General features: G+C 49.9%; 50 protein-coding genes and 1 tRNA gene (1 of these 51 running past the window's edge). 22 read left to right on the top strand and 29 right to left on the bottom strand.

The genetic code is table 11. From position 1 onward, the window contains the following. Window positions 1-700: the 3' portion of an NAD(P)H-binding protein gene (locus VFS25_RS22640; protein WP_326464459.1), read on the top strand. 206 nt of this gene lie to the left of the window's left edge; only the last 700 of its 906 coding nucleotides appear in the window; the start codon falls outside the window, past its left edge; its stop codon occupies window positions 698-700. 58 nt (window positions 701-758) lie between these two features. After that, window positions 759-1676 carry a helix-turn-helix transcriptional regulator gene (locus tag VFS25_RS22635; protein WP_326464458.1) on the top strand — a complete coding sequence of 306 codons (918 nt, stop codon included), beginning with the start codon at window positions 759-761 and terminating at the stop codon, window positions 1674-1676. Window positions 1677-1820: 144 nt separating this feature from the next. On the opposite strand, the gene VFS25_RS22630 is transcribed toward VFS25_RS22635, so the two are convergent. Beyond that, window positions 1821-1904, bottom strand: a tRNA-Leu gene (locus VFS25_RS22630). A gap of 129 nt (window positions 1905-2033) precedes the next feature. Between VFS25_RS22630 and VFS25_RS22625 the strand changes: the two genes are divergently transcribed. Together VFS25_RS22625 and VFS25_RS22620 are read left to right on the top strand one after the other, a co-directional pair. Continuing rightward, the gene (locus VFS25_RS22625; protein ID WP_326464457.1) at window positions 2034-3248 is read left to right on the top strand and encodes an NAD(P)-dependent oxidoreductase; all 1215 of its coding nucleotides are present in this window, start codon (window positions 2034-2036) and stop codon (window positions 3246-3248) included. 72 nt (window positions 3249-3320) lie between these two features. Next, on the top strand, window positions 3321-3827 hold the full coding sequence (locus VFS25_RS22620) for a hypothetical protein (RefSeq protein WP_326464456.1): 507 nt from the start codon (window positions 3321-3323) through the stop codon (window positions 3825-3827). Between the two features lie 52 nt (window positions 3828-3879). On the opposite strand, the gene VFS25_RS22615 is transcribed toward VFS25_RS22620, so the two are convergent. The 4 genes from VFS25_RS22615 to VFS25_RS22600 form a co-directional block, all read right to left on the bottom strand. After that, window positions 3880-4602 carry a tRNA1(Val) (adenine(37)-N6)-methyltransferase gene (locus VFS25_RS22615; protein ID WP_326464455.1) on the bottom strand — a complete coding sequence of 241 codons (723 nt, stop codon included), beginning with the start codon at window positions 4600-4602 and terminating at the stop codon, window positions 3880-3882. 117 nt (window positions 4603-4719) lie between these two features. Next, window positions 4720-5718, bottom strand: a complete 999-nt coding sequence (gene tsaD, locus VFS25_RS22610; RefSeq protein WP_326464454.1) for a tRNA (adenosine(37)-N6)-threonylcarbamoyltransferase complex transferase subunit TsaD — start codon at window positions 5716-5718, stop codon at window positions 4720-4722. 33 nt (window positions 5719-5751) lie between these two features. Next, the gene (locus tag VFS25_RS22605; RefSeq protein ID WP_326464453.1) at window positions 5752-6087 is read right to left on the bottom strand and encodes a hypothetical protein; all 336 of its coding nucleotides are present in this window, start codon (window positions 6085-6087) and stop codon (window positions 5752-5754) included. A gap of 94 nt (window positions 6088-6181) precedes the next feature. After that, window positions 6182-7429, bottom strand: a complete 1248-nt coding sequence (locus tag VFS25_RS22600) for an ABC transporter permease (RefSeq protein ID WP_326464452.1) — start codon at window positions 7427-7429, stop codon at window positions 6182-6184. Between the two features lie 159 nt (window positions 7430-7588). On the opposite strand from VFS25_RS22600, the gene VFS25_RS22595 reads away from it, so the two are divergent. Further along, window positions 7589-9172, top strand: coding sequence for a peptide chain release factor 3 (locus tag VFS25_RS22595; protein ID WP_326464451.1), 1584 nt, complete (start codon window positions 7589-7591; stop codon window positions 9170-9172). A 148-nt stretch (window positions 9173-9320) separates the two neighbouring features. On the opposite strand, the gene VFS25_RS22590 is transcribed toward VFS25_RS22595, so the two are convergent. From VFS25_RS22590 to VFS25_RS22575, 4 genes are all read right to left on the bottom strand, one after another. Next, the gene (locus tag VFS25_RS22590; RefSeq protein WP_326464450.1) at window positions 9321-9806 is read right to left on the bottom strand and encodes a DUF6265 family protein; all 486 of its coding nucleotides are present in this window, start codon (window positions 9804-9806) and stop codon (window positions 9321-9323) included. Further along, window positions 9778-11697, bottom strand: a complete 1920-nt coding sequence (locus VFS25_RS22585) for a menaquinone biosynthesis decarboxylase (protein WP_326464449.1) — start codon at window positions 11695-11697, stop codon at window positions 9778-9780. The genes VFS25_RS22590 and VFS25_RS22585 overlap by 29 nt, the downstream gene beginning before the upstream one ends. Before the next feature lie 140 nt (window positions 11698-11837). After that, window positions 11838-12152 carry a hypothetical protein gene (locus tag VFS25_RS22580; protein WP_326464448.1) on the bottom strand — a complete coding sequence of 105 codons (315 nt, stop codon included), beginning with the start codon at window positions 12150-12152 and terminating at the stop codon, window positions 11838-11840. 414 nt (window positions 12153-12566) lie between these two features. Next, the gene (locus VFS25_RS22575) at window positions 12567-13424 is read right to left on the bottom strand and encodes a DUF6089 family protein (protein ID WP_326464447.1); all 858 of its coding nucleotides are present in this window, start codon (window positions 13422-13424) and stop codon (window positions 12567-12569) included. A gap of 234 nt (window positions 13425-13658) precedes the next feature. Here VFS25_RS22575 and VFS25_RS22570 point away from each other — a divergent pair, with 234 nt between their 5' ends. Continuing rightward, the gene (locus tag VFS25_RS22570) at window positions 13659-14585 is read left to right on the top strand and encodes a helix-turn-helix transcriptional regulator (RefSeq protein ID WP_326464446.1); all 927 of its coding nucleotides are present in this window, start codon (window positions 13659-13661) and stop codon (window positions 14583-14585) included. Window positions 14586-14711: 126 nt separating this feature from the next. On the opposite strand, the gene VFS25_RS22565 is transcribed toward VFS25_RS22570, so the two are convergent. Continuing rightward, complete coding sequence (locus tag VFS25_RS22565) at window positions 14712-15812, bottom strand: family 20 glycosylhydrolase (RefSeq protein WP_326464445.1); 1101 nt, start codon at window positions 15810-15812, stop codon at window positions 14712-14714. A gap of 111 nt (window positions 15813-15923) precedes the next feature. Between VFS25_RS22565 and VFS25_RS22560 the strand changes: the two genes are divergently transcribed. From VFS25_RS22560 to VFS25_RS22550, 3 genes are all read left to right on the top strand, one after another. Further along, window positions 15924-17009 (top strand): AI-2E family transporter, encoded by a 1086-nt coding sequence (locus tag VFS25_RS22560; protein WP_326464444.1) that lies wholly within the window; start codon window positions 15924-15926, stop codon window positions 17007-17009. 43 nt (window positions 17010-17052) lie between these two features. After that, on the top strand, window positions 17053-17547 hold the full coding sequence (locus tag VFS25_RS22555; RefSeq protein WP_326464443.1) for a GNAT family N-acetyltransferase: 495 nt from the start codon (window positions 17053-17055) through the stop codon (window positions 17545-17547). 77 nt (window positions 17548-17624) lie between these two features. Then, window positions 17625-18038, top strand: a complete 414-nt coding sequence (locus tag VFS25_RS22550; protein WP_326464442.1) for an EamA family transporter — start codon at window positions 17625-17627, stop codon at window positions 18036-18038. Window positions 18039-18234: 196 nt separating this feature from the next. Here the strand turns inward: VFS25_RS22550 and VFS25_RS22545 are convergent, their stop codons facing one another. Further along, window positions 18235-18888 (bottom strand): metalloregulator ArsR/SmtB family transcription factor, encoded by a 654-nt coding sequence (locus VFS25_RS22545; protein WP_326464441.1) that lies wholly within the window; start codon window positions 18886-18888, stop codon window positions 18235-18237. A 154-nt stretch (window positions 18889-19042) separates the two neighbouring features. Here VFS25_RS22545 and VFS25_RS22540 point away from each other — a divergent pair, with 154 nt between their 5' ends. From VFS25_RS22540 to VFS25_RS22505, 8 genes are all read left to right on the top strand, one after another. Next, window positions 19043-19594, top strand: coding sequence for an NAD(P)H-dependent oxidoreductase (locus VFS25_RS22540; RefSeq protein WP_326464440.1), 552 nt, complete (start codon window positions 19043-19045; stop codon window positions 19592-19594). 81 nt (window positions 19595-19675) lie between these two features. Beyond that, window positions 19676-20002: an iron-sulfur cluster assembly accessory protein gene (locus tag VFS25_RS22535; RefSeq protein WP_326464439.1), complete on the top strand. Its 327-nt coding sequence runs from the start codon at window positions 19676-19678 to the stop codon at window positions 20000-20002. Window positions 20003-20050: 48 nt separating this feature from the next. Further along, window positions 20051-21496: a Fe-S cluster assembly protein SufB gene (gene sufB / locus VFS25_RS22530; RefSeq protein ID WP_326464438.1), complete on the top strand. Its 1446-nt coding sequence runs from the start codon at window positions 20051-20053 to the stop codon at window positions 21494-21496. A 41-nt stretch (window positions 21497-21537) separates the two neighbouring features. Beyond that, window positions 21538-22293, top strand: a complete 756-nt coding sequence (gene sufC / locus VFS25_RS22525) for a Fe-S cluster assembly ATPase SufC (RefSeq protein ID WP_326464437.1) — start codon at window positions 21538-21540, stop codon at window positions 22291-22293. A 113-nt stretch (window positions 22294-22406) separates the two neighbouring features. After that, window positions 22407-23699 carry a Fe-S cluster assembly protein SufD gene (gene sufD, locus VFS25_RS22520; protein ID WP_326464436.1) on the top strand — a complete coding sequence of 431 codons (1293 nt, stop codon included), beginning with the start codon at window positions 22407-22409 and terminating at the stop codon, window positions 23697-23699. Between the two features lie 103 nt (window positions 23700-23802). Then, window positions 23803-25053 (top strand): cysteine desulfurase, encoded by a 1251-nt coding sequence (locus VFS25_RS22515; RefSeq protein ID WP_326464435.1) that lies wholly within the window; start codon window positions 23803-23805, stop codon window positions 25051-25053. Window positions 25054-25066: 13 nt separating this feature from the next. Further along, window positions 25067-25492 (top strand): SufE family protein, encoded by a 426-nt coding sequence (locus VFS25_RS22510; RefSeq protein WP_326464434.1) that lies wholly within the window; start codon window positions 25067-25069, stop codon window positions 25490-25492. Window positions 25493-25512: 20 nt separating this feature from the next. Further along, on the top strand, window positions 25513-25824 hold the full coding sequence (locus VFS25_RS22505) for an iron-sulfur cluster assembly protein (protein WP_326464433.1): 312 nt from the start codon (window positions 25513-25515) through the stop codon (window positions 25822-25824). A gap of 122 nt (window positions 25825-25946) precedes the next feature. On the opposite strand, the gene VFS25_RS22500 is transcribed toward VFS25_RS22505, so the two are convergent. After that, complete coding sequence (locus VFS25_RS22500; protein WP_326464432.1) at window positions 25947-29264, bottom strand: DUF5107 domain-containing protein; 3318 nt, start codon at window positions 29262-29264, stop codon at window positions 25947-25949. Between the two features lie 36 nt (window positions 29265-29300). Beyond that, window positions 29301-30725, bottom strand: a complete 1425-nt coding sequence (locus tag VFS25_RS22495) for a sugar porter family MFS transporter (RefSeq protein ID WP_326464431.1) — start codon at window positions 30723-30725, stop codon at window positions 29301-29303. A 614-nt stretch (window positions 30726-31339) separates the two neighbouring features. Here VFS25_RS22495 and VFS25_RS22490 point away from each other — a divergent pair. From VFS25_RS22490 to VFS25_RS22480, 3 genes are all read left to right on the top strand, one after another. After that, window positions 31340-31609 (top strand): hypothetical protein, encoded by a 270-nt coding sequence (locus tag VFS25_RS22490; RefSeq protein ID WP_326464430.1) that lies wholly within the window; start codon window positions 31340-31342, stop codon window positions 31607-31609. 191 nt (window positions 31610-31800) lie between these two features. Continuing rightward, window positions 31801-32016: a hypothetical protein gene (locus VFS25_RS22485; RefSeq protein WP_326464429.1), complete on the top strand. Its 216-nt coding sequence runs from the start codon at window positions 31801-31803 to the stop codon at window positions 32014-32016. Between the two features lie 186 nt (window positions 32017-32202). After that, window positions 32203-33021: a hypothetical protein gene (locus VFS25_RS22480; protein ID WP_326464428.1), complete on the top strand. Its 819-nt coding sequence runs from the start codon at window positions 32203-32205 to the stop codon at window positions 33019-33021. Between the two features lie 130 nt (window positions 33022-33151). Here the strand turns inward: VFS25_RS22480 and VFS25_RS22475 are convergent, their stop codons facing one another. From VFS25_RS22475 to VFS25_RS22450, 6 genes are all read right to left on the bottom strand, one after another. After that, window positions 33152-35386, bottom strand: coding sequence for a cation:proton antiporter (locus VFS25_RS22475; protein WP_326464427.1), 2235 nt, complete (start codon window positions 35384-35386; stop codon window positions 33152-33154). Between the two features lie 72 nt (window positions 35387-35458). Then, on the bottom strand, window positions 35459-35917 hold the full coding sequence (locus VFS25_RS22470; protein WP_326464426.1) for a MarR family winged helix-turn-helix transcriptional regulator: 459 nt from the start codon (window positions 35915-35917) through the stop codon (window positions 35459-35461). 320 nt (window positions 35918-36237) lie between these two features. Next, the gene (locus VFS25_RS22465) at window positions 36238-37935 is read right to left on the bottom strand and encodes a sodium:solute symporter family transporter (RefSeq protein ID WP_326464425.1); all 1698 of its coding nucleotides are present in this window, start codon (window positions 37933-37935) and stop codon (window positions 36238-36240) included. A gap of 110 nt (window positions 37936-38045) precedes the next feature. Then, on the bottom strand, window positions 38046-39068 hold the full coding sequence (locus VFS25_RS22460) for a metallophosphoesterase (RefSeq protein WP_326464424.1): 1023 nt from the start codon (window positions 39066-39068) through the stop codon (window positions 38046-38048). 247 nt (window positions 39069-39315) lie between these two features. Continuing rightward, window positions 39316-40482, bottom strand: a complete 1167-nt coding sequence (locus tag VFS25_RS22455; RefSeq protein ID WP_326464423.1) for a FecR domain-containing protein — start codon at window positions 40480-40482, stop codon at window positions 39316-39318. Between the two features lie 169 nt (window positions 40483-40651). Further along, entirely contained in the window at window positions 40652-41128 is a 477-nt protein-coding gene (locus VFS25_RS22450; RefSeq protein ID WP_326464422.1) for a hypothetical protein, read from the bottom strand. Window positions 41129-41323: 195 nt separating this feature from the next. Here VFS25_RS22450 and VFS25_RS22445 point away from each other — a divergent pair, with 195 nt between their 5' ends. Then, the gene (locus VFS25_RS22445) at window positions 41324-42865 is read left to right on the top strand and encodes an alpha-N-arabinofuranosidase (protein WP_326464421.1); all 1542 of its coding nucleotides are present in this window, start codon (window positions 41324-41326) and stop codon (window positions 42863-42865) included. Window positions 42866-42971: 106 nt separating this feature from the next. Here the strand turns inward: VFS25_RS22445 and VFS25_RS22440 are convergent, their stop codons facing one another. The 9 genes from VFS25_RS22440 to VFS25_RS22400 form a co-directional block, all read right to left on the bottom strand. Further along, window positions 42972-43166 carry a hypothetical protein gene (locus tag VFS25_RS22440; protein WP_326464420.1) on the bottom strand — a complete coding sequence of 65 codons (195 nt, stop codon included), beginning with the start codon at window positions 43164-43166 and terminating at the stop codon, window positions 42972-42974. A gap of 123 nt (window positions 43167-43289) precedes the next feature. Then, the gene (locus VFS25_RS22435; RefSeq protein WP_326464419.1) at window positions 43290-43496 is read right to left on the bottom strand and encodes a hypothetical protein; all 207 of its coding nucleotides are present in this window, start codon (window positions 43494-43496) and stop codon (window positions 43290-43292) included. A gap of 87 nt (window positions 43497-43583) precedes the next feature. Continuing rightward, window positions 43584-44453 carry an aldose 1-epimerase family protein gene (locus VFS25_RS22430; protein ID WP_326464418.1) on the bottom strand — a complete coding sequence of 290 codons (870 nt, stop codon included), beginning with the start codon at window positions 44451-44453 and terminating at the stop codon, window positions 43584-43586. Window positions 44454-44536: 83 nt separating this feature from the next. Beyond that, complete coding sequence (locus tag VFS25_RS22425; protein WP_326464417.1) at window positions 44537-45976, bottom strand: glycoside hydrolase family 30 protein; 1440 nt, start codon at window positions 45974-45976, stop codon at window positions 44537-44539. An 84-nt stretch (window positions 45977-46060) separates the two neighbouring features. Beyond that, window positions 46061-47527, bottom strand: a complete 1467-nt coding sequence (locus VFS25_RS22420; protein ID WP_326464416.1) for a RagB/SusD family nutrient uptake outer membrane protein — start codon at window positions 47525-47527, stop codon at window positions 46061-46063. A gap of 11 nt (window positions 47528-47538) precedes the next feature. After that, complete coding sequence (locus tag VFS25_RS22415) at window positions 47539-50493, bottom strand: TonB-dependent receptor (RefSeq protein ID WP_326464415.1); 2955 nt, start codon at window positions 50491-50493, stop codon at window positions 47539-47541. A gap of 279 nt (window positions 50494-50772) precedes the next feature. After that, entirely contained in the window at window positions 50773-52623 is a 1851-nt protein-coding gene (locus VFS25_RS22410; protein WP_326464414.1) for a 7TM diverse intracellular signaling domain-containing protein, read from the bottom strand. 117 nt (window positions 52624-52740) lie between these two features. Next, window positions 52741-53157 carry a copper resistance protein NlpE N-terminal domain-containing protein gene (locus VFS25_RS22405; protein ID WP_326464413.1) on the bottom strand — a complete coding sequence of 139 codons (417 nt, stop codon included), beginning with the start codon at window positions 53155-53157 and terminating at the stop codon, window positions 52741-52743. Between the two features lie 18 nt (window positions 53158-53175). Continuing rightward, on the bottom strand, window positions 53176-54192 hold the full coding sequence (locus VFS25_RS22400) for a zinc-binding alcohol dehydrogenase family protein (RefSeq protein ID WP_326464412.1): 1017 nt from the start codon (window positions 54190-54192) through the stop codon (window positions 53176-53178). A gap of 1212 nt (window positions 54193-55404) precedes the next feature. Between VFS25_RS22400 and VFS25_RS22395 the strand changes: the two genes are divergently transcribed. After that, complete coding sequence (locus tag VFS25_RS22395) at window positions 55405-56370, top strand: sugar phosphate isomerase/epimerase (protein WP_326464411.1); 966 nt, start codon at window positions 55405-55407, stop codon at window positions 56368-56370. Window positions 56371-56606: 236 nt separating this feature from the next. Here VFS25_RS22395 and VFS25_RS22390 read toward each other — a convergent pair whose 3' ends face one another. Then, window positions 56607-57641, bottom strand: a complete 1035-nt coding sequence (locus VFS25_RS22390) for a sialidase family protein (RefSeq protein WP_326464410.1) — start codon at window positions 57639-57641, stop codon at window positions 56607-56609. Window positions 57642-57671: the final 30 nt, after the last annotated feature.

Raw genomic sequence — 57671 nt, 5'->3', positions numbered from 1 at the left:
CCTTATGGAAACCATGGAAGCGGCAGGCGATATGTTCGATAAAAACATCGACTTTATTGGGGCTATTGAACAAATAGGGCGTAACTACAAATATGCGGTTGAGCAATCGGGCGTAAAAAAGGTAGTGCATTTGAGCAGCATCGGTGCACATATGAACAAGGGAAACGGCATCCTTCTTTTTCATCATAAAGTAGAAAAACTGCTGCGTGAACTGCCGGATGATATATCCATTAAGTTCATTCGTCCCGTTGGTTTTTACATCAACCTGTTCAGCTTTATCCCTGTGATAAAAAAGCAGGGGCATATTATTTCCAACTACGGCGGCGATACAAAAGAACCCTGGGTATCGCCATTGGATATTGCAGATGTTATTGCCGGAGAAATTGGGCAACCATTTGCCGGCAGAACGGTTCGCTATGTAGCAAGCGATGAAGTATCACCCAACGAAGTTGCCAAAGCCCTTGGCAAAGCTATCGGCAAACCCGATCTGCAGTGGAAAGTCATCCCCGGCGAGCAGCTGCTGAGCGGCTGGCTGGCTATCGGCTTTAATGAACAGGTAGCAAAAGGTTTTATAGAAATGCAAAGAAGCCAGGGCAATGGCTTGCTGTATGAAGACTACTACAAAAATCGCCCGCAGTTAGGTAAAGTAAAGCTGGACGACTTTGCCAAAGAATTCGCCGGCGCTTATAACCGCGGTTAAAATCAGGCGCCATGAATACGCAGGGGGTGTGTATTCATGGCTTTTTTAATTTTGCACTATGCAACGGCAGACAAAAAACATTAAAACCATCAGCGAATTTCATCGCCTGCGGGGCTTGCCCCAGCCCGAACATCCACTGATCAGCGTAATTGATTATAGTAACATCGTACGCCCGGAGAATATCAGTGATGTAAACTGGGTATTGGATTTCTACCAGGTATCACTAAAAAGAGGAGTGAACGCCAAATTAAAGTATGGGCAACAACAATACGATTTTGACGAAGGCGTTATGTTTTTTATTGCGCCGGGGCAGGTATTCAGGATTGAACCGGAAGCCAAATCAAACGAAGAGCGGTCGGGCTGGATGTTGCTGATCCATCCCGACTTCTTATGGGGCTCCCGGTTGGCAAAAGAGATAAAGCAATACGATTTCTTCAGCTATTCAATACATGAAGCATTGTTTCTTTCCGGCAAGGAAGAAACAATTTTAAATAACATCCTTCAGAATATAGAACAAGAGTATCATACCAACATCGACGAATCCAGCCAAAGCATTATCATTTCACAAATTGAAACCCTGCTCAATTATTCAAAACGGTTTTATCGAAGACAGTTCATTACAAGAAAAATAAGCAATCATCGGCTGCTAGACCAAATGGAAGCGCTTCTTGACAGCTATTTTAACAGTAAAGACCTGACTACAAAAGGATTGCCTTCTGTTCAGTTTATTGCCGCCTCCCTGAACGTATCAACCGGCTATCTAGGCAGTTTGCTGAAAACACTCACAGGGAAAAGTACACAACAACACCTTCATGAAAAACTGGTTGAAAAAGCGAAAGAGAAATTATCTACCACCAGTTTATCAGTAAACGAAATAGCGTATGAATTGGGTTTTGAACACGCACAATCCTTCCACAAGCTCTTTAAAAGCAAAACCGGGCAAAGTCCGCTGGAATTCCGGGCAGGGTTTAATTGAGTAAAGGAAAAGGATAGTGAATTTTTGTGTGGCGCCCGGGACAAGCATTGCAGTAACCGCCCGGATTAGTTGACTGCAATAAAAAAGTGTCAAACTTTTGCGGCAGTTTTCAGCTGCCTGAAATTTGACACTTTTCATTCACCGTGCCCGGAACAGGAATCGAACCTGCACTACCTTGCGATAACCAGATTTTGAGTCTAGCGCGTCTACCAGTTCCGCCATCCGGGCAATCCACCATTGCAAAAAATATCTTACAATCGCGGGGACGCAAATGTAGAAAATTTTCCCGGAACCTCAAATAAATATTTTCTCCCTCAACGCCCCGCACAAAACCCTGTTATTACGTAAATTGAACCCATGCAAAAAACTGATATTATCCACATCGGCCTTATACGAGAAGAAAAACTACCACACGATAACCGCACCGCCTTCACCCCCCAGCAATGCCAATGGATACTACTTAATTATCCCAACGTACGCATTACCGTACAGCCCTCCCCCCACCGCTGCTTTACCGACAGCGAATACATGGAGGCCGGCATTCCGCTGGCGGAGGACCTCTCCCACTGCCACATCCTTATGGGTATTAAAGAGGTGCCAAAAGAAAAGCTGCTGCCCGGCAAAACCTACCTCTTTTTTTCACACACCAAAAAACAGCAGCCGAACAACCAGGCCATGCTGCAGCATATCATTAACCATAACATTACCCTCATAGATTATGAATGCCTGGTGCACGACGATGGCCAGCGAATACTCGGCTTCGGCTTCTTTGCCGGCGTGGTAGGCGCCCATAACGGCCTGCTGGCGTACGGCAAAAGAACAGGCCTGTTTCAGTACCGCCCCGTGCATACCTGCCATGATCTGCAGGAGCTGATAAAACATTATTTCGGCATCAAGCTACCCCCGCTCCGGATCGTGATCACCGGCTCCGGCCGCGTGGCGGCAGGCATCCTGGAAGTAATGGGCATGCTGGGCATCAAGTACATCCCCCCGGAGGAGTACCTTATCAATACCTATGCCTACCCCGTGTACACACAGCTGAAGGCCGGCGAGCTATACCTGCGCCGCAGCGATAAAACCTATAGCCGCGACGATTTCCACCAGCACCCCGAAGCATATGAATGCCGCTTTCTGCCCTATGTTACCGTCAGCGATATACTTATGAACGGTATCTACTGGGACGAACGTATTCCACCCCTCTTTACCTGGGCCGACCTGGCTAAAGACAACTTCCGCATACAGGTCATAGCCGATATTACCGACGACACCAACGGCTCCGTCCCCTGCAACCTGTCCGACTCAACTATTGACAACCCGGTGTACGGGGTAGACCGTATCAGCCACGAGCGCACGGCCCCGGGCCTATCCCGCTCGGTAGATATGATGTGCGTCAGCAACCTGCCCAATGAGCTGCCACGCGACGCCTCCCAGTACTTCGGTGACCAGCTCATGAAATATGTGTTTGAGGACCTCCTTCAACCCAACAGCCCTGTTATTGAAAAAGCAACAATTGTTAAGAACGGCCGGCTTACAGAAAGATTTGCCTACCTCGAAGGATATGTACGGGACTAGTAGCGGCCATCCGGTAGAAAGCGTATATTTACAGGAGAGTCAATTACCCCATATTACCTAATAGAACAGCTTATGCGTTATGCCAACGCCCCCGTTATAGTTATTGCGCTGCTATGCTGTATGATATTTTCCTGCAAGCGTGAGCTGAGCCAGGAAATACCGTACCCCGGCGGTATTACCGATACTACCGGCGCCCCGCCCGACACTTCAGATACCACCGTAACCCCTCCGCCAGACACCTCCGTGAATATCGATACCTTTGCCAACTTTCAGCTGGTATCGGACAATGGCCTGTGCTCAAATACAACAGTAGAAGGCAGGTACGTATCAGGGCAGTATTTAACGGAAGATAACAAGGTTACCCTGGAGGTAATGGTTATTACCCCCGGCATGTGGTCTGTAACCAGCGCAACAGTGAACGGCATGGTGTTTTCCGATGTAGGCATCTTTACCGACACAGGACGCCAAACCATTACCATTTACGGCGCGGGCATTCCCGGGGAGTTTGGAAATACGGTGATACCTGTATCTGCCGGCAGCTCGGACTGCAGCTTTGGCGTTACGGTTACAGAAAACTAAGGCCAACGATGCCTATCATTAGCAACATCATTCCCTTTACCGGGACCCCCGCTTATAAATAGAGGTAATAAGGCCGCAGCAGTGCGCTGAAGGCCGGCGTATACATGTTCTTATCATCATAGATAGACAGTGTGCTGACTACCGGCGCCGCGGGCTGCCGGCTGAAAATGCCTACCGTACGGAAATACCCATGCCTTACGCTTTGCTTTATTTCCAGCAGCTGCTGCGGATAGTAGCCGGCGCCTGCCGCCAGCTGCCGGAAGACGGGGAAAGCCGCATAAGGCAGCAGCACGGAAAAACTGCCATGCGGCTGCAAATGCGCCGCAACGGCCTGCAGCAACGCTTCATAACTGAGCGTGGTAGCATGCATGGCCTGGTTGCGCAATGCATTACCGCTTTTCAGGCTGCCTTCATAAAAAGGGGGATTGGTAATAATATGATCGTACAGGTTATGGGGGGATAATGTGCGTATGTCCGCCTCCGTTACCTGCAGCCTTGCAGCCCAGGGCGATGCCGCAAAATTCTGCCGCGCCTGTGCCGCCGCCGCAGCATCCAGCTCTATAGCTGTAATGGCGGCCGGTAGCTGCTGCGCCAGCAGCAGGGTTAACAAGCCGGTGCCTGCGCCAATATCCAGTATGGTATTTACCACCCTTCCCTGCCCTGCCAGGTACTGCGCTGTAAAAGCGCCCTGTATGCAGGCATCTGTGCACACCTTCATGGCGCACTGGTCCTGGTATACCGTAAACTGTTTGAACTGGAAATAATTGTTAGCCAAGGGAAAATGAGCAGATGTGCAGATATGCAGATGTGCAAATGTGCAGATGAAGAAAATTAAGTGCAGCGCCCACTGTTCTAATACTCCCGGTTCTCATTCGCTCCAATCAATTCGTAATTAACTACGCGCGCTTACCGTTGCCTCCAACCCTGTAAAATCACCCGCCAGGTATTTATACCAGGCCGTGATGGCTATCATGGCTGCATTGTCCGTGCAATATTCAAATTTAGGGATGTAACACTGCCAGCCATACTTTTCACCGTACTGCTGCAGGGCCTTCCGCAAACCGGAGTTGGCGCTTACGCCGCCGGCAATGGCTACCTGCTTTATGCCGGTTTCTTTGGACGCCTTTACCAGCTTATGCAGCAATATGCTGATGATCCGCTCCTGTATAGATGCGCAAATGTCGGCCAGGTTGGCCTGCACAAACCCCGGATCCTGCTGCTGGTGCTCCTGCAGAAAATACAGGATAGCGGTTTTTAGCCCGCTGAAGCTGAAGTTCAGCCCCGGTATCTGCGGCTCGGGAAATTTAAAGCGGGCGGCATTCCCTTCTTTCGCATATTTATCTATCAGCGGCCCGCCGGGATAAGGTAATCCCAGTAGCTTGGCGCTTTTATCAAAAGCTTCACCCGCGGCATCGTCCAGCGTTTCGCCTATCACCTGCATGGATTGCGGGCTGTCGCAGCGCACTATTTGCGTGTGGCCGCCGGAAACGGTTAAGCATAAAAAAGGGAAAGCGGGTTGAGGGTCCTCAATAAAGTTGGCCAGCACATGCGCCTGCATGTGATGCACGGCTATCAACGGTATATCCAGCGCCAGGGCCATGGCTTTTGCAAAACAGCTGCCTACCAGCAGGGAGCCTATTAGCCCCGGCGACTGGGTAAAGGCAATGGCGCTTAGCTCACTGCGCTGTACCCCCGCCTTTTTCAAAGCCATATCCACCACGGGCACAATGTTCTCCTGGTGCGCGCGGGATGCCAGTTCCGGCACCACACCGCCGTATTGCTCATGTACGGTTTGATTGGCAATAATGTTGCTCAGCACTTTACCGTCTGTAAGTACGGCAGCGCTGGTTTCGTCGCAGGATGACTCTATAGCTAAAATATGTACGGGCATAGGTGCAAAACTACAGCATTTACCGTTTTATTGCTACTGCGCCTTAATGCAATCTATACGCACCAGCTTGCCCGACATGCAGTTAGACATACGGTCGTGCAGCTCTGTATAGTTCACCCGTACCCGCTGCCCGGGCTGCAGGTGAAAGCTGGTATCTGTTAGCACTACCGGCTGCAAACGGGTATGGGCGCTGTCGTTCAGCACTATCATCAGGCCACAGCCATCCAGTCCCCGCATATCCATTACAATGCCTTCAAAACGGCAGTCGCCCCGGCCGCCGCCACCGGCAACATGGTTGGTGCTGCTGCAGGAAAATGCAAAAAGTGCCGCGCAAATTGCGGCAATGGCAACATATACCCTTGATTTCATGGAAGAACAGCTTTGATTGAATTGCTAAAGTACATTAATCTTCACATCCGCGCATTTACCTTCATCTGCACATCTGCATATCCGCACATCCGCATCAGTTGCTGCGGATAGCCACCACCGGGTCCAGCTTGGATGCGGTAAACGCCGGTATAAAGCCGGCCACGATGCCTACAATAGTAGATATGGCCAGGCCCAGTATAATATTCTTAAGCGACAGCACAATGGCAAAGCTATGCCCGCCGGCCGCCAGTAACGTACCTGTATAAACGAACAGCAATCCCAGTCCTCCCCCTATCAGGCACAGTACGATAGCTTCCAGCAAAAACTCCATCATAATAACGCTGCGCCGCGCGCCAATGGCCTTTTTCAGCCCTATAATATTGGTACGCTCCTTTACGGTAACAAACATGATATTGGCAATTCCGAAACCACCCACGATCAGCGCAAATATGGCTATAATGCCCCCGGCAATGTTCAGAACAGCGAACAGCCCGTTCAGGTTGCTGCTCAGCGTGGTGATCTCGTTCAGCGAAAAATCGTCTTCCTCCCGGGGGCGCAGGCGATGCATGGCGCGTTCTATACCGCGCAGCTCGTCTTTCAGCTGCACCAGCGCTACGCCGGGGTTCGCCTTCACCATAATATAAGGATCGCCGAAACGGCGCTCATCCATAATAGTACGTCCGTAACCGTAAGGCACTATCACCGCGTTGTCATAGTTAATACCGCCAAGCAGGCTTTCCCCTTTTTTCTTCAGCAGCCCTATTACCTTACAGGGCCGGCCCGCTACATGCACCACTTTGCCCAAAGCCGCATCTGCAGTGCTGAACAGCCCTTCCCATATATTGGCGCCCATGATCACCACATTGGAGCTATTCTCATTACCGGTAAAATAGCGCCCGGTAATGATCTGGGGGTTCTGTATCTTGTCAAAATCCTGCGTTACCGCCATTATCTCCACCCCGTCCATATAATCATCCTTATACTCCACCTTTTTGCTGTAGGCCGAAAAAGCAAAGGCCGCATAGGAAGCGCTTTGCACCTTGTCCTGTATCGTCTTCAGCTCCTTATGCTCGGGCTCGGGCCGGTTCATGTATTTCCACCAGGGGTATTCTCCCCCGCCGCCCCAGGGCCACTTCTGTATATAAATCACGTCGCTGCCCAGGGCCTGTACATCGCTCCGGATGTTCTTTTCCATACTGTCTGTTACGGTAAAAACGGCAATAATGCAGAAGATGCCGATGGTAATGCCCAGCAGGGAAAGAAAAGTGCGCAGCTTATTTACTTTTAGCTCCATCAGCGCCATTTTCAGGCTGTTCCATAGTATTTTAAGGGTAGCTAACATGTACCAAATATAAACTATTAATGTAATAGTAAGATGCCCGTGCATCCCCTGCATTAACCACAGAGCCCAAAATTTTACTATTTTTGCACCCATTTTACAAAATATGAAACCGGGGCCCCCGGGGTTCCATAAGACCGATAAAAAGACTAATTACTACGAATGAAGTATACCAGCGAGATCAATAAGCGGAAAACATTTGCCATTATCGCCCACCCGGATGCCGGTAAAACCACCTTAACAGAAAAATTCCTGTTATTTGGCGGCGCCATACAAACAGCCGGTGCGGTAAAATCCAATAAGATCAAGAAGCACACCACCTCTGACTTTATGGAAATTGAACGGCAGCGCGGTATATCCGTGGCTACTTCCGTAATGACCTTTGAATACCGCGATGTGCTGGTGAACCTGCTGGACACCCCGGGCCACAAAGATTTTGCGGAAGATACCTACCGCACCCTTACCGCGGTAGACAGCGTAGTGCTGGTGATCGACTGCGTAAAAGGCGTGGAAGAGCAAACTGAAAAGCTCATGGAGGTATGCCGCATGCGCGATACCCCGGTGATCATTTTTGTGAACAAAATGGACCGCGACGGTAAAAACCCCTTTGACCTGCTGGATGAGCTGGAAGAAAAGCTGAACATTAAGGTACGCCCTCTGAGCTGGCCTATTAACGGCGGCACCGATTTCAAAGGCGTGTACAACCTCTATAACAAAAGCTTTGTTTCCTTCTTACCCAATAAAAAGGCCACGGATGATGATATAGTGCCGCTGGAAGACCTTAGCAGCTCCTATGTAGATGAACACTTTAGCCCGCAGGACGCGGCCCAGCTGCGCAACGATGTAGAGCTGATAGAAGGCGTGTACGACCCTTTTGAAAAGCAACCGTACCTGGAAGGTAAGCTGGCGCCGGTATTCTTTGGCAGCGCCGTGAATAACTTCGGTGTAAAAGACCTGCTTGATACTTTCGTGGAAATAGCCCCGGTGCCCCGCGACCGTGAAGCCAGCACCCGCCCCGTTGCAGTAGATGAAGACAAGTTCAGCGGCTTTGTATTTAAGATACATGCTAACCTGGACCCCCGGCACCGCGACCGCATTGCATTCCTGCGCGTATGCTCCGGCCGCTTTGAGCGCAATAAGTTTTACCATCATGTACGCCTCGACAAAGACGTACGTTTCAGCAATCCCTACACCTTCCTGGCCCGCGAAAAGAACGTGGTAGATGATGCCTACCCCGGCGATGTAGTAGGCCTTTTTGATACCGGCAACTTTAAGATTGGCGATACCCTTACAGAAGGCGAGTCTTTTTACTTTACCGGTATTCCCAGCTTTTCACCGGAGCTGTTCAAAGAGCTGGTGAACAAAGATCCCATGAAAACGAAGCAGCTGGAAAAAGGCATTCGCCAACTCACCGATGAAGGCGTGGCCCAGCTGTTCACACAGCACGGCGGCAACCGCAAGATCATTGGCTGCGTGGGCGACCTGCAGTTTGAAGTAATCCAGTACCGCCTGCTGCAGGAATACGGCGCGGCGTGCCAGTTCAATACCCTGCCTTTTTACAAAGCCTGCTGGATAACCGGCAACAAACAAAAGATTGAAGAATTTATCCGCTTTAAACAGGCTAACATTGTAGAAGATAAAGACGGGCACCTGGTGTACCTGGCCCAGTCTGAATGGTACCTGAACACAGAACGCACCAACAACCCGGAAATAGAATTTCACTTTACATCGGAAATACATAAATAGATGTGCGGATGTGCAGATATGCAGATGTGCAAATGATTAAAATTTGTACATCTGCATATTTGTTTTTATGCACTGCTAACAGCATAAAATACCGGCTACCCCCGTGGCCCCTCAATTAGTATTTGAACAATTCGTAATTCCATCCCCCCTACTCTTTAGTATACTGAAAAATAAACTCCCCTTCCGTATTTCCCTGCCGGCCTTCTACTTTAGCGTCCAGATGGGTTTCGTTTTTCCAGCGGTAGGTGATCTTCTTCGGAAAGTCGTGCGCAGGGTTTTCGGCTATAAAGCCAATGGGTTTTAATACCGTAAGCTTAAAGCGCACGGGCTGGTTATTATGCTGACCCATTACAATAGGAATATAATAAATGCCGTCTGCAGTGCGTATCAGCTGCATACTTTCCTGCAGGCTGCTGTCACGGCCGGTTATACGCCAGGTATGCCCCTGCCACGTGGAGTCGTTTACCTTATGCCACTGTTCTGTGATCACGCTTTGCCGGGTGCGCATGTTCCAGGTGCCTTCCAGGAGATCCAGGTAATGAAAATCTGCCGTGCGCACCTGCCCGGCGGCAGCCAGGCTGCAGCACAGCAGCAATAGTAACAGGCTATTGCTGTACCACCGCTTCTTCTCCATAAATCTGTTGTTTATATTTCAGGGATGGCGATGCTACGAACGGGCCAATCTGCAGCTCGTTCCACTTATCATCTACTTTACGGATGGTAACGTCGTCTGCCACGATAATATTGGGCCAGTCGCGCTCAAAGTTATCCAGGACGCGGGTTTTCAGCGTGCCGTCAAAACCGATGCCCGCTCTTCTTTTACCATTGGGCAGCGGCAGGTTTACTACAAAGCTGTCGCGCTTGGGATCAAGATTATTACAAAAGCGCCACAGTGCGGAGGGCAGGTCATTTACATCTACTGTATGCTCCACATACAGCACCATTTTTATACCGGCCATTTCCGGCAGCTCATACAAGCGGTCGTTCAGCTCTTTAATATGAAAAGGACGGTTCTTTTCCACGGCCACCAGTATGCAGGATATATCCATTTTCAGCAGCGATGCATTCACGCCCTTTATTTCCGGGAACCGCTCCTGCAGCACCGCGGGATTTAATTCGTAATTCGTAATTTGTAATTCGTAATTATCATCTGTTTCCTCGTCGTACTTCCTGGTGCCGTCAATGCACATTTTACCGCCAAAGCCCATTTTAGAGCAGGAATGGTCCAGCACATCCATAGGGCCCTGGCTCAGGTAAATATCTGTAGCGGGGTTCAGATGACCGAATACATATTGGGCCAGCTGTTTATAATCCTGTATGCCCGTACCTTCGTCGGTTACCACCAGTATTTTATTGAACATCATTTGCCCGGCTCCCCACATGGCGTTCATCACCTTTTGCACCTGCCCGGCATAATCTTTTTTGATCTGCGCTATCACCAGGTTATGGAATACGCCTTCTACGGGCATATCCATATCTATAATTTCCGGCACCAGGGTCATTTTAATAGGCGCCAGGAAAATACGTTCCGTAGCCTTGCCTATCCAGGCATCTTCCTGCGGCGGTATGCCTACTATCGTAGACGGGTATACGGCATCTTTCCGGTGGGTAATGCAGGTAACATGAAAGCGCGGATACCAGTCGGCCAGGGAGTAATAGCCCGTATGGTCGCCAAAAGGCCCTTCCCATATCAGCTCTTCGTCGGGCTCCACGTAGCCCTCTATTACAAAATCGGCATCGGCAGGCACTTCCAGCTCCGGCTGGGTAAGGCATTTTACCAGCTCCACTTTCCGCTTGCGCAGGAAACCGGCCAGCATATATTCATCCACATTTTCCGGCAGGGGCGCCGTGGCAGAATAGGTATACACCGGGTCGCCGCCCAGTATAACCGCTACGGGCATACGTTTTTTCAGCTTTTTATATTCCGAAAAATGTTTGGCGCTTACTTTATGCTTATGCCAGTGCATGCCGGTAAGGGTTTTATCAAACACCTGCATGCGATACATGCCCACATTACGGCTGCCGTTGTTGGGATCTTTGGTATGTATTACCGGCAGGGTAATAAAAGGGCCGCCGTCTTTTGGCCAGCATTGCATTACCGGCAGCCTGGACAGGTCCGGGTCGGCCATCACTACCTCCTGGCAGGCGCCTTTACCGCTTACTACCTTAGGCATCCACGATGCAAACTGGCTGAGCTTAGGCAGCATAGACAGCTTATCCAGGATGCTTTCCTTGGGTTTAGACAGCATTTTAAACAGCCCTTCGATCTCGGCCGCCACATCGTCCAGTTCCTGTACGCCCAGCGCCATGCACATACGCTTATAGCTGCCCATGGCATTTATCAGCACCGGGAAGTCATAACCGGTATTTTCAAACAGCAGGGCCTTTCCGCCGCCCGGCAGTTTGCTTACCCGGTCGGTGATCTCGGCTATTTCCAGTTTGGGATCTACATAGGTTTTAATGCGCAGCAGCTCTCCCGCATTTTCCAGCGTATCAATGAAGTGTTTTAGATGCTTGTATGACATAGCGAAATGAAAAGACAAAGTAAGCTCAAAATTATGTCAATAAAAAATGTCCCGTCACGGAACGCATGACGGGACTTCACCTATCTCAATCTTTCATCTGCACCATCCAGGCAGCATCTGTAGCTTCGATGTATATATATTTAATGGACAATCGTAATACCGGCGTCAATAACAATATGAGGGCGCGGGCGGGCCGGGTAATACACTACGGGCGGTGGGGGCGGCGGCGGCGGCGCTACATAAACCGGGCGCTCATATACTACCGGGCGCTCATACACCACTACCGGGCGGGCGCGGTAATAACCATGATGACCATAATAATACCGGCGGTCGTCGCAACGGTCCCGTTTCCAGTGCTTATGATGTCCCGGAGGACCATAATAACCTCTTCTTTGCGCATGGGAAGTTAATGCGATGCCCACTAACAGCAGCATCATAAATAGTACGCGTTTCATACTGTTTCAGTTTTTGTTCTTGGTAAATGTTGTGAATAGCTTGGTGCTACGGGAGAAAGGTCAAAAGGTTGAATGTTGTAATGTTTTGTTTGCTGGTGTTTGCCGGTTGATAGAATTTAATGTGAGCAAATGGTACGGTGTATTATATGATTTTGATTAACAGGTAGTGAAGCGTCCATCCGGACAGGCTTTCAGTTGCTTACTACCTCCGCGGTTTCAGCTTCCTGCAGCGGTTGCCGGCTGGCTCACCGCTTCTTTTAACCTGTTTCGACGTCAATAATTCAAAGAGTATGCCAAATAAAAATCCCGTCAACAAGATGGTTGACGGGATACCTTTTTTTTATGTGGACTTTGTTGGGGGCGAAATAAGTGCATGCTTAACCAACAAGTACTATGCCAAAGTGGGCTATATACTTAGTATTTTGGGCAGGTAGAGAACTTCTGCTTACCATACATACCCCCGCCGCCTAAACGATAAGTAAGCGTTAAACCGGAAAAGATGTACCAGTCGTTGTGAGCATCGGAACCACGCTGGGTGCCGTCCGCCGGGTAAGTACCGGGCGTAATGCCCTTGGTATGTACTTCATCTCCCCGGTAGGCAAAATCCACAGCCTTTTGCCCTGCAAGGCTCAGTAAATACCGCTGGTCTACATAGGTTTTACTTACATCATCCAGGTAATCGGTAAAGGTTTTGCGGAAACCAATTTCCAGGCCCAGGGTCCAGGTATCGTTCAGCATCACTTTTACACCGGCGCCAAACGGCAGGGAAATCTGGTGCAGCGCATACTGCCGCCGTTCAGGGTATTCAGGAGTATTTTGTCCTTCTGTGCTCAAACGGCGCAGGGTAACTGTATTACCCAAAGAATCTTTTGTGGTAGGATAAAACTGGAACAGGGCCACGCCGCCAAAAACATAAGGCGTAAAACCCCTATCATAAATATCCAGGAAATTGAATTCTGCAATAAAATGTCCGTCCCATATTACAGAACGGAAGCTTAGGTTACGACTAACAAGCACTTTACTTTCATTGGTGCTGTCGGCGCCGGCAATGTGGCCCCAGTTAAGGCCGGCCCGCAGGGTCAGATAGCGGTTAATGTCCCTTTTTACCATCAGGCCAAGCGCCGGGCGGGTATATCGCATATCTACCCTTGACTGTGCAAGATCACCACTGTAATTGGTAATACCTGCAAAACCACCAATGTGCCAGTCCTGTGAAAAAGCGCTGAGCGGCGCCAGGAAAGTAAACAATAGTAACCATTTAATCTTTTTCAAGTGGTAAGGTTTTTAAGAGGCTAATGAGAAATTATTATTTATAACGTTTAGAAATTGAAAAAAAGTATAAAGTTATAGTTTTCAATTTCCAGGTAATAATTTTTTCTCCATTCCTCCTAAAAACATTAATTTTATTTTAATTAGAAAAAATTTTTATTCATTATTTGTAACACACACCTATAATTATCTGTGCGCTAATCGCTTACACTAACCTCACAACTATTTTTATTTAAAATGAAACCCAAAGCGCCCACAAAAGATCAATTAGAGCAATATGCCCTGCGTGGCCTGGGGTATGCCGATGATCATGTAATGGAGTCCTTTAGTATGAAGGACGTATCTGACTGGCTGGGGATCTCCTACTCTTACTTCTATCACATTTTTGCAGAGATTATGGGTGAACCTTACTGGCAATACGTAAAACGCCACCGCCTGGAGCTGGCTGCCGGGCTCCTGCGCCACAGCGGGTACAACATCGGCGAAATCAGCGACCTTTCGGGCTATGCCACCATCGCCGCATTTACAAAAGCCTTTACCAACCATTTCGGCGGCAGCCCCCGTTACTTCCGCAGGATAGAAGAGCTGCCCAACGAAAAAAGGACCCTGGAAATGACAGCCATGATAACTGCCGTACACGCACAGCAGGGCAGCACTATCAGCAACTTTTTCAGCTTTGAAAGAGCGGAGCATGTAATACTGCCCGATGCCATAATGTATTATACGCTCATCTCCTACGGCCAGGACCCCATAGCGCAGCTGGTAATGAAAATGAGCTATCATGAACAGCGCTTCCGCAAAATGCTGGACCAGCTGGATCTTCCCCAGGGCAAAATTATAACCGGCACCCTCGACGCCGTACCTGTAACTGATTATGAAAAACTGAGCATGTATGCCGGTGTATGCGTACCCGTTAAAGATACACAGGGCAACTTACAGCTGGGCGAGCAGGTAAAACATCTTATCCGTAAACGCATGGCCGGCGGCCATTACCTGCGCCTGCAGGTGCCGCTGGACTTTATAAGCGCCGGCATACCTATGTACGACTTTATTAACCGCTGCTGCCGTGAAGGCATTTATAAAATGAGCGGCAATCACTTCTTTATATCCCTTACAGGTCCTAACCTGTGTGAGATTTACATTCCTTACATGAAACAAATCTAAAAAAGATGTGCGGATATGCAAATGTGCAGCTGTGCAAATGAAAGGTCATTTGTTCATTCATTTGTTCATGAATAGATACAACGGCAATCATCATCTGCACAGCTGCACATTTGCATATCTGCACATTTATTTAAACACTGCTTTAAAGCAGTTGCTCTGCGTGTTTACGCTGTCCCTGGGGTTGGTTTTACGCCCGTAATATTCATCCAGGAAAGCGCCGGCCGGCGACCATATTGTTTGCATCATACCTTCATACATGGGCTTCAGCTCCGGTGTGGCGTCCCTGCGGAAACGGTCCATATCCTCCAGCTGAATGATCCCTACCTGCGGTTTGCGCCAGGGGCAGGTGATCACATGCAGGCCTTTCATGGCAAAATATACCGGTGTTTTATCCGGGCGGTCGTAGTGCCAGTCGCAGATCATTACATCTTTAGGTATCAGGTCTACAGCGCGGTAAGTATTGTTCATGCTGGCTTCCCACATGCCCATGCCGGTTGTTTTACCATCCAGCAGGCGGTCGCCCCATATCCACAGCTGCCGTTGCTTTTCCGCCAGGTGGTTGCGCAGGGTGCTTACTTCACCGGCAAAAAGCCCGGCCTTATCACGGCCGCCGCAGCGCGGGCACTTAGCTTCGCCTATATAAAACACCTCATCCATACCAGCGTGAAAAGCGGTAGATTCAAAGGCATCGCAGATCTCGTCTATGATGTCAAACACCACCTTGTGCACTTCGGGGTGCAGGGGGCAGTAGCTTTTGCAGTATAAGCCGTCTGCATTGGGCCATACATAATGTTCCGGCATTTTTACCCAGGGCGTTTCATCAAACTGGGGGTACACCCGCAGCAGGTTGTTTACCTTTCCTGCCCAGGACTGGTGCCCCAGCAGGTTCACCTGCGGTATAATGCGGATGTGCTCTTCCTTACAGGCCCGCACCAGTTTGGCTACGTCCTGTTTGGACAATGCCCCTGAGTCGCTCAACTCCGGGTGGCTTTTATATTGATAGTTATAGTCGATCCGCAGCACCAGGGTATTAATATGCCGGGGCGCCAGGTCTTTATGAATGAATGTAATAAATTCGTCCAGCCCTTGCACAAAAGGCGCGCCAATACAAAAGCCCCGTATCGGCAGGCTGTCCAGCGGATTATACTTTTTTGCAGATTGAGCATGGCTGTGAGGGCCCAGCAGCAGCAACAGGCATAGTGACAAAAGGGATAGCAGTTTTCGCATTTGGTTAAATTGGTTTAATCATTGATGATGTGTAGGGTGGCCTCAAACTACTAATAATAAACTAATAAACCAACAAACCGATAAACCTGTTATTTTTGAACAAATCTTTGTATGAACGAGTATAAGCTCCCTTTCAATGCCCGCCTTGCCTTCACCCTGTTATCGCTGGTACTGGTTATTTATATAGGGCATTACTGCGCCGGTATACTCATACCGCTGGTATTCGCCTTCCTGGTTGCCATTATGCTGCTGCCCCTGGCCCATACTATGGAACAGCTGCGCGTGCCGCGCGGGCTGGCCGCCTTTATAGCCGTGCTTATTTTTGTGATCCTGCTGGTGAGCGTGGTACTGTTGCTTACCAGGCAAATGGGCGCTTTTGTGTCGGACTTCCCCCACCTGCAGCAGCAGCTGCTGCACAGCCTCGACTCCTTACAGATATGGATAAACGCAAATTTCAAAATCAATACCCATAAGCAGATGGATTACCTGGAGCAAATGGCGATGGGTACCCTGGGTTCCGCCACCTCTTTTCTCAGCCAAACCCTGGGCGCTGTATCTTCCATGGTGATATTCATCATATTTGTGCTGCTGTACTCCTTTTTCCTGCTGCTGTACCGTTCCCTGCTTATTGCCTTCCTGGTAAGGCTTTTCCAGGAAAAGCACCGCGAAGAGCTGCTGGATGTTATCCGGCAAACCCGCATTATCATCAAAAGCTATGTAAGCGGGTTAATGATAGAAATGATTGTGGTGGCAGTGGTAAACTGCAGCATCTTTTGGCTGCTGGGTATTAAATATGCCACGCTGCTGGGCATTATGGCCGCCATTTTTAACCTGATACCCTACCTGGGCATTTTCACCGCTATTATAGTAAGCATGGTGGTAACCATGACCACCGGCACCCTTGGCGCCAGCGTGCAGGTGGGCATTGCCCTGCTGGTAGTGCACTTCCTGGACAGCAACATCCTGCTGCCCCGCATTGTGGGCGCCAAAGTAAAGATCAATGCCCTGGTAACCATTATCGGCGTGGTAACCGGCAACCTGCTGTGGGGTATACCCGGCATGTTCCTGGCCATTCCCATTATCGCCATCATGAAAATAGTGTTTGAGCATATTGAAGTAATGCAGCCCTGGGCCATTCTGCTGGGTGAGCTGCCGGAACGCCCTAAAAAGAAACGGCTAAAACGGCTAAAGCTGTGAGGGCCGTTGGCCGCACAATGATAATTTGTATTTTTGGCGCCCTATGAAAGTTCAATTCCGAAATGCGCTCCTTTCCGACCTGCCGGTGATTGTGGATATTTACAACACCACCATCCCGTCACGCATGGTAACAGCCGATGTTGACCCTGTTACCGTTGAAAGCCGGGTACCCTGGTTTCATGCCCATGTACCGGGCAAGCGCCCCCTGTGGATAGCGGAAACCGAAGGCCGGGTGGCCGGCTGGGTAAGCATGCAATCTTTTTACGGGCGCCCTGCCTATAATGCCACGGTAGAGATCAGCATTTACCTCCACCCTGATTTCAGGGGTAAAGGGCTGGGCAAAACAGCGTTAGCGTATGCCATGGAACAATGCCCCTCCCTGGGAGTAGAAAACCTGCTGGGCTTTATATTCGCGCACAACCACCCGAGCCTGCAATTGTTTGCGAAAATGGGCTTTGAAGAATGGGCCCATATGCCCGACATAGCCGAGCTGGACGGCGTAAAAAGAAGCCTGAAAATATTGGGCAAAAAAATATAAAAGAAACCGGGCATATTCAGGTAGGGATGATGCCGGCGGCACGTTATATTTCAGATGATCGTTTTAAAATAGTGCTTATGTGGTGGCTTTATGCTTTACTTTCCGCCTTTTTTGCCGCGCTTACGGCCATATTTGCGAAAATAGGCGTGTCGGCAATAAACTCCAACCTGGCCACCGCCATCCGTACCATTGTTATACTGGTTATTGCCTGGAGCATTGTGCTGGCCCGGAACGAAGCCAAAGGGCTCGGCAGCCTTTCCCGGCATAGCCTGCTGTTCCTGTTGTTATCAGGGGTGGCTACCGGACTTTCCTGGATCTGCTATTTCAAAGCCCTGCAAATAGGCAAGGTATCGCAGGTGGCCCCGGTAGATAAGCTGAGCGTGGCGCTCACCATCCTATTATCCATGATTTTCCTGCATGAAGCCCTTACCTGGAAAACGGCCATCGGCGCGCTGATGATTATAGGGGGTACGCTGGTGCTGATTTTTTAAGTTTCTCCTGCGCCATAGCACCGCAACCCGTGCGCAACTGGTATTAAAAGCGTATAAACCCCGTAGTAAAAGCGTACGCTATCCCGGGTAAAAGCGTACTTAAGCCGTTTTAAGATAATCCAAAACGCTGCTTTAGGGAAAGCACTACCCTGCTTTATGGCAATGCATAAAACCTTTTTCTAATTGGTAAAGCGCATTAATCGGCCTTAAAGGCCAGCTGCTCCATAAATTCTATCCGGTAAACACAGCGATGAGCGCCCTCAACAATATGATCGGTGCGCCGTATATGCACTTCGCTGCCCAGTATGGCGCGGAAGGTCCTGAGCTCTGACTGGCAAATGTTTACACATTGCGAAGCAGCGCTGCAAATCGGGCAATGGTTCTCTATAAAAATAAAGCCCTGCTCGTCCCGGCGCCATTCCGCCAGAAAACCTTCCGCCGTACGCAGGGCGGCAAAGCGGGCTATTTTGTCTGCTATATCTGCGGCGCCTTCCAGGGCGGCCCGGTATTTTTCCAATTGCTGCTTTTCACGCGCATTAATGATCTGGTCCAGCGCTTCCTGTCCCAGCTCATGGCGGATGGTTTGCATGAGCTGCAGGGTGAGCGCGGCATGGGTATCCGGAAAATGAGCATTCCCCTGCGCGGTAAGGCTCCATACCTGCACCGGCCGGCCTACGCCTTTGGCACTGGTAGCAGCTGTTACCAATCCTTCCTCTGCCAGTTTCAGCAGTTGCAGGCGAGCCCCTTCTCCCGTTATGCCCAGTTCGGCAGCCAGGGAGGCAGCAGTTTGCGGTCCGCGGGTCTTTAACAGCACCAGCAACCGGTCGGCAGCAGCTTTAATCTTTGGCATATAATTTTCCAAGTACTTGCTTGTTTTATTGTAAATGTCGTAAATTTGTACTATTCAAAAAAATATTGTTGTAGGGTTATACGACCTTTGTAACAGCATCTTAAAGGATCCGTCCCGCTATAACAATATAAAAAACTGGTAATTAAGTAATTAGATGAACGTCCTGATATTTAACGGCTCAATGGATGACCGGCCGCACGCTACGGCAGGGCGGGTAGCGGGCTACTTTGAGGAGGCTTTTCGTAACAAGGGCTTTACCACGGAGATATTCAGCCCGGCAGGCGCCAACATCCCGTTCTTTGACCCTGGCAAACAGGAAACATCCGCCGGCGTACAGGCCATGTGCGATGCTTTTTGCAGGTCCGAGCTGCAGGTATGGCTTACTCCTTTATATCATGGCAGCATGACCGGCGTCATGAAAAACTGCCTGGATTGGCTGGAGCTTACCAGCAGGCATGGCCGCCCCTATTTAACCGGAAAGGTTGTAGCTTTGGTAAGCTGGGCCGGCGGTACGCAGGCCATGCAGGGCATTAACGCCATGGATGCTGTAGCAAAGGCTTTACGCGCCTGGGTGCTTCCTTTTTCCATTCCTGTAATAAGAGATCATTTATTTGAGCCAGATAACAGTAACTTTGCACCCTTGTACCGGAACAAATTTGACCAGATGATAACCTTGCTGGCCGATGCAAGGCCGGCAGCGGTATAAATAAAAGCAGTCAGCAACGGCTTTGGCATTCCGCCAAAGCGCTGACCGTAAAAATTTTTAAAGCTATAAAAGCGAGTATATATGATAACCGTTTCAGAAAAAGCAAGCGAATACATAAAAGACCTGATGGTGCGGGAAAGCCATGCACCCGGCACCTTTGTACGCGTAGGCGTTAAAGGCGGCGGCTGTTCAGGGCTGGAATATGTGCTGAAGTTTGAGAACGATGAACAGGCAGGCGACCAGGTATTTGAGGATAAAGGCATTAAGATAGTGGTACAAATGAAAAGCCTCCTATATCTTTACGGCACGGAGCTGGATTATTCCGATGGCCTGAATGGTAAAGGATTGTTTTTCAATAATCCAAACGCCACCCGCACCTGCAGCTGCGGCGAAAGCTTTGCCGTATAGTTAATTACAAGATTTCAGATTTACAACAGTAAATCACCCTAACAGAATATGAGAAACAGTAATGAAATAATCGATGATATTGCCAACAAAGAGTATGAGTTTGGCTTTACCACCGATATTGAAATGGATATAGCGCCGGCTGGCCTGAACGAAGAAACCATCCGCTTTATATCAGCCAAAAAAGAAGAGCCGGAATGGCTGCTGGAATGGCGCCTGAAAGGGTACCAGGCATTTAAGAAGATGCAGATGCCCAGGTGGCAGCACTTTGAAATGCCCGAGATCGACTTTCAGAAGGTGTCTTACTATGCAGCGCCCAAGAAGAAGAAGCAGCTTGCCAGCCTGGATGAAGTAGACCCTGAACTGCTGGCTACCTTTGAAAAGCTGGGCATTCCGCTGAATGAGCAGAAGGCATTGTCCGGCGTAGCCGTAGATGCCGTGTTTGACAGCGTGTCCGTTGCCACTACCTTTAAAACCAAGCTGAAGGAAATGGGCGTTATCTTCTGCTCCTTCGGGGAGGCCGTAAAGGAACACCCGGACCTGGTAAAGAAATACCTGGGTTCTGTAGTGCCCCATTCCGACAACGTTTTTGCAGCACTGAACGCCGCGGTATTTTCCGACGGCTCATTCGTATATATTCCCAAGGGCGTACGCTGCCCCATGGAGCTGAGCACCTACTTCCGTATCAATGCGCAGAACACGGGCCAGTTTGAACGTACGCTTATTATTGCCGACGACAACAGCTACGTTAGCTACCTGGAAGGCTGTACCGCCCCTATGCGCGACGAAAACCAGCTGCACGCCGCCGTAGTAGAGCTGGTAGCCCTGGATCATGCGGAAATAAAATACTCCACCGTACAGAACTGGTACCCCGGTGATAAAGACGGTAAAGGCGGTATCTACAATTTCGTAACCAAACGCGGTATCTGCAAAGGCAACAGCAGCAAAATATCGTGGACGCAGGTAGAAACCGGCTCCTCCATTACCTGGAAATACCCCAGCGTAATACTGCAGGGCGACGACGCCATGGGCGAGTTCTACTCCGTGGCTGTTACCCGCAACAAACAGATAGCAGACACCGGCACCAAAATATATCACCTGGGCCGCAACACCCGCAGCCGCATTATATCCAAAGGTATCTCTGCCGGACAGGGAGATAACACCTACCGCGGCCTGGTACAGGTAGGTCCCCGCGCATACAACGCCCGTAACTTTACCCAGTGCGACTCGCTGCTGATCGGTAACCGTTGCGGCGCGCATACCTTCCCGTACATTGAATCCCGGAACAAAACCGCCACTGTGGAGCACGAAGCCACTACCTCCAAGATCGGGGAAGACCAGATCTTTTACCTGAACCAGCGTGGCATTGATACGGAAAAAGCAGTAGCGCTCATTGTGAACGGTTATGCCAAGGAAGTGCTGAACCAGCTGCCTATGGAGTTTGCCGTAGAAGCACAAAAGCTGCTGTCCATCACATTAGAGGGCAGCGTAGGATAATTAACGAAAAGAATAAAACACAGAGAAACATAAACAATATCATGCTGACGATTAAAAATCTGCACGCAGAAGTAGACGGAAAAGCAATACTGAAGGGGATAGACCTGGAGATCCGCAAAGGCGAGGTGCATGCCATTATGGGCCCCAACGGCTCCGGCAAAAGCTCCCTGGCTTCTGTGCTGGCAGGCCGCGAAAACTATACTGTCACACAAGGTGAAGTGATATTTGACGGCAAGGAACTGCTGGAGCTCTCACCCGAAGACCGCGCCCGCGAAGGGTTGTTCCTGGCATTCCAGTACCCGGTAGAAATACCCGGCGTGTCCAACATTAACTTCCTCAAGACCGCCCTGAACGAAATAAGGGCCTATAAAGGATTACCTCCTATGGAAGCCAAGGAATTCCTGAAGCTTACCAAGGAAAAACAACAGCTGGTAGAATTTAACGCCAACCTCATGAACCGCTCCCTGAACGAAGGTTTCTCCGGCGGTGAAAAGAAACGTAACGAAATTCTGCAGCTGGCCATGCTGGATCCCAAGCTGGGCATCCTGGACGAAACAGATTCCGGTTTGGACATTGACGCCCTGCGCATTGTAGCTGCCGGCGTAAACAAGCTGCGCAGCCCGGAAAAATCCTTCCTGGTAATTACCCACTACCAGCGCCTGCTGGAATACATTGTTCCGGATTTTGTGCACGTGCTGTACAACGGGCGTATCGTAAAAACCGGCACCAAGGAACTGGCGCTGGAACTGGAAGAAAAAGGGTACGACTGGCTGAAAGAGGCTGAGGTGCATGCCTGATTTAATTAATAATGAAGAATGAATAATTAATAGGACCGACGTAGATTGAACATCGCCTTAATTATTAATTATTCTTTATTAATTATTAATTATCATAATTATCAATTAAAGCAATGACGATTCCATTTTACCAACATATACTGGAAGGAGGTAACGGCCTTACCCCGAAGGAAGATGTGCTGTACGGCCTGCGGCAGGATGCCCTGGCGCGTTTCAGGACCCTGGGCCTGCCCGACATTAAAACAGAGGCCTGGCGGTACACCAACATCCAGCGGGTTTTAAAGGAGCAGCCCTTTATACTGCAGCAGCAGGCATTACCGGTAACCGCCGCCCAGCTGGCGCCGGCCTTTATACCGGAGCTCTCCTGCTACCGCGCGGTGCTGGTGAACGGGCACCTGCAGCCGGAGCTTTCCGACCTGCCGGATGCAAAAGACATCACGGTAAGCAAGCTAAGCGAAGCCACGCAGCAAAAAGGGTTCAAAGCCTTTTTTGACAAGCACCCTCACCTGGCCGACCAGCCCTTTGCCGCGCTGAACACCGCATTGTTTGCAGACGGCCTTTTTATTGAGCTTAAAGCAAACGCCGTACTGGATAAACCTTTACATATCATTCACGTATATACGCTTACACAGCACGCTTTCCTGCAACCCCGCCACCTGTGGATCGCGCATCCGCATGCATCGGCCACGGTAATAGAAAGCACCCTGGGCCTGCATAACGATGCAGTTGCCTTTGTGAACAGCGTAAATGAGGTAGTGCTGGAAGAAAATGCGGAGCTGTGGCATTACAACATCCAGAATGCCGCACAAAACAGCCGGCACGTAACCCACACCGCCGCACGGCAGGATGCTTACAGCCGCTACCACCACTATAGCTTTGCATTGCCGGAAGCTACCCTTATACGCAACAACACCAGCGTAGCATTGAGCGGCAGCTATACAGAAACAGACCTCCACGGCCTGTACCTGGCAAACGGCAACCAGCATGTAGACAATCATACTTTTGTAGACCACCTGGTGCCCAACTGCAACAGCAATGAGCTGTACAAGGGCGTGCTGCTTGATACCGCCAACAGCGTATTCACCGGCCGCATACATGTACACCAGGACGCGCAAAAAACAAATGCTTTCCAGCAGAACAACAACCTGCTGCTGAGCGAAAAGGCCACCATCAACTCACAGCCGCAGCTGGAAATATATGCAGATGATGTAAAATGCAGCCACGGTTTTACCGTAGGGCAGTTCAGCGATGAATCGCTGTTCTATCTCCGCTCCCGCGGCATTGGCGCGGAAGCAGCCAAGAACCTGCTGGTGAATGCATTTGCCTTTGACATCACCGACCAGGTGCATATACCCGCCCTGCAGCACTACCTGACAGAAGAGATCAGGGCGGTGATCAGTAATTAAGAATTGATAATTAATAATGAATAATGAAGACGTTCATTATTCAAAGGCACGCCGCCCCGTAATTATTAATTCTTCATTATTCATTATTAATTGAATTAAGCGTATGGACCACGCATCAGCAATAGCCGCACCCGCATTAGACGTAGCACGTATCCGGAAAGATTTTCCGCTGCTGCAGCAGGCCACCGTGTATGGATTGCCCTTAGTGTATTTTGATAACGGCGCTACTACGCAAAAACCGCAGGTGGTGCTGGACACACTGGAGCAGTATTATACCGGTTATAACAGCAATGTGCACCGCGGCGTGCATCACCTTAGCCAGCGCGCCACAGACGCGTATGAAGAAGCCCGCAAAACCGTAGCCGCTTACATTAATGCCCAATACAGCCACGAAGTTATTTTTACCAAAGGCACTACCGACAGCATTAACCTGGTAGCCAGCAGCTTTGGCCGTACCTTTTTACAGCCCGGCGATACCGTGGTAATATCTGCCATGGAGCACCACTCCAACATAGTGCCCTGGCAAATGATCTGTGAAGAGAAAGGCGCAACGCTGAAGGTAATACCCATTAATGAAAAGGGTGAGCTGCTGATGAACGAGTTCAGCAAACTGCTGGACGAGCGGGTAAAAATAGTGGCCGTTACTTATGTGTCAAACACCATGGGTACGGTGAACCCGGTAAAGGACATTATAACGCAGGCGCATGCACGCAATATACCGGTGCTGCTCGATGCCGCCCAGGCCATACAGCACATGAGTATAGATGTACAGGCCCTGCAGCCTGATTTCCTGGCGTTTTCAGGCCATAAAATATATGGCCCCACCGGCATAGGCGTGTTATACGGCAAAGCAGCATGGCTGAATAAAATGCCTCCCTACCAGGGCGGCGGCGATATGATCAAGACCGTAACCTTTGCCAAAACCATTTATAACGAGCTGCCCTACAAGTTTGAAGCCGGCACCCCCGATGTATCAGGCGCTATCGGGTTAGGCGCTGCGCTTAATTACCTGCAGCAGGTAGGGCTGGGCAAGATACAGCAATGGGAAGCGCAGCTGCAGGAATATGCCCTGCAGTCGCTGCAAGCCATACCTGGCCTGCGCCTGATAGGACAGGCCGCCCACCGCTCCGGCGCTATCTCCTTCCTGGTGGATGATATTCATCCCTATGACCTGGGAGAGCTGCTGGATAAACAGGGCATAGCCGTACGCACAGGCCACCATTGTACAGAGCCTTTGATGGACCTGTTTAAGATACCCGGCACAGTACGCGCCTCCCTCTCCTTTTACAACACATTTGAAGAAGTGGACAAGCTGGTAGCAGCCGTAAAAAGGGCCGTTGCCATGCTGCGATAAATAACAGACAACAATGACGATCAATGAAAAACAGGATGAGCTGGTAGCGGATTTTTCCATGATGGAAGAATGGATGGATAAATACGAATACATTATTCAGCTGGGAAAAGAGCTGCCGCTGATAGATGAAAAGTATAAAACAGACGATAACCTGATCAAAGGCTGCCAGTCGAGAGTATGGCTGCACACTGAGCTGAAGGATGGGAAGCTGTACTTTACCGGCGACAGTGATGCGGTGATCACCAAAGGCCTTATCAGCCTCATGATCTCTGTGCTTTCCGGCCAAACACCCAAAGACATTGCCGACGCAGATATTTACTTCATTGATGCCATTGGCCTGCGCAGCCACCTCTCCCCCACCCGCTCCAACGGTTTGCTAAGCATGCTTAAGCAAATGAAGCTGTATGCAGTGGCCTACATGGCAAAAATGGAAAGCTGAAACAACCTAAATTTTGCAATATGGAAGAACGTAGCTTACGGGATAAGATAGAAGACACGCTCAGAACCGTGTACGACCCGGAGATACCGGTGAATATATTTGAGCTTGGACTGGTATATGAAATAAAGATCGGTGAAAACAACCGTATAGGCATTACCATGACGCTTACCGCGCCCGGCTGCCCGGTTGCCGGCGATATTGTGATGGAGGTAGACCAGAAGATACGTGCTATTGAAGAGGTAAGTGATGTAGATGTACACCTTACCTTTGACCCGCCCTGGACTAAAGAAATGATGACAGAAGAGGCCCGCCTGGAACTGGGTTTCCTGTAACGGGCACGCTTCCCTGCTAACATATTAATACAAAGCGGCAGTCTGTCCTGCATGGCGCATAAATAAAACAGGCCGTCTTCTCAGCGAAGACGGCCTGTTTTATTTATTATCGCTTATTTTTCTTAGCTTATTTCCAATACCGGCTGCTGCAGCATTCCCAGGTGAATGTGCGCACCAATGTGATACTGGTCAGCAGTCAATATCTGCTCAAACATCTTTTTGGCCTGCTGCTTCTTTCCCAGTCCCAACTGTCCCAGGCCTACCAGGTAATGGCAGTGCAGGCGGTTGCGGCGGTTGAGGTCATCATCCCATATCAGCAGGTCCGGCAGCGACACGGCAAAATAATCGATCTTTACCTCATCAAACAAATGCTGCTCCCCGTAATCTGTCAGCTTGTTAAAACGGCTGTGCGCTTCTGCTGTGCGGTTTAGCTTTAACAAAGCCAGTCCCTGGTAAAAGATCTTGTCCGGCTGCTGATCGTTGTAATACATGGCGGCAGATGGCACAGACAGCCCTACAGCAGCGCGCTCCCAGCTGGCAACAGCTGCGGCGGTTTGTCCCAAACCGGCATAGGCGCAGCCGCTCCAGTAGTCAATATCATTTTCCTGCGCGCCATACAGCTTGCCTTCTCCCAGGTTATGCGGGTACTGGCGGGCCTTTTCCAGCAGCTGCAGCGCCTTCGTATAATCGCCTGCGTTAATGGCTGCTTTAGCCATGGAAATTAAGCTGTACTCGTACTGGAAGGTTACTTTCCCCTCTCCTCCTTCCCAGGGATGGAAGTTGCGTTGCATCAGCAGGTCATATGCCTCCTGGTGCCTGCCCAGCAGGTTATACAACGCAATCTTTTCCAGGTAAAGGTCGTCGCGGTCATTTACCAGCGCCGGGTATTTTTCCAACATGGCCAGGCGGGTGGCGGCAGGTTTGTTCAGGCGTTTATACAGCTGGTCCAGCTCCATGCAAATGCGGGCGTCGCTTTGGTCCAGCGCAAAGGCTTTTTCCAGGCTGGCCGCTGCTTCTGCAGGCTGGTTACGTTTGTTGTATAATGCCAGCGCCAGGTTACGGTGCACGGTAGTAAAGCGGTCGTCCAGCTGCCGCGCTTTTTCCCAGCAGGCAATGGCCTTGTCGTACTGGCGGAAGTGGTACCAGTAGTTGCCCAGGTAATAGGGCGCCCGCGCATCTCCGGGGTGCTGCTGTATGGCCAGCTGCAGCGCCAGGGCTGCCTCCTGCTGGTGCGGAAAGCAATAGTCCGGTGCAGCCTGCGCTGCTTTTTTCCAGTAGCCGTGGGCAGCTGCCGTGTCGCCGGCCTGCCAGGCAATGGCCGCCATAAAATACCACGCCAGCGGGTATACGTTATTTGTCTGCTGGTCTATGCCGGACTGCAGCAATGCCAGCGCTTCCTTGTGCATGCCGGCGGCCTGGTAGTCCAGCGCAAACTCCATGTAGTTATGAATATTTCCCCGTAGCAGCACCTGCATTTCCTGCAGCACTGCGGGGTCTTTTGTAAGCAGGTATTTTTCGTAGTGCGCACCGGTATTAAAGCGGTCCAGCTGCAGGGAGGCATTGGCCAGCTCCAGTGCTGCTGCCTGCTTGCCCTGCTGTCTTAAAATACTGATGAGCAAATGCCGGGTTTTATGATGGTGCCAGTTACCGTGCAGGGAGCGGGTGGCTTCATCCAGCGCAGCATCCCACTGTTCGCGGGCAGCGGAAATAAGGGCCAGCTGGTAATAACCTGCCGGCTGCCAGGCGGCATTCCAGGCGCTTTTGTAAAATGCGCCGTAAGCATCTGTTAAACGCTGCTGCCAGCGCAGGCACAGGCCCAGGTTATAATAAGGCTCTCCATCGTATGGATTCGGGTTACGGGCAGTTAAGGTATCAATAGCACGGCGGAAGCATTTTTCCGCTTCTTCCAGCAACAGGCGGCGCAGGTACCATTTACCCAGGGCGTTATTACAGCGCACATCCCCAGGGTCGCGGCGCAATCCCTCCTGGTAATAATCCACCGGGTTATAGGTAGCATGGCGGTATTGCTCCAGGTGAAGGCCGGTAAGGTACAGCTGCTCAATTTCCGCAATGTCGGCCGGCGCTTTTGCCGCGCGGGCGGCTTGCGGCATGGGTTGTACAGCCTCCGGCGCAGGCTGCCAGGCCAGCATTTGCCGGCCCTGCCGGTCATAAATACCTATGCGGTAACGGGTGCTGTCGCCCGCGTCCGGTAAGGCAATGGCGTGCTCCAGGTAGGCAGCCGGCGTAAGATCTGCTGTATGGCTCCATATTTCCGCACCCTGGTCGTACAGCACAATACGGCTTTGCGGAAAGCTGCCGGTTGAATAAAGTTTAACCGTTGCCGTTGTATTGCCGATCTCTAGGTTCAGCACCAGGTCTTTGCTGGCATTTTTTACCAGGCCTACCTGGCTGTAAGGCATAAAGTACTGGGTAAAGCGCTTTTCTTCGTAAGGCATCAGCCACGAAAAGTCCGGCTGGTTATCGGTGTACACGCCGCACATCAGCTCTATATACGGCCCGTCTTCATCTGTAAGGTTGCGGTCCCAGGCCAGGCCAAAATCACTGTTGCCCCAGGTCCACTGCTTTTTACCCGGCGATACATGGTGGTTAGCCACATGCAGCAAACCGCCCTGTGTATCATGCTCATAACCGCCTACAAAATCATAGCCGGAGGTAATGGCCATGTAAGACGTAGGCACCGGTATGTTGCGGTAGCGGGAAATATCTACCCCGGCGGAATAATCTACTTTGTAATAAGTGCCTGTAGCCACCGGAAAGCGTGACACATCGCGCTTACCATGGTCAAACACGGCATGTACATCCGGCGGAAATACGGACTGGTAGTGCTCATTCACATGCACCGCGGGGTTGGCCCACCATAAAAAAGTCTGGGGCAGCGGTGTGCGGTTATACAGCTGCACTTTTATCTCCATATACGCTTTATCGGGGTACAGGGTAAAGCCCGCCATACCCTTGGTGCGGAACATTCTTTCCAGCTCGCTGCACCATACGGTTACGCTGCCGTCGGGAAAATGCTCAATAGACCAGTCCACCGGCTCATAAGTACCGGGCCGGTGGTGCTGTGGCCAGTTGAATTCAATGCCTCCGCTTATCCACGGACCGGTAAGGCCCACCAGGGCTGGTTTTATGACCTGGTTATGATATACAAAATGCCGTTGCTTTATCTTATCATATGCCCGTTGTATACGGCCGCCCAGCTCCGGCAGTATCATAATCAGCAGGTAATCGTTCTCCAGGAACACGGCCTGCCATTCCTGCTCTGTTTTTTCGTCCAGTATCTTCTCTACTACCGGGTACGGGTATACGGCGCCGCTGCTGCCCTGGTAAACTCTTTTTTCCAGGAACACAGGGTGTTTTTCAGGCTGCCCGATGCCATAGGTGGGTATACGGACCGCCTGCTGCCAGGCTTTAACTTCCATAACAAATTGTTCTGTTTATAAGATGAATTACGCTTGTTAGTTTGCTGCAAAATGCCGGTCTGCCGGCGTAGCTGTAGTACCAATAGACTGCTCTATCTCCTCCAGTGTTTTGCCTTTTGTTTCCGGTAAAAAAGTGCGGATGAATATAAACCCTGCAATACAGATAACGCCATAACCCCAGAATGTGCCGGACGCGCCCAATGCGCTGTTCAGCAGGGGGAATGTGTAGGTAAGCCCAAAGCTGGCCGCCCACAGCGAAAGCGTGGCTATAGACATCATGCTGCCACGCAAACGGTTGGGAAATATTTCCGACAGCACCACCCAGGTAACCGGCGCCAGCGACATAGCGTAGCAGGCAATGGCCATTACCACCAGCAGCAGCAAAGGCCAGCCGCTGAAATGCATGAAGTACAGCAATCCCATAATGGCATATATCATGGCCAGTCCGCCGGCGCCTATAAGCATTAAACGGCGGCGTCCCCAACGGTCTACCGTATACATGGCTACCAGGGTAAATACCAGGTTTACGCCCCCGGTAATTACAATATTGAGCAGTATCTGCGATACGCCGTAGCCGGCAGCGGCAAATACTTCCTCTGCATAATTGAAAATAACATTAATGCCGCACCATTGCTGAAAGGCGGCAATGATAACACCAATCAGCAGTATGCGCGATATGCCCGGTTGCAGCAGCTGCTTTAAATGCACCCGGTTGTCACTGTCTGCTGTTTGTGCAATAGCCTGCAGTTCTGCCTGTGCATGCGATGCGCCGCCTATTTTGGTAAGCACGCGCCCCGCCTTTTCCGTATAGCTTTTGGTAGCCAGCCAGCGCGGGCTTTCCGGCAACCATATCAACAACAGCAGGAACAGCGCCGAAGGAACCAGCGCGGCCCAGAACATAATGCGCCAACCGGTTTGCCCGTTCCATGAGTTCAGTATAAAATCGTCTGTAGCGCCGTTAGGCACCGGCTCTGCAATCAGCCAGTTGAACAGCTGTGCAGCCAAAATGCCTATTACCAGCGTAAGCTGGTTAATGGAAACATATTTACCCCGCAAAGGCGCCGGCGTAACCTCTGCAATGTACATGGGCGACAGGTTAGAGGCCAGGCCAATACCTATGCCGCCGATAATACGGTACACCACAAAGCTTTGAAATGAATGCGCGGCCCCCGTAAGCCAGGAAGATACCAGGAACAGGGCTGCAGACAGCATGAGCAGTTTTTTACGGCCATAGCGGTCGCTCAGTATGCCTGAAATAGCCGCCCCTGCCAGGCAGCCTACCAAAGCGCAGCTCATGGCCCAGCCTTGTGCGGCCGGCGATTGCGTGATGCCAAAAAAGCGTTCGTAAAAAGGTTTGGCCCCGCCTATCACTACCCAGTCGTACCCAAAAAGAAAACCGCCCATTGCGGAGATCATGGAAATAATAAACAGGTAAAGATGGTTATACGTGTTGTTTTTCATAACAATGCTAAATTACATTATCCTACAGCCTGCTGACAATGGCAATTCTTCTCAATTTGATGGACAATTTTGCTGTTTTTACTCCTGCCGCCATGCCGTTTCTGGAAGTACCTTCACCTGCACCCTGGCAAGGCGCCTGCAGGATGTATTTCCCTGAAAGTAGCGGCGCCAAAAGGCCCGCCAGTTAACAAGTGCACCATATTTTCTCAAGTTATCTTGCAACCAGCCACTTTTTCTGCCTGTAAAATACCCCGGAAAGCTTGTTTTTTCTTATACGTAATTGTGCATGTTTTCCTGCTTGCCGGGGAGCACGCTAAAGATTGATTAACATTGCGATACAAAGCATCTCCGGGCTGAGCGCATGTTTTATAACAATAATATTGTCCATCAAACCTTACCTGCTGCTTTTCCTGCTATACCTGTGCCTGCTGTGCTTTGGGCTGGCCTGATGCTTGTGTAGGATATTATGAACAAAACGATATTACTATGCTTACATCATTGGTAGTACTTGGCATATTCCTTTTGTTAGTGATTATATACATTATATGGCCTTACCGTAGCAGGAAGGGTACTATGAAGGAAAACAAATAATCTTCACCTTAAAAAATCTAGTTATGCAAACGAAAAAACAAACCGGACCGGGGAACAACCAGAACAATGATCTGCGTGACCCTTCCAACAGTAAAAATTCAGGGCTTAATACACAGGACGACCAGGACTTAAGATCAAAGAATATTTCAAACGAAGACGAAGAAGATGAAGAGAATGATGATATTCCTGACCTGGATGAAACTGATCTGGAAGAAAATCACCTGACCACCGAAGAAGCAGATAACATAGAGTGGGATCCTGAACAGGATGAAAACAGCCGCAAGGGCCGGTAAGATATACATCATCCGTTAAGTAACCTCTCTTTGCACATGGATTGTAAATGTATTTCTCCGGTTACGTTTTTGGGGATTACGTTTACAATCCGTGTTTAAAACTCCACACTATTATTCCTCTCAACCGTACACCCCACTGCATACAGGGCATAAAAAAAACAAAAATTCAGTCACCCAAAAAAACAAAGCTTATGAAAAAGCATCTCACCATCATCGGCCTTGCGATGGCCTTTTGCGGCCTGGTAGCAGTTCAGGGAACCATGGCTCACTCCGTAGCCCCTGCCGGTTATTACCAACAGGATACTACCGTGAAAAAGCATAAGATGAAAGACAAAAACAAAATGCAGAAAAAAGACTGGAAAAAAAGGGACAGCACCAACCGCAGAGATTCTGTAATGAAACGCTAGCAGCATGTAAAATGAAAAGAATGAATAACGGCATGCGAGCGTATACCTGTTCCGTTGTTCATTCTTTTTTTATTGTGGCGGCAGGCCATCCTGCTTCTAGCACAAAAATGCCATATCAACATATTATTATTTTTAATTATTTTTGATCTGTCACTATTCCAATTTCCTATAACCGATTTTACACCTATGAAAACCAACAGCTTAAAGGAAGGGATGGCGATGCTTGCCACAATGGCCGTCATTGCTTTAACATCTTTCAGGAGTAACGACGATAGCGCGGCTAACCGCCCTTTCCTGCAAGCTATCAGCAGCCATGCCGGCAGCACGCTTATCACTTACAACAGCTGGCACGCCATCAGCCGGCTTACCCGCATACAGCATACAGGAGAAGAAACGTACACGGATGTACGCATACCGGTTTATGAAAGCGGACGTTTGGTAAGCACCTTGGTATCAGACAGGGCGAATGGCGACGACAGCCACCTGTTTGCTACTTTTGATTACAGTGCAGGCTATAGCAAAATAGAAAAGATCCGTTACTATACAGAGGGAACGGAACAGGGCTATGACTCACTGGTATATGATGCCGGCGGCCACATTGCGGAGCGCTACTTTTTCAGTAAAAACATTAACGGCCGGTTTGTTAATCATAATTACCAGGCATATACCTGGAACAAAGCAGGCAATGTAATTCAGCTGGATAATTACGGCAGAATGGCTTCCAGCGGCAATTTTGCCCTGGGCAGCACCGTGCTGTACACCTATGATAATAAACTGAACCCTCAAAAGCAGATAGAAGGGCTTTGTTACATTACTGATATAATGCCGGCGTTTTTATCCAACAATAATATTTTAACGGAAGAGGTTATTAGCGCGGAAAATGCGGAGAAAACAGCAACCCGTTATCAATATGAGTACAATACTGCGCAATACCCAACCAGCGTAACAGCCATTTATGGTGCAGACGGCCTGCAGGAAACCACGCAGCTGAGATACGATAATTAATAATTAATAGTTAATAATTAATAATTGTGGCGGTGTGTATGTGATTTAGCGTGGTGATTGTAAGGCTATTGTTAACGGGTATACACGCAACACTCAATTCGTAATTCGTAATTGATAATTCGTAATTGCCTTACGCGGTTGTTCGTTTAAAGAACTCCGACAGCCGCTTGTCGCTGCCTGCTACCCAAACAATATCTCCTTCCTCCAAAACGGTTGTTGACTCCGGGTTCAGGATGCGCTGCCCGCCGCGCTCTATGCCCAGCACCATTCCCTGTGTTTGCTCCCGGATGCCTGCCTGGCGGATGGTTTTTCCTAATAAAGGCATCCCGTTCTTTATCAGGTAACGGCGCAGCACAATATCATGCTCAGAAACAGATTTTCCCGGCGGGGCGCCTGCCTCCTCTTCCAGGAAGCGGTTCAGCTGGTTAATTTGCTCGTCCGTACCTATAACGGTTACTACATCGCCGGGGTATAAACGTTCGGTGCCCCCGGGCGCCGCCAGCTGCTGCCCTCCCCTGCGGATCAGCGCCAGGTTGGTGCCAAAGCGCTCGCGCAGGGCCAGCTCCTGCAGGGTTTTACCCACAGCCGGGGAAGTTGGCTGTATGGCTATTACAGCCAGGTGCGCATCCCACGGGGCCAGCACCTGTTTGTTGATGCCTCCCACCCGGGTTTCCCTTTCATTAAAGTTGGAAAAGAAGCGGGCCTCAATAGAAGTATAGAATGTTTGCAGCCTGCGCGACATTACCAGCAGCAAACCAATAACACCCAGGGTAACCAGCAGCGCCACAGCAGTGGAAAAAAAGCGGTCTACAAAAAAACCGATGAGCATCACGGCCAGGGCCACCCGCAACATACGTAGCAGCACCAGCGGGCCACGGTACTTCTTTTGCCGCCATATATTCGCCGATGCCTTGCTGGTAGCGCCCCGGAACACCAGCGCCCACAGGAAAGGAGATAATACCAGCAGGGTAACCAGCGCGGTGGCTATGCGCGCCCAGTGATGATCCGGTGTATTGCCGCCGGTCATGGGCAGCACGTAATAGGCCGCCAACAGCACAATGGCTATAATAATCACGGAAAACAACACGATGTTCATGAAATAAGCGCGCAGCAGCAGCTTCCAGTCGCTCACTGCCGATATGGTTTGCGTGGCTGCGCTGTACCGGTTCAGCGTGGTTTTCCACCGGTGCGGCAGTATGGCGGCAACACGCGCATATACCGGTGCTGATACTTTAATAAGGAAAGGCGTGGTAAAGGTAGTAACTGCAGATACCGCTACTGCAATAGGGTACAGGAAATCGCTGGTTACGCCCAGGGTAAGCCCCAGGGTTGCAATGATAAAAGAGAACTCCCCTATCTGCGCCAGGCTCATACCTGCCTGTACAGCGGGCTTCAGCGGCTGCCCCGATACCAGGGCGCCTATGGTGGTGCTAAGCGTTTTACCCACTACGGTAATAACGGTGATAATAGCCACCGGCCCTGCATATTTAACGATCATAGCCGGATCGATCAACATCCCTACTGATACAAAGAACACGGCGCCAAACAGCTCTTTGACCGGTTTTACCATGTGCTCTATTTTCTCTGCCTGGGTGGTTTCGGCCAGTATGGAGCCCATCACAAAAGCGCCCAGCGCAGGGGAAAAGCCCGCCGCTGTGGCCAGTACCACCATAAGCAGGCATAACCCTATGGAGGTAACCAAAAGGGTTTCCTCGCTCATTAAATTGCGGGTGCGCTTTAATAATGTGGGCAGAAAAAAGATGCCGGCTACAAACCAGATAATCAGGAAAAACAACAGCTTTACCACAGCGCCCAGCATTTCCATACCGGCAAACTGCCGGCTGGCCGCCAGGGTGGATAACAGCACCAGCAGCACAATGGCCACCAGGTCTTCCACCACCAGGATGCCAAATACCAGCCCGGCAAACTGCTGGCCCTTAACGCCCAGCTCTTCAAATGCACGTATAATAATGGTAGTGGATGATACGGAAAGAATGCCGCCCAGGAAAATACTGTCCATAGCGGACCAGCCTAATAAACGGCCGGCTGCATAGCCTAACAGCAGCATAATACCTACTTCTATTACAGCGGTAATGGAGGCGCTGCCGCCTACTTTTATCAGCTTGCGGAAGCTGAACTCCAGGCCCAGGCTAAAGAGCAGGAAAATAACACCTATCTCCGACCAGGTTTGAATATTGGCTTCGTCTGTAACAGTAGGCACCAGCGATACGTGCGGTCCCACCAGCAGCCCGGCCACAATATATCCCAGTACCAACGGCTGCTTTAACCTTTTAAAAATGAGGGTGGTAACGGCCGCGGCTGCCAGTATTAAAGCCAGGTCTGTAATAAGCGGGGGTAAATGCATTAGCGAATTAATAATTAACAATTAATAATGAATACTAAATAAACAATGATTGCTACAATAATTAATTGTCAATTATTCATTATTGCGTATTTTATCCAGCAGGTCGCTTAACAGTTGTGCCTCTTCTGCGGTAATGCGGGTGGCAAGATCGTCATAAAAAGCTTTCATGGGAACCTCCAGCTCTTCCAGCAGCTCCAGGCCCTGTTGAGTAATGGTAATGTCCATTTTGCGGCGGTTGTATTCGCAAAGCTGGCGTTTTACATACCCCTGCTTCACCAGTTTGTCGAGCAAACGGGTTACATCGCTGGCTTTATCCAGCAGCACCTCTTTAATTTCCCCGGCAGAAACCGGTTTGGGATGCCGGCCTTTAATAATGCGCAGCGCATTAAAATGCTGAGGCAGAATGTCGTACTTCCTGAAAATTTCCGCATTTGCATCCCGAAGCCAGTTGCTGGTGAAAATAAGATTGACCAGAACTTTATGAAAATTATTGGTGAATTTCCCTTGTTTAATGGCTTCTTCTATTCTCATATGAGCCAAAGTTAACAAAAACGCAACAGACGTTGTAACGGATTACCCGGAACAGGGGAATATTTTGATATGAATTTTATCGATATGTAACGTTTTTTTTGTTAAATCCTGGTTAAGGATAGCCAAATAGCTGCGTTTACTAGATAAAATCCATACTTCACCAAATGAATGTTGGCAGGTAACCGCAGCCGTATATCTTTGCATCAGGTTTTTCATAGGATATGGTTAAAAAATTAGGCGGTATTCCTACCGCCTTTTTTTATTATACTAACGTATACTGTTAAACGCTGAACGCTTATAGCCTCAGGCAGCCTCACAACTTACCAGAAGCGTACGTACAACGCGCTCAATATCAATAACGTGATTACAATTAACACCATGGTTGCCGGCTTTACACGGAACATGCTGGCATCCAGTACAAAAGCTTTGGGGTTCACTTTGGGACCTGCCAGGCTCATTAACACCATTACCAGCACTGTAAAAAAGAAGGACCATCCCATACAAATGAGGAAGGGAATTTCATATTTACCCTTCCCGTTAGGGAAAGCCGTGTATAAAAGCGTTTCATTTCCAAACCATTGAGGCGCATAGTTATTGAACACCACCGACAGCACAAAGCCGGTAACAATGCCCGCTACTGCAGCTGCGCCCGTGGTGCGCTTCCAGAACATGCCCAGCAGAAACATGGCGAAAACACCCGGACTTATAAAACCGGTGTATTTCTGGATAAAGGTAAAACCGCCTTCCCCGCCAATACCCAGCAGATCGTTCCAGGTAAATAATATAGCCAGCAGCATGGCCGCTATAATTGTCATACGGCCGGTCCATACCAGCTGCTTTTCATTGGCCTCTTTGCGAATGTATTTCTTGTAAATATCCAGTGTAAAAATGGTGGATATACTGTTGGCCTTTCCTGCCAGCGATGCTACTATTGCCGCTGTTAAAGCCGCCAGCGACAACCCTTTCAGGCCGGAAGGCAAAAAGCCAAGTATGGCGGCATAGGCATTATCTGCATTAAAGTGCCCGCCGGGCGCCATTTGCTGCTGCAGGCTGCCGTTCTTGTACAATACGTATGCAGCAATACCGGGCAGCATTACAATAATGGGCATCATCAGCTTAAGCAGGCCGGCAAACAAAATACCATTGCGCGCAGTTTGCAGATTAGCCCCCAGCGCGCGTTGTGTAATATACTGGTTGCAGCCCCAATAGTTCAGGTTCACGATCCATTGCCCTGCGAGGTACATGGATAAACCAGGCAGCATCAGGTATTTATTGATCTCTTGCTGCGGCGCATCCTGCGCCGGTTTTTCCATGATCATTTTAAAATGTTCCGGCGCATCTTTCATGAGCGCATTAAAACCTGCCAGCACGTTGCTGCCCAGGCCAAAATGCTCGCTTACCATGCTTAAGGCCAGGTAAGTAGTGGCCAGGCCGCCAATGATTAAAACGGCTACCTGTATCACATCGGTATAACCGATCACCTTCATGCCGCCCAGGGTAATGAGCAGCGCAAACACCGACAGGCCAATCATGATCAGATGGAAATTGCCGTTGCCTACCAGGCTGTTGATAGCCAGCGCGCCCAGGAACAGGATGGAGGTAAGGTTCACAAACACATACAGGAACAGCCAGAAAATGGCCATAATAAGACTTACCGTTTCATTATAGCGGGTTTTCAGGAACTGCGGCATGGTAAAAATGTGGTTCTTCAGGTACACGGGCATAAACCACACCGCCACAATAATAAGGGCAATAGCCGCAATCCATTCATACGCAGCTACGGCCACGCCTACGGAAAAACCGTTGCCGCTCATGCCTATGAACTGCTCTGCAGATATATTGGACGCAATCAGCGATGCGCCAATAGCCCACCAGGTTAGGGAACCTTCTGCCAGGAAAAAGTCTTTGGTATCAAGGCTGGTCCTTTTCTTACGCCGATAGATCCAGTATCCGTAAGAGGCCACTACCATGAAGTACACGATAAAGATGATGTAATCGATAAATGCCAGTTTGTTCATAACGTTGAATTACAGAATTAACAAACTCTAATATATTGTCAATTCGACAATTATTCAAATAAATCTGATGATTGGTGCGGCTGCTTCAATATCAGCCTGTTGGGATGATTTTATTCCAGCGCTTCCCTCCTGCCGGTTTTATCTACCCTGAACAGCCGCCCGTTCTGCAGCAGCAGGCCTTCTGAAATGCCTGTTGCATGCAGGGTGTCTACATCTATTACTTTACCGTTAAAAAAAGTGGTCACCTGGCTCACCGTGGTATGGCCAATAACAATATGCTCCACTGCAAACCGCCGCAGCGTATCATTTACCTGCTGCAGGGTAGCATTGCCCATGGCGTAACCGCGGTACCAGAAAGGAGCACCCGGGGCATCCATGAGCAGGTATGACGCCGCATGCCCCGGCAATAGCTGTGTGAAGTACCGGCGCCGGCACAGTTCATTCATTTCTGGTATGGAAAGCTGCAGGTCATTTACCATGCTGCTGATACCGCCGTGCACAAACAGCAGCGGACCTATTTTTTCAACAACATTTTTGGTGGCCAGCCAGCGGCCCAGCTCTGTACCCGGTTTATACCAAAGGGTGTAATCACATCGCAGCAGGCGGGCATTGGCCAGGTATTTTGCAGGCACATAGCGCAGGTCATCTGCCATGTTCATGATCTCATGGTTGCCCAGGATGAAATGCACATGTCCGCCCTGCTGCCGGGCTTTTATCTCCAGGCTGTAAAGCAGCCATAAACACTCGGTTACGTGCGGGCCCCGGTCCATACAATCACCCACCAGCACCAGGCGGCCATTGCCAAAGGTCCAGCTGTAATGCGTGTCTATTACGCCGTTCGCCAGCAGCAGATCGCGGAGGGCATCAAAATTACCTTCTATGTCGGAGATGGCCAGTAAGCGGTGCGCAGCGGGGTATACAGCCGGTTCAACGGTTAATGTTTCCTGTAAAGGCGTGGAAAAATCCCATTCGGGGTGCTCGCTGAATGTGCAGTGAACGGCTATACGATGCCGGTGCGCCAGCGGGAATGATTGTACCCTGGCCTCCGGCCGGCGGGAAGTGCCGGTAACAGATCTTACCAGTATGGTATTGCTTTCATAGAAAATATGCGGGGCATCAGGCGCGGCTTGCATAGCGCCGCAATATAAATTAATAATTAAGAATGAAGAATTAATAATAAAAGGGGCACTGGTGCTTTAAAGTACCTGTGTTCCTTTTAATTAGTGAGCATTAAGGACAGGGGGAGTACGTTTTTGGATATAAGCCGGCATCGCCGGGCAAATAATAATTAACAATGAAGAATTAATAACAGGCATTTGTTCATAGAAGCACATCCCTATGTACACACCTCTATTATTGTTAATTATTCATTATTCATTCTTAATTATTAACTGCTGCTGCTTTTAAATGCAGGGTTTCCTGGTCGTAATAATAATCAATTCCGACACCTGTGTTCTTCAGGTTTCTCAGGAAAAAGGGCAGGTCGTGATGCTTATCCAGTACGCCGGTAAAGGGTGCATCGGCCAGCGACGGATCATCAAACACCACCTTTATGCCAAACCAGCGTTTGATTACCGGCGCCAGGTCGCGCAGGCGGGTATTATCAAACTGGAAAATGCCGTTCATCCATGAAAGCACCATATCGGCATCAAACTGCTGTACGGTAAATCCCTGGCGGGTCATATATACGGCTTCCTGTCCGGGTTTGAGCACAATGGTGGAGGAGCCGGAGTGGGTGGCCACGGCGCCTGACACCAGGCAGGTGCTGGTAACACCGGTTTTGTAGGTATTGATGTTAAATTCCGTACCCAGCACTTCTACTGCGGTTTCGGGCGTATGTACAATAAAAGGTTTGCCTGCTTTTTTTGCTACTTTAAAATAGCCTTCCCCTTCCAGGTACACTTCACGGCGGGTGCCGTTAAAAGCAAAAGGAAATTTCAGGGTGGAGGTGGCATTGAGCCATATTTCGGTACCGTCGGATAAAATAACGCGGTAATCCATTTTAGGTGGTACAATGAGGGTGTTCAACCCGCCCATGCTGCGGTCTTCCGCGGTATATTGCAGGGTTCTGGCGCCGGCGTTCAGCGCTATGGTGCCTGTAGTGATCTGTTGTGAAGGCTGGTTGTAGGGCAGCTGTATGGTTTTGCCGTTGGAAAGCTTTAAACGGAGCCCTTTTGCATGGGATGCGGCTGCGGCCATTTCTTCGCCCGACATTTCTGCGGATGGTGTTAACAGGTAGTAGGCGCCCGCGGCCATAATGCCCAGTAGGCATGCTGCGGCCAGCCATTTTATCCCCCTGAGCCGCCGTACCTTGCTATGCTCCGGTTGCAGGAGCTGCTGTTCCACGTTTGCCCAGGCAGCTTCACTGTCCTCTATTTCATACCATATCTCTTCATCAAAATCGTGCTGGCGTATATCGTTCCATAAACGGCTTACATCTTCATTATCCGCCAGCAGCTGTTCCAGGTACTGGTTATCTGCCTGCTCAATGTTCCCGTTCTTTTTGCGCAGCAATAATTCGTAAATATGCTCCTGAGTATATTGCATTGGATCGATAGTGCCAGTTTTGATTAAATTATCTCTGAACAATATTTTGAGGAAAAATATGACATGACAATGATGCTGATCAGTTACATTGTTCTCATTGTGTAACAGATGGTTTTCAAAAGTAGCACTAATCGATTTGGCAGTAGTTAACGGACCGTTAATTGGCCTGTTAACAAAATGTTAAACCCGCTGGTTGCAGCCACTTTTCGTAGGGGACCTCTACCTGCTGTAACAGCTTATCTTCCAGCATATTAGCAAAAGCCTCCAGGTAAACGATCACGTCTTCCCGTTTATTCCGTTTTAGCCAGCGGAAACCCTCCGGCAACCGGGCCAGCACATCCCGGTCCTGTAAATATTCAATATTATGTATATCTGTGGGCGTCAGTCCTTTTTCAAGCAGCTTCGTAATAAGCATGCCTACAGGAGCATCCGATACCACGCAGTATTCCTCTGCCAGCTCCGTCCATTCGCCTATTCCCGTTTGGGCATAGGACAAAATATCTTCCTTGCTCAGGTTTGTAATTACCTGCAGCAGGTTGCCGCAGTTGCAGGTGCCATGATTGCCCCAGGCGTAGGCTGCCCCGTTTTGCAGGCGTTTGGCCGTTTCTCTCAAAGCGGCTATCAGTTCAATATTAGGATGGGCCATAAAAAAACGCTTTTACTAAAGTTACGGAAATTTTACCGGCCTTCAACGTAGTAACGTGGTCCTGTAACCGCTATGCGGCGGGGTTTTACCATTTACCGGGCAATATTGCATGGATTCCTGCCTCCATAATTTTAATTGTATAATTGACATTTATAAAAATAATTCCTAGCTTAGTGATCTTAATTTCACGTTATAATGAGAAAATTACTTAGCTCCCTCCTGGCCGTGCTGTCTTTTTTATGCGCAGCCGGACAAAATGAAGCCACACTTACCGTTCAGCAAAACAACACCGGGCTAACCATCAGCCGGCACATTTACGGGCATTTTTCCGAGCACCTGGGCCATTGTATTTATGGCGGTTTTTGGGTAGATGAAAACCTGCCTGTGGAGAAAAAAGACCGCATACGGATGGATGTGGTAGAGGCCCTGAAAAGAATACACATCCCTAACCTGCGCTGGCCGGGCGGCTGCTTTGCAGATGAATACCACTGGCGCGATGGTATTGGCCCGCGGGAGCAGCGTCCCAAAATGGTAAACACCAACTGGGGCGGTGTTACAGAAGATAACAGCTTTGGCACACACGAATTCCTGGAGCTTTGCAGCCTGCTGCACTGTGAGCCATACATCAGCGGCAACGTAGGCAGCGGTACGGTAGAAGAAATGTCGAAATGGATAGAATACCTCAACTTCAGCGGCGAAAGCCCCATGACCAGAATACGGAAGCAGAACGGGCGCAGCGAGCCCTGGAACGTACACTTCTGGGGCGTGGGCAACGAAAGCTGGGGCTGCGGCGGCAACATGACGGCCGCTTTTTATACTGATCAATACCGGCGGTATGCTACCTTTGCCAAGAACTATCCCGGCGCCCAGCTGAAAAAAATAGCCTGCGGCGCATCTGACGGGAACTATGAATGGACAGAAACCTGCATGCGCAACATCCCGCTTAACCAGATGTGGGGCCTTTCCCTGCACTATTACACCGTGCCCCGCGAATGGCGGGATAAAGGCTCCGCCACTGCGTTTGATGAGCAGGAATATATTACCACCATGCGCAAATGCCTGCATATGGAGGAACTGGTGAGCCGCCACAGCGCTATCATGGACCACTATGATCCGCAAAAGCGTGTAGCCCTGGCCGTTGATGAATGGGGTATCTGGACCAACGTAGAACCAGGCACCAATCCCGGCTTCCTGTACCAGCAGAACAGCCTGCGCGATGCGCTGGTGGCTGCTTCTACCCTCAACATCTTTAATAACCACTGCGACCGTGTACGCCTGGCCAACCTTGCCCAAACCGTAAATGTGCTGCAGGCCCTTATTCTTACGGATAAGGAAAAGATGCTGCTCACCCCTACCTATTACGTGTTTGACCTGTACAAGGCGCACCAGGATGCCCGGCTGCTGCCCATTATGCTTAACAGCCCGCAGTATTCCCTGGGCAATGAGAAGATACCTGCTGTAAACGCATCTGCCTCACTGGACTCCAATAACGTAATACATATTACAATGGTGAACCTGGACCCGCACCACACCATTAATGTATCTACCATTTTCAGCAATGTTCCCTGGAAAACAGTAAACGGGCAGGTACTTACCTCCGCTAAATTTACAGACGTCAATACCTTTGAAGCGCCGCATACGGTGCAGCCGGCTAAATTCAACGGTGCTAAAAAGAACGGTAATAACCTGAGCGTGAGCTTACCGCCACAATCTGTGGTGTTACTGGAACTGAAATAATGCAACACTTCACCTGTTAAAAACAGGAAAGCAGGTTATAATTCCTCTATAGAATTATAACCTGCTTTTTATTGGGGAATGGATGCTTTTTTATTGGGGATGGATGCTATTTACTTTGCTTTTTATGCTGTTCTTTTTCCACTGCTTTTTTATGATCCTTGCTTTTATTCTTTTCTATTGGAATATCGGAAGTATCATTCTGCTGCGCCTCACGGGTAATGTTACGGCTATAATCATTCCCTAAATTAGGTCCGCCCTGCTCTAAACCCTGATTGCCGATAGATCTGTCTTTTGCTGGCATACCTGTAAGTTTTAGTAGTTAAAAAAATTTGGTTTCCGTTTAACTTCACTTACTTACAGTACTAAAATAATGCCAGCCTGCTTTGGGCAGCAGCTGCTAAACATGTGCCTGGTGCGGCATTGCTCAATCTGCCGGCTTACGCAAAAGGTACTGTATACAGTTGGTGTCCATCGTGTATGCCTGCGCGCACTCCCATCCCTGCTGGTCCATATAATTCAGCGCATCTACAATGGTATTAAACTGCATTACATTATTGCCGGCATCTTTGAGCTGGTTGGCTTTCCGGAGCCGGTTACCCTTTTCCTGGCCATAGTCGACATATATTTTCACTTTGGATGATAAAAAGCTGCCGCGGGCTACAATGGTGCAGTTAAGTGAGGTTAAGCTGCGTTAATTAGCGTTAAGGGTTATCAAGTGCTAAAACAGCTCCACGCGCCAGCTCCGCTCAAACTCCGCACCGGGCGCCAGTGCAACAATGCCTTCCTTTTCCTCTAAACGGCCGCTGGCATCTACATGATCGGCAATGCCGCACCACGGCTCTATACATACAAAGTCCGCGTCTTTAGCGGCCCATATGCCCAGGTAAGGGAAGCCGCTGAAATGGAAGGTAAGGCCGTGGGGCGTTTTATCGCTTTTGAGCGTAACAGTATCTGATGCCAGGTGTTTCAGCACCAGTGCATCCTGGTAGAATAAGGATCTTTTTAACGGCAGCACATGCGTATTTTCCAGCAACGGCTCGGTAGTGCGTTCAATTAAACCCCCGGAGGTTAACGGCCACTTACCCGCGTGCTCCTGTTTGTTAAAATACAGGTAATAATCTTCATAAGCCGTACCATCGGCCAACGGCAGGCGGAATGCCGGGTGGCCGCCCACGGAAAAATACATTTTTTCACTGCCGGTATTTTTAACGCGATAGGTAACGCTGATACCCGCATCCTGCAAAGCATACGCTATCTCAAACTGAAAATGGAAAGGATATACCTTTAACGTTTCTGCACTATCCGTAAGGCGCAGGATGGCGCTGTCAGCGGATTGTTCCACTACGGTAAACACATGGCCCCTGGCAAAGCCATGGCGGCTCAACGTGTATGTTTCATCGTTATAACGGTAGCTGTTGTTTTGCAAACCGCCTACAATGGGAAACAGCACCGGGCTTTTTTTACCCCAGAACCGGGCATCGCCATTCCAAAGGTATTCCAGCGGCATGTCTTTACGGGTAAGGGTTTGCAGCTCCGCTCCTTTTTCTGCTATAGTAACGTTTATTTTCTCGTTGGATAATTGCAGCATAAGATGGTTCGTTATAGGGGCAAAAGTAGGGAAAAGCGTTTAAGTGTCCTACACCCGGAAGGCGCAGCACACTTAAACAGGCATTACCATACAAAAGTAGCCACTGCTTTGCCTTCCAGGGAATACCGGTACTGCTGACGGCCGTCTGTTACGGCAAAAGTCTGCGCATTATTCTGCCGGTTCAGCACTACCAGCACCCGGGAGCCGTCTTTATTTAAAAAAGCAATACTTTCCAGGCCGGGTATGGCACTACCGGTGATTGTTACACGAAAAGCGCCGGGCCGTACAAATTTCGCCAGCTGGCCAATGGCGTAATATTCCACATTGCGGGTGATGTTGCCGGTTGCGGACACGGTTACCACTCCCCGGCAATCCTGGCAGCCGCCGTTTTGCGGGCCGTTGTTGCTGTCCAACACCAGGTTCCAGAGCAGCACCGCCTTTGACCAGTTATTCATGGCTCCTATGAACAGGTTGCTCATGTTCCAGTCAAGGTTGGCGGAAAAATCAGTAGCCCAGCCGCCCCCGGAAATCTCGGTAAAATAAAGGTCCCTATCGGGATGCTTTGCATGCACCTGCGACATGGCGCTTACTTCGCCCGCATAGGCATGAAAAGCGCTGCCGGCAATGTAGGGTTTAGCCTGCGCATCGTTCAGTATGCTGATGGGATATTCCGGGTGGTCCCAGTTATGATCATAAATGATGATGCCGGTGGCAGGATTATTTTTCTGCAGGGCAGGTCCCAGGTGATTTTTAATAAATGCCGCCTGTGCAGGAGCATCCATGTACATAGAGGGATATTTGGCTTCAAACAGCGGTTCATTCTGCGGTGTAACGGTATTAATGGTTATGCCTTCCTGCTCATATGCCTGCAGGTATTTTACAAAATAGGCAGCATAGGCGGCATACCACTCCGGCAGCAGGCGCCCGCCGGCCAGTTTGCCGTTATCCTTCATCCAGGCCGGGGCGCTCCAGGGCGTAGCCATGATCTGTATGCCCGGGGCCACTGCCTTAACGGCTTTTAAAACCGGCAGCACATCGGCCCTGTCTTTTTCAATAGAGAAATGCGTAAGCCCGGGATCTGTTTGCCCGGCCGGCATATCGTCATATGTGAAATCAGACAAAGAAAAGTCGGATGCGCCCATGGTAATACGCAGGTAGCTGATACCAATACCCTGCTGCGGATCAAACAGCTCCTGTAACAGCTGTTGGCGTTGCGCGCTGTTAAGCTTATTGATCACGTAGGCAGCTGAACCGGTTAATGCAGCGCCAAAGCCGGCTACCTGCTGCAGCTGCCTGGTAAAATCAATGTGTATTGTTGCTGCAGCTGCAGTTGTGTCGGTAGTAATGTCAACATCCTGCTGCGCCTGTAATAGCTTTGCCTGGTTGCCGGCGGTCACCCATACTTTGGCTTTGCCGGTTACGGCAGCAGTATCTGCAGGCGTTTTGCCGCTTTGCCTGGAAGAACTTTTACCACAGGCCACGGCCAGCACCAGGCAGCAAATGCCGTATGGTATATTTTTCATAAAAGATGATTGTGCTGTGAAATGAAAAACGGGCCGGCAGCATGATATGCCGGCCCGCATGGTTGATGACGCAGATAAATGCTATTAATTATATCCCGGGTTTTGGCCCAGCTGTTTATTACGGTCGCGTTCCAGTTGCGGAATGGGCATCAGCTCCTTATCCTTTGTCATGTTGTAGTTCACCCGCTGGTTGGTGCGCAGGTCTATCTCATTCAGCCCGTTCATCACGGTTTCTGCACGGCCATAGCGGCGCAGGTCGTCCCAGCGCTGGCCTTCCTGTGCCAGCTCCAGGCGGCGTTCTTTTTCAATGATCAGCTGCATGGCTTCTTTGGTGGTAGCAGTTACGCCAGGCAAACTTACGCGTGCGCGTATCTTATTCACTTCTACTGCTGCGTCGCCGGGCCGGCCCAGCGCATTCAGGGCTTCGGCTTTCAGCAGTATAATATCGCCCAGGCGGAACAGGTATTGCCGGTTTGTGCTGGCCCACCCGCTGGCACTTTTCCATTTGTAGGCAAAAGGCACGCTGCCGCCGCCAATAGCCCAGTATTCATCGGTCCAGGTTACATTTTCAAACAATACGGTAGTGTTCTTGCGGATGTTGTCATGCTCATCGTCAAAAGCCTTTACCAGGTCTTTGGAGGGCGTTACAAATTTGCGCCAGGTATCGCCGCTTAAAGAAGGCGGCAGCAGCAGCTGCGGGCCGTAGTTGGCCTCTGCCCCGCCGGTATACTGCACCTCCATAATAGACTCGTCGTTGTTATAATGGTTGCCATCAAACAGGAAGTTATAGTTAATAAGCTGGTAGCCGGCAGGGCTGCTTATAACGGCATTGCAGTATTCCAGCACTTTATTATAATCCCGGTCGGCCTTCTGCGCATATACCTTTGCCAGCAGGGCATTTACCGCGCCCTTGGTAGCGCGCGCCTTGTTTACGCTGGCATCGTCGGAATAGGCGTCCGGCAGACGGCTAAGCGCAAACTCCAGGTCTTTAATGATCTGCGTGTATACTTCCGCGTCGGTAGAGCGGGGTATATTGGTCTGGCCCGGATCGGCAGAAGTGGCGGGCTCCAGCACCAGGGGCACGCCGCCAAAGGTTTTTACCAGCTGGTAATAATGGTAGGCGCGCAGAAAGGCGGCTTCGCCCAGGATCTGCTCTTTACGGTTATTGGCTTCCAGCTTGGGATCGGTAATGTCCGGCACCTTTTGCAGAATGATGTTGCAGCGGGCAATGCCGGTGTACAGCTGGCTCCAGGCGTTGAACAGGCGGCTGTTCACGGGACTGAGGTTCAGCAGGTCCAGCGCAAATATTTCCGGGTTGTCGCCGCCGGCGTAATAGTTGTCAGACACTACGTCTGTAAAGTTGATATTATCCCATACGTAATACTCCTGCTGAAAGGCATCGTATGCGCCGGTAAGGGCGGCTTCCGCATCGCTGGCCGACTGGTAAGCGTTCCCGGTTGTTGCATCTGAAATGGGCGTCAGGTCCACAAACTTGCTGCACGCGCCCAGGCTCAAAGCCAACACACATAATACAATATATCTTGCTTGCATAGCTGTAAGAATTAGAATGAAACATTTAAGCCCACAATCAGGTTGCGCGTTTGCGGGTAAGTACCAAAATCAACTCCCATAGAGGTATTGGCCTCTGTAGCGTTGGTGCTGTTGCCCAGGTAGTTCACTTCCGGGTCAAAGCCGGTGTACTTGGTAAAGGTGAACAGGTTTTCACCGGTTACGTATACACGCAGGCGCTGCAGCTTTATCCTGTTCAGCAGGGAAGCCGGCAGGTCATAGCTGAGCGTAGCGGATTTTACGCGCATGTAAGAACCGTTTTCCACATAACGGGTGGAGATACGGGAGTTATCGGAATTATTAGGCGTGGCCTTGGGAATATCCGTAACCTGGCCGGCTGTTTTCCAGCGGCGCAGCACAGCAGTGCTTTGGTTACGCGGGTCTATCATCGACTCTGTTTCTATGCGGGAGGCATTGAACATGTCATTACCCTGTGAGCCCTGCAGGAATATGCTGAGGTGAATATTTTTGTAAGAGAAATTGTTGGTTAACCCGTAAATGAAGTCCGGGTTAGGATCGCCAATGATACGGCGGTCATCTGCCGCAGGCATAAATGTTTTTTTACCGGTTTTATCCAGGTACTGCATGTTGCCTGTTTCAGGGTCCACACCGGCGGCCACATAACCGTAAAATACGCCCAGGGGCTCGCCTTCGCGGGCAAGGCTTATGCTGCCACGGTTGGCCACGTTGGCGTTGAAAATATCCTGCCCAACAATATCAACCACCTTATTGCGGTTAAAGGAGATGTTGAAGTCTGTTTCCCACTGGAACTCACCCACGAAGTTGCGGGAGCTTACCAGGAACTCCAGGCCTTTGTTCTGTATCTTGCCAATGTTTTGGGTAGATACGTCAAAGCCGGTGGATTTCGGAACAGGCACATTCAGCAGCAGGTCGGAAGTGTTCTTCACATATGCATCTGCGCTGAAGCTTAGGCGGGAGTCGAGCACCGCTACATCCACACCAACATTATACTGTTCTGTAGCTTCCCATTTCAGGTTCCTGTTCTCAAAAGAAGAAGGCGAATTACCCGGTAATACCACGCCGCCAATAGGATAGTTGCTGCCCGAGCCTACAAGGCCCAGCCAGGCATAACGCCGGTCGCCCAGCTGGTCGTTACCTACCAGGCCCCAGCCCGCACGCAGCTTCAGATCATTGATAGCGGTTACACCTTTCATAAACTCTTCCTGTGAAATACGCCAGCCTACAGACACGGAGGGGAAATAGCCCCAGCGGTGATCCGGCCCGAAAGCAGAGGAGGCATCTGCACGGAAGTTGGCGGTGAGCAGGTATTTATCTTCAAAGCTGTAATTAACCCTGCCCAGGAAAGAGGCATTGCTTTTTTCCGATTTGGTATTCTGCGCTGTTACAAAAACAGAACCCGCATTGGTAGTGGGTATGCTGCCGCCTGAAAAGCCGTTCTTTTCTATGCTTGCGCTTTCCCATTTGGTTTTTTGCGCTACCACGCCGGCTAAAGCGCCAATGGTATGCTTGCCAAAAGTTTTGTTGTAGGAAAGAGTGTTTTCTGCGATCCAGTAGTTCACCAGGTCGGTATTGTTCTGGCCTATGCCCTGTTTGGCGCGGCCATAGCTGGTGCGGAAGGGATCCAGGAAATAATCGTAAACGGAGTTGTTGTAATCTATACCAAAGTTGCTGCGGAATTTCAGCTCCGGCAGCAGGTATACTTCGGCATACACATTACCCAGCAGGCGTTGCTGCTTGTAGCCGCGCTGCGCGCCATCGGTGCTGGCAACCGGGTTTTCCCAGTCCTGGAAAGGGTTGCTGGTAAAAGTACCATCCGGGTTGTAAATGCCTATTACCGGCGGAGTGGCCAGCGCGCCTAACAGCACACCGCCTTTATCTACCCCTATGTTATCAGTTACATCCACATCGTGCCAGCGGCTGTAAGCCACGTTGGTACCCATGGTTAGCCAGTTGTTCACCTTCTGCTCCAGGTTCACCTTAAAATTAAAGCGATCCATGGTAGCGGATCGTACGGCGCCGTTCTGCTGCACCCAGCCGCCGGAAAGGTAATAGGTTGTTTTATCGTTTTTGCCGGAAACAGACAGCTGGTAGTTTTGTGAAGTGCCTTTACGGAACACCTCATCCTGCCAGTTGGTGTTTTGGTTATACTTATTCCAGTCGGTAATGTAGCCCATTTCCGTCATCAGATCCCTGTACTGGCTGGCATTCAGCACATCCAGCCTTTTCCACACAGAGGAGTAGCCGCCATAAGCATTGAACTCAAAGCGGGGCTCACCGGTTTTACCCTTGCGGGTAGTGATCAGCACCACGCCGTTAGCGCCGGACGCACCGTAAATAGCGGCTGAAGCAGCATCTTTCAGTACAGATACGCTTTCAATATCCGCCGGGTTCAGCGAGCGGGTATCGGTTGTGGGCACACCGTCAATTACATACAGCGGGTTGCTGCTGGCGCCGATAGAGTTGGTGCCGCGTATGCGGATGTTTAAGCCAGCGGAAGGTTTGCCGGAAGAGGACAGCACCTGTACGCCGGCTGCCTTGCCTTGCAGCACGGAGCCCAGCTGCGTATTGGGACGGGAAGCAAATTCCTTTTCTCCTACTACTGATACGGCGCCGGTAATGTCTTTTTTGCGCTGGGTGCCATACCCTACTACCACTACCTCATTCAGCTGCTTGTTCTGGTCCTGCATGGTAATATCAATGGTAGCGCGGCTGCCTACCGCTACCTCCTGCGACAGGTAGCCGATGTAGGAGAATACCAGCGTGTCTGCCGGGCCGGCCTGCAGACTGTAATTACCATCTGCCTGGGTCATAGCGCCCCGGCTGGTGTTTTTAATTGCCACGGACACCCCTGGCAGGGCATTGCCCTGCTGGTCCTTAATGTGCCCCTGTACGGTCCTGTCCTGCGCACCGGCATATATAACAGCCAGCAGCAGGAAGGCCACTAAAAGCGTAACCTTTTTTTGCATACGGATAAACATAAAGTGTAATGGAATAACAAATCTTTGTATCTGTTTTGGTTTGATCTCATAACGTACCCCCTGCTGTAAAGTTATCCGAAATTTAGGTTGAAAACCAAAAATATTTTTTATAACTTGCTGATAATAAGCATATTGCAAAATTTTTGATACGCTTAAGCACCGTAGCTTGAAACGGTTGAACGGGCCTGATAATCAAAGACATTCCACCTCCGGCAGGGCGGCAGGCAGGCAGAAACTGATACGGATGGTTACCTGGCTAAAAAGGGGTTAATCGTACTCCATTACCAGCTTGCTCCACCCCTTTTCGTCGGAATGGCGGAGTGTTTTTTTCCTTTCTTCCATTACTTTTTTAATGCGGCTGCTGTAAGACCAGCAGGTACTCTGGCGAATGTCCAGTATCTCGGAGAGCTTGTGAGAGGATATTTTTCCCTTGGTGGAGTACACCAGGAATATCATGTAAAAGGCCTTATTAATATCAATACGGGTATTCTGTAAAATGGTATTGGCGGTTACCGACTCCTCATACCCGCACTTGGCGCAGCGACGGCTGTATAATAAATGGCCGTTAAAAAAATGATCGTGCCCGCATTTGCGGCAGGCGTAGCCCTGGCTCCATTTAAGATCGGCCAGGAATTTAAAGCAACTTTCCTTATCGGGGTATATTTTGCTGAACTCCTCAAAATCCACCGGGGCGGAAAGCACCCGGGCGCGCGATACTTTTTCCACATTGGTTTGCAGCTGGCGGTTATCCTGCTCCAGCAGGGCGTTCATGCGGGATATTTCAGCGGCCTGCTCCTGCAGCAGCTGGTTGGCCTGCTGCAACTCCTGGTTTTGCCGGGCAATCAGCTCTGATTTTTGGATCACCTCTTTTGTGCGCTGCCTTACCTGCGACTCCAGCTCCCGGTTCAGGGTATCTTTGAGGCGGGCGTTCTCCGTCATCTGGCTGATGATCTGCCGCTGCGCTTTGTCTTTTTTCTTTTTCAGCAGGCGTACCTTATCGCCAATGGCAAAGGATAAAAAGAACATTTCCAGGATAAAGCAAAAGCTGAGGCTGTAGTAGCTCACCACGCCAAAGTTGAGCCACTCATACCCGAGCATGATAAAAAACTTGAGCATAAAGCCCACGAACAAAAAGCTGTAGGCCAACACAAAAAAACGGGCCGGCCGGTACCCCCGGCTCCATATATATATGCCGGTAAAGAAGGCAACTGCCAGGGGTATCATTTCAATGAACTTGTAGTTGAACCAGGTGCGGTTTACGAGTAAGGCTGCCAGGAAAAGCAGCACCCGGGCGGCAACAATACCCAGTATTACCTTGTTCAGCAAAGGCGCGCGGGACTTTACGTACAGCAGCTTGCGGGTAAACAGCAGGGCAAAAATGCTCATACAGCAAAGCGGCACGGCAAAAGCATACTGGTTCCACACAGGCGCATGCGGCCACAGGTACTGGTAAGCAATACCATCGGTACACATTTCGTACAACGCTACGCTGAGGTTGTACAGCACATAATATAAATACTGCCGCTGACGTACGGCCAGGAACATAATAAGATTATAGAAGCTGAAGATCAGGATCATGCCATAAAAGATCCCGAAAGAGAAATATTCATTGAGGGCGTAGCTCACAAATTTGTTTACGGAGCGCAGCACTATAATCACATCTGCAATCTGCTCAGAGCGGATGCGGAAATAATATACCTGTTCCCCTGCCTGACTGTTGTCCAGGTTCAGCTCAAAGTTCTTATGCCGGAACAGGCGTTGGCTGAAGGGGTACCGGTCGCCCAGCTGTACCTGGCGGAATTGTCCGTTGCCGGCGGGCATATAGGCGGTAATTTCATCAATGGTCTGGTCAAAATACTCCAGGATGAAATGCTTTTGTACGGCAGGATTGTGCTTTATTTTGATGCGGTACCAGTAAACAGCGCCCAGGTGATGATTTTGCGGGGTGCTTTGGCGGTTGGGCGCAAAGCCGTTAAAAGCAGGGCTGCTTACCTCCCCGATGGTAAGCCGGCCGGAAGTATCTTCGAGATACTGTACTTCCCCAAAGGTAAAGATGTGCTGGTCGAGATTATTGGTGATGGTTACCGGTTGTTGCGCATAAACCGGGCTCACGGCCATTATTGCCAGGAAAAAAAATAAGATGGTTGCACTGTAAGTGTAAGTAGATTTTAGTCGTTCGCCCCCCATATCGTCAGCTGGTAATTATTATAAAGGTAGCGGATATTCTGCAATGGGCTACTCCACTTTTTCAAGATAGTAGCTGTCTACTTCCTTATGGTCGGCATCCAGCTCTACCAGGCGGTTACCGTTAATGCGGTAATTATGAAGGGCGCCATCCTCCTTGCTTTGCAGCACATATACCAGGTCCTTTCCTTTTTTTACATGCCAGGTGCCTTCATCCGTAAAGGTGTTATCATTATCCTTACAGTGCTGGGTCATACGGTAAGTGCCGTTACCGGCACCGCGGGCACGGGTAAAGGTAAGCTGTACTTCAATATCCTGGCAGGTAACAGCATGTATTACGCCCTGCCATTGTTCTTTGGTGTTAAGTGAGTCGGCAGTCGTATCTGTAGCTGCCGATTGTTTGCCGCACTGTTTACCATTACAAGCCCAGAGCAGCAAACAGCAGAATGCCAGGAAGGAGTGTTTCATGCAAACAAAAGTAATCAATTACGCTATGCTTGCCATGGCTTTAATAACGCCGTTGGCAGGGTTCAGCCAGCCGGCAAAATTATCCTTTACCGCATCAAAAGCTACGCGATGGGTAATGTAGGTAGCAGGCTTTACCAGTCCTTTTTTCATGCAATCAATAACGTGCTCAAAATCCTGGCGGGTGGCATTACGGCTGCTCATTAAGGTAGCCTCCCGCTTATGGAACTCGGGATGTGAAAAGCTGATCTCTCCTTTTTGCAGGCCTACCAGCACATAACGGGCGCCGTGGGCCATGTATTGAAAAGCATTTTGTATGGCCTTCAGGCTGCCGGTGGCATCTATTACTACTGTAGGCATATCGCCGTGGGTAAGCTGCTTCAGCTGTTCCATTACATCAGCGCCGGCCGCATTTACCGTATAGGGCACCTGCAGCTTATCTTTACAGAAGGCCAGGCGGTGTTCATTAATATCCATGGCAATTACGTGTGCGCCGGCAATGCGGGCAAACTCCATAATGCCTAATCCAATAGGCCCTGCGCCAACTACCAGCACAAACTCGCCGGGTTGTACAGCAGCCCTGCGCACGCCATGCGCGCCAATAGCCAGCGGCTCTACCAGCGCCAGCTCATCAAACGAAAGGCCCTGGCCGTGCACCAGCGTATGGCTGGGTACCGACAGGTATTCTACCATTCCGCCATCTACATGCACGCCGCATACTTTCAGGCTGGTGCAGCAGTTGGGTTTGCCGGAACGGCAGGCAATACAGGTACCGCAGTTAAAATAAGGAATGAATGTTACGGCTTCGCCTTTTTCAAAACCAGGCGCTCCATCTGCCTCCACCAGCACACCGGAAAGCTCATGCCCCAGGATGCGGGGATATTCAAAATAAGGCTGTGTGCCTTCAAATGCATGCAGGTCGGTACCGCAAATACCAATGCGGCTGATCTTAATAATAGCCTGGCCTTTTGCCAAAACCGGCATTTCTTTTTCTCCATAGGCAAACTGCCCGGGCGTGGTACAGATCAGTGTTTTCATGAACGCTTTTAAGTGTATGAATGACAAGTAAAGGATAAATACAAATATACAATGTAAAGGCATATTTTTCTCATACCTGGGGTATAGGGTGCGGGGGCGCTGGTACTGGGGTAAATGCCGCGAACGTATAAAGCCTGCAGAGAAGCGTACAGTCAATAGCATGTATTGATAAGATGATGCCGCAAACCGGATGCAACCTGTAACGAACACCATCCGGGTAAAAGGTGCTATTCGTACGATAATGCAATAAAGACATAGCGCCTGCAACAAACACACTACCCGGGTAAAGCGCACCGCTAATATAATAACGCAGTAAATGGGACGAAGCCCTGCAATGAAAATGCTACCCGGATAAAAGGCACTATTAATATGATAACCCAGTAAACGGCATAGCGCCTGCAACAAACACACTACCCGGATAAAAGGCACCATTAATATAATAATGCAATAAATAGGGCAAAGCCCTGCAAGCAAACAGCCGGGATAAAATCCGTTAACCACCGGGAATAACGCGCGGGGAAACCATGGGGCACAAAGTCTGGTCGGGGCATTGATCATCCTAAGGGAAATACAGCACCCATCCGGCTTTTGTGATACTATATTCCCGGAAAGGTCCGTCAAACCTGAAAAAGAGGCCAATATTTATTCACCCCAAAATATATTATCCACAATCAAGTTATCCACAACTTAATTATTAGTTGAAAAACAATTATTTACGATTTTTAAAAATGTTACACGTGGAACATTTATCCACATAAAAGTTATTCACATCTATTAACAGGCGGTTTTAAGAGCCGGTTCCCTGCATTTTTTTGTGGTGAAACCACCATAAAAAGAAGTCGCCATAAAAAAGTGATTAGCTTATAATCCTTCCCGGATGATTTCTCATTTTAGATTTATCGTTTAACCCGGAAGAAATTTTTAAGATCATAAAAAATTGCCATAGAAAAATTGTTTGATTAAATAGCCAGGCAGCCGCCAGTTAAAAATCCTTACATCGTGAACACACCCGTTAGCAGGCTAACGGGTGAAAAAATTATTTGCAGTATTGGCCTAACCTTACGGCCAAACGCATTGCCTGTGCAAACCTGCCACCCCATTTTTCCACCTGGCAGCACAGGATAATGGTTGTACACTTAACACGAAAACTTTGCAATTAAAATATTAGATTGTGCACGTTCTTTAAATTATCCTAAGCTTAAAACCATCGTTATGAACAACAGCAGAAGGTCTTTTATCCAGCAGGTGGCGCTGATGACTGCCGGGCTGGCGCTCCCCTCCTCTATTTTCAGCTGCAAACCTATAAAGGCCGGCGGCCGTAAACTTGGCATACAGCTGTATACCCTGCGCGACCAGCTGGCTAAAGACGTGAGAGGCACCATTGCGCGCGTGGCGCAAGCCGGTTATGAACAGGTAGAAACCTTTTACGGATATAACGGCCCCGACTCTACGTTTTGGGGACTTACCACCGAGCAGTTCAAAGCGTTATTGCAGGAGCATAATTTAACCACCCCCAGCGGGCATTACCAGCTGAACGATTATTTAACAAAAGGCAACGGGAACGATGAAGCGCTGAAAGCCCAGATAGCGATTGCCGCTGCCGCAGGACAGGAGTACCTGACCGTGCCCGTACCGCCCCTGTACCTTTGGGATAAATACCCGGTACCGGTTGACGATTATAAATTTATGGCCGCACAGCTGAACAAGGCAGGAGAACTATGCAAGCAATCAAAGCTGAAGCTCGCATACCACAACCACTTCTGGGAGTTCCGCAGACTGCCCGACGGAAAATCTTCTGCATACGATATTTTGTTAAATGAAACCGATCCTGCGTTGGTACATTTTGAGCTGGACCTTTTCTGGGCTGAAAAAGCCGGGCAAGACCCCGTGAAGCTATTTGAAAAAGCACCGGGACGTTTCCCCATGTGGCACGTAAAAGACATCAGCAAAGCCGCGCCCAGCCCACTGCCCGATACGGTAGGCATTGATATAAACAAGATCCAGAACGATATTAAGTTTGCGGAAGTAGGCACCGGCACCATTGATTTTAAAGCCATTTTTGCCCAGGCAAAAACTGCCGGCGTACAATACTACTTTGTAGAACAGGACCAGATTACCATTGATCCTTTTGTGAGCATAAAGGAGAGTGCAGACTATATTAAAAAGAATTTGCTGTAAGCGATGTAAAAACAGCTGCCGGACATTCTTACACTGGCGTCCGGCATATCTTCTGCCCTGGCCTGCGGCCGGGGCTTTTCTTTAAACCCGGTAAAGGCAATGTCCCAAACCTGCAGGCGCCTGCTAAAACGAAGCTTGCAGCAATACCAATTACTGGTACCTCCTGTACAAATGCCGGTTAAAATTTGTTAAACCGCCCGCAATAAAATGCCACTGCCGGCTTTCTTTCAAACGCCTTATTTCACGCGCAGCACTACATGCCTTATATTTTTTCTATCAGCCGTATAGGTAATGTGCAAAAGGCCATCTGAAGTTTGAATAACAGCAGGATAGCTGAACTCCCCCTCATCCCGGTTTTCCAGCACATATACATCTTTCCAGTGCCGCCCGTCGGCAGAAACAGCCACGTTTAGCTTACTGCGCCCTTCATACCATTGCTTACCGGCGTCTGCCGGGTTATACACCAGCACCTGCAGGCCGTTATGCAGGGTTACTGCGTCTATTCCGGAATTGGGATTGGGCAGGGTTGTTTTAGTTAAAGGCCCCCAGGTAGCGCCCTGGTCCCCGGACCAGGATTGTACAATATAATTCTGCCGGCTCCTGCATAACAGCTGCAGGCTATCGCCCCGGTGAAATAAAATAGTTGGCTGTATTACGCCAAAGGCGCCGTTATCAACGGGAATGCAGGTCCAGTGCTGCGCTGCTGTATCTGATCTCTCCAGGTGAATATGCCACTGCTTTTCATCACTGCTTTCTGTGCTGGAAGGGTATAAAATGTCGCCATTGGCCAGTTGCACCGGCTTATCCTTAACAGGCCCCAGTAAACTATCCGGCAGCCTTCGCGGCGCAGACCAGTGTTTACCGTCATCGCCTGAAGTACGCAGCATGCCCCACCATTCCCTTGGCGACTTACCCACCTTGTAAAACAGCAGTAAACGCCCGGCCCGGGTGCGGAACAATACCGGGTTCCAGCAGGGGTAGCGCAACGTATCATTTATTACGCCGTCGGCTATACGCAGTGGCCGGGTCCATTGTCCGTTCTCATACACAGCGGTGTAAATGCACACATCCGGCGCACTTTCCCGTGAGCCGCCAAACCAGGCAGCCATCAGGCGGTGGCCGGCCAGTTCCGTTATAGTAGAGGCATGGCAGGCTGCAAAGGGCGGGTTTTGCATGATCAGCTCATTCCTGACCAGGGTTGCACGCACCTTTTGCGCGGGTAGTTTTGTAACATACAACAGCAGTGCGGAAATGTAAATAATAAGCTTCACGTTTATAAATATACGCCTTTAGATACGCAA

Origin of the sequence: Chitinophaga sp. (assembly GCF_035761305.1) — a bacterium.
Taxonomy (GTDB): Bacteria; Bacteroidota; Bacteroidia; order Chitinophagales; family Chitinophagaceae; genus Chitinophaga.
The sequence above is the reverse complement of the archived record's forward strand: the minus strand, read 5'-3'. Positions and strand labels throughout refer to the sequence as shown.

Bases quoted from the DNA above. Each gene is read 5' to 3' on its own strand.
- VFS25_RS22635 (WP_326464458.1), top strand. From the start codon at position 759: ATGCAACGGCAGACAAAAAACATTAAAACCATCAGCGAATTTCATCGC.
- VFS25_RS22625 (WP_326464457.1), top strand. From the start codon at position 2,034: ATGCAAAAAACTGATATTATCCACATCGGCCTTATACGAGAAGAAAAA.
- VFS25_RS22620 (WP_326464456.1), top strand. From the start codon at position 3,321: ATGCGTTATGCCAACGCCCCCGTTATAGTTATTGCGCTGCTATGCTGT.
- tsaD (WP_326464454.1), bottom strand. From the start codon at position 5,718: ATGCCCGTACATATTTTAGCTATAGAGTCATCCTGCGACGAAACCAGC.
- VFS25_RS22605 (WP_326464453.1), bottom strand. From the start codon at position 6,087: ATGAAATCAAGGGTATATGTTGCCATTGCCGCAATTTGCGCGGCACTT.
- VFS25_RS22600 (WP_326464452.1), bottom strand. From the start codon at position 7,429: ATGTTAGCTACCCTTAAAATACTATGGAACAGCCTGAAAATGGCGCTG.
- VFS25_RS22595 (WP_326464451.1), top strand. From the start codon at position 7,589: ATGAAGTATACCAGCGAGATCAATAAGCGGAAAACATTTGCCATTATC.
- VFS25_RS22590 (WP_326464450.1), bottom strand. From the start codon at position 9,806: ATGGAGAAGAAGCGGTGGTACAGCAATAGCCTGTTACTATTGCTGCTG.
- VFS25_RS22585 (WP_326464449.1), bottom strand. From the start codon at position 11,697: ATGTCATACAAGCATCTAAAACACTTCATTGATACGCTGGAAAATGCG.
- VFS25_RS22580 (WP_326464448.1), bottom strand. From the start codon at position 12,152: ATGAAACGCGTACTATTTATGATGCTGCTGTTAGTGGGCATCGCATTA.
- VFS25_RS22570 (WP_326464446.1), top strand. From the start codon at position 13,659: ATGAAACCCAAAGCGCCCACAAAAGATCAATTAGAGCAATATGCCCTG.
- VFS25_RS22565 (WP_326464445.1), bottom strand. From the start codon at position 15,812: ATGCGAAAACTGCTATCCCTTTTGTCACTATGCCTGTTGCTGCTGCTG.
- VFS25_RS22560 (WP_326464444.1), top strand. From the start codon at position 15,924: ATGAACGAGTATAAGCTCCCTTTCAATGCCCGCCTTGCCTTCACCCTG.
- VFS25_RS22555 (WP_326464443.1), top strand. From the start codon at position 17,053: ATGAAAGTTCAATTCCGAAATGCGCTCCTTTCCGACCTGCCGGTGATT.
- VFS25_RS22550 (WP_326464442.1), top strand. From the start codon at position 17,625: ATGTGGTGGCTTTATGCTTTACTTTCCGCCTTTTTTGCCGCGCTTACG.
- VFS25_RS22545 (WP_326464441.1), bottom strand. From the start codon at position 18,888: ATGCCAAAGATTAAAGCTGCTGCCGACCGGTTGCTGGTGCTGTTAAAG.
- VFS25_RS22540 (WP_326464440.1), top strand. From the start codon at position 19,043: ATGAACGTCCTGATATTTAACGGCTCAATGGATGACCGGCCGCACGCT.
- VFS25_RS22535 (WP_326464439.1), top strand. From the start codon at position 19,676: ATGATAACCGTTTCAGAAAAAGCAAGCGAATACATAAAAGACCTGATG.
- sufB (WP_326464438.1), top strand. From the start codon at position 20,051: ATGAGAAACAGTAATGAAATAATCGATGATATTGCCAACAAAGAGTAT.
- sufC (WP_326464437.1), top strand. From the start codon at position 21,538: ATGCTGACGATTAAAAATCTGCACGCAGAAGTAGACGGAAAAGCAATA.
- sufD (WP_326464436.1), top strand. From the start codon at position 22,407: ATGACGATTCCATTTTACCAACATATACTGGAAGGAGGTAACGGCCTT.
- VFS25_RS22515 (WP_326464435.1), top strand. From the start codon at position 23,803: ATGGACCACGCATCAGCAATAGCCGCACCCGCATTAGACGTAGCACGT.
- VFS25_RS22510 (WP_326464434.1), top strand. From the start codon at position 25,067: ATGACGATCAATGAAAAACAGGATGAGCTGGTAGCGGATTTTTCCATG.
- VFS25_RS22505 (WP_326464433.1), top strand. From the start codon at position 25,513: ATGGAAGAACGTAGCTTACGGGATAAGATAGAAGACACGCTCAGAACC.
- VFS25_RS22500 (WP_326464432.1), bottom strand. From the start codon at position 29,264: ATGGAAGTTAAAGCCTGGCAGCAGGCGGTCCGTATACCCACCTATGGC.
- VFS25_RS22495 (WP_326464431.1), bottom strand. From the start codon at position 30,725: ATGAAAAACAACACGTATAACCATCTTTACCTGTTTATTATTTCCATG.
- VFS25_RS22490 (WP_326464430.1), top strand. From the start codon at position 31,340: ATGCAAACGAAAAAACAAACCGGACCGGGGAACAACCAGAACAATGAT.
- VFS25_RS22485 (WP_326464429.1), top strand. From the start codon at position 31,801: ATGAAAAAGCATCTCACCATCATCGGCCTTGCGATGGCCTTTTGCGGC.
- VFS25_RS22480 (WP_326464428.1), top strand. From the start codon at position 32,203: ATGAAAACCAACAGCTTAAAGGAAGGGATGGCGATGCTTGCCACAATG.
- VFS25_RS22475 (WP_326464427.1), bottom strand. From the start codon at position 35,386: ATGCATTTACCCCCGCTTATTACAGACCTGGCTTTAATACTGGCAGCC.
- VFS25_RS22470 (WP_326464426.1), bottom strand. From the start codon at position 35,917: ATGAGAATAGAAGAAGCCATTAAACAAGGGAAATTCACCAATAATTTT.
- VFS25_RS22465 (WP_326464425.1), bottom strand. From the start codon at position 37,935: ATGAACAAACTGGCATTTATCGATTACATCATCTTTATCGTGTACTTC.
- VFS25_RS22460 (WP_326464424.1), bottom strand. From the start codon at position 39,068: ATGCAAGCCGCGCCTGATGCCCCGCATATTTTCTATGAAAGCAATACC.
- VFS25_RS22455 (WP_326464423.1), bottom strand. From the start codon at position 40,482: ATGCAATATACTCAGGAGCATATTTACGAATTATTGCTGCGCAAAAAG.
- VFS25_RS22450 (WP_326464422.1), bottom strand. From the start codon at position 41,128: ATGGCCCATCCTAATATTGAACTGATAGCCGCTTTGAGAGAAACGGCC.
- VFS25_RS22445 (WP_326464421.1), top strand. From the start codon at position 41,324: ATGAGAAAATTACTTAGCTCCCTCCTGGCCGTGCTGTCTTTTTTATGC.
- VFS25_RS22440 (WP_326464420.1), bottom strand. From the start codon at position 43,166: ATGCCAGCAAAAGACAGATCTATCGGCAATCAGGGTTTAGAGCAGGGC.
- VFS25_RS22430 (WP_326464418.1), bottom strand. From the start codon at position 44,453: ATGCTGCAATTATCCAACGAGAAAATAAACGTTACTATAGCAGAAAAA.
- VFS25_RS22425 (WP_326464417.1), bottom strand. From the start codon at position 45,976: ATGAAAAATATACCATACGGCATTTGCTGCCTGGTGCTGGCCGTGGCC.
- VFS25_RS22420 (WP_326464416.1), bottom strand. From the start codon at position 47,527: ATGCAAGCAAGATATATTGTATTATGTGTGTTGGCTTTGAGCCTGGGC.
- VFS25_RS22415 (WP_326464415.1), bottom strand. From the start codon at position 50,493: ATGCAAAAAAAGGTTACGCTTTTAGTGGCCTTCCTGCTGCTGGCTGTT.
- VFS25_RS22410 (WP_326464414.1), bottom strand. From the start codon at position 52,623: ATGGCCGTGAGCCCGGTTTATGCGCAACAACCGGTAACCATCACCAAT.
- VFS25_RS22405 (WP_326464413.1), bottom strand. From the start codon at position 53,157: ATGAAACACTCCTTCCTGGCATTCTGCTGTTTGCTGCTCTGGGCTTGT.
- VFS25_RS22400 (WP_326464412.1), bottom strand. From the start codon at position 54,192: ATGAAAACACTGATCTGTACCACGCCCGGGCAGTTTGCCTATGGAGAA.
- VFS25_RS22395 (WP_326464411.1), top strand. From the start codon at position 55,405: ATGAACAACAGCAGAAGGTCTTTTATCCAGCAGGTGGCGCTGATGACT.